The organism is Amycolatopsis sp. MEPSY49, from assembly GCF_051337345.1.
Taxonomy (GTDB): domain Bacteria; phylum Actinomycetota; class Actinomycetes; order Mycobacteriales; family Pseudonocardiaceae; genus Amycolatopsis.
Window position 1 is genome coordinate 114,404 of sequence record NZ_JBDLYJ010000017.1, and the last position, 46,280, is coordinate 160,683.

At 71.1% G+C, this 46,280-nt stretch carries 43 protein-coding genes; 20 read left to right on the forward strand and 23 right to left on the reverse strand.

The window, feature by feature from the left end:
- Positions 1 to 16 precede the first annotated feature (16 nt).
- The 9 genes from ABFJ78_RS44380 to ABFJ78_RS44420 are packed head-to-tail and all read right to left on the reverse strand — an operon-like array spanning position 17 to position 7,115.
- A complete protein-coding gene (locus ABFJ78_RS44380) occupies positions 17 to 739 on the reverse strand; it encodes a hypothetical protein (protein ID WP_372663731.1) in 723 nt (240 codons plus the stop codon).
- Positions 739 to 1,878, reverse strand: a complete 1,140-nt coding sequence (locus tag ABFJ78_RS44385; protein ID WP_436393456.1) for a hypothetical protein — start codon at positions 1,876 to 1,878, stop codon at positions 739 to 741. The genes ABFJ78_RS44380 and ABFJ78_RS44385 overlap by 1 nt, the downstream gene beginning before the upstream one ends.
- A 1-nt stretch (position 1,879) precedes the next feature.
- A complete protein-coding gene (locus tag ABFJ78_RS44390; RefSeq protein WP_436393457.1) occupies positions 1,880 to 3,148 on the reverse strand; it encodes a hypothetical protein in 1,269 nt (422 codons plus the stop codon).
- Positions 3,149 to 3,164: 16 nt separating this feature from the next.
- A complete protein-coding gene (locus tag ABFJ78_RS44395) occupies positions 3,165 to 4,037 on the reverse strand; it encodes a phage distal tail protein (RefSeq protein ID WP_436393458.1) in 873 nt (290 codons plus the stop codon).
- The gene (locus ABFJ78_RS44400) at positions 4,038 to 5,531 is read right to left on the reverse strand and encodes a phage tail protein (RefSeq protein ID WP_436393459.1); all 1,494 of its coding nucleotides are present in this window, start codon (positions 5,529 to 5,531) and stop codon (positions 4,038 to 4,040) included.
- A 15-nt stretch (positions 5,532 to 5,546) separates the two neighbouring features.
- On the reverse strand, positions 5,547 to 5,696 hold the full coding sequence (locus tag ABFJ78_RS44405; RefSeq protein ID WP_372663721.1) for a hypothetical protein: 150 nt from the start codon (positions 5,694 to 5,696) through the stop codon (positions 5,547 to 5,549).
- Positions 5,697 to 5,755: 59 nt separating this feature from the next.
- A complete protein-coding gene (locus ABFJ78_RS44410) occupies positions 5,756 to 6,172 on the reverse strand; it encodes a hypothetical protein (protein ID WP_436393460.1) in 417 nt (138 codons plus the stop codon).
- Positions 6,169 to 6,645: a phage tail tube protein gene (locus tag ABFJ78_RS44415; RefSeq protein WP_436393461.1), complete on the reverse strand. Its 477-nt coding sequence runs from the start codon at positions 6,643 to 6,645 to the stop codon at positions 6,169 to 6,171. Before ABFJ78_RS44415 ends, ABFJ78_RS44410 begins: the two co-directional genes overlap by 4 nt.
- A gap of 47 nt (positions 6,646 to 6,692) precedes the next feature.
- Complete coding sequence (locus ABFJ78_RS44420) at positions 6,693 to 7,115, reverse strand: minor capsid protein (protein ID WP_436393462.1); 423 nt, start codon at positions 7,113 to 7,115, stop codon at positions 6,693 to 6,695.
- A 123-nt stretch (positions 7,116 to 7,238) separates the two neighbouring features.
- Here ABFJ78_RS44420 and ABFJ78_RS44425 point away from each other — a divergent pair, with 123 nt between their 5' ends.
- Positions 7,239 to 8,606 (forward strand): 3' terminal RNA ribose 2'-O-methyltransferase Hen1, encoded by a 1,368-nt coding sequence (locus ABFJ78_RS44425; RefSeq protein WP_436393463.1) that lies wholly within the window; start codon positions 7,239 to 7,241, stop codon positions 8,604 to 8,606.
- The gene (locus tag ABFJ78_RS44430) at positions 8,603 to 11,095 is read left to right on the forward strand and encodes a polynucleotide kinase-phosphatase (RefSeq protein WP_436393464.1); all 2,493 of its coding nucleotides are present in this window, start codon (positions 8,603 to 8,605) and stop codon (positions 11,093 to 11,095) included. The genes ABFJ78_RS44425 and ABFJ78_RS44430 overlap by 4 nt, the downstream gene beginning before the upstream one ends.
- Here ABFJ78_RS44430 and ABFJ78_RS44435 read toward each other — a convergent pair.
- Both ABFJ78_RS44435 and mca read right to left on the reverse strand, forming a co-directional pair.
- Positions 11,092 to 11,424 (reverse strand): hypothetical protein, encoded by a 333-nt coding sequence (locus tag ABFJ78_RS44435; RefSeq protein ID WP_436393465.1) that lies wholly within the window; start codon positions 11,422 to 11,424, stop codon positions 11,092 to 11,094. The genes ABFJ78_RS44430 and ABFJ78_RS44435 overlap by 4 nt on opposite strands.
- On the reverse strand, positions 11,421 to 12,323 hold the full coding sequence (mca, locus tag ABFJ78_RS44440) for a mycothiol conjugate amidase Mca (protein ID WP_436393466.1): 903 nt from the start codon (positions 12,321 to 12,323) through the stop codon (positions 11,421 to 11,423). Before mca ends, ABFJ78_RS44435 begins: the two co-directional genes overlap by 4 nt.
- Before the next feature lie 136 nt (positions 12,324 to 12,459).
- On the opposite strand from mca, the gene ABFJ78_RS44445 reads away from it, so the two are divergent.
- The 3 genes from ABFJ78_RS44445 to ABFJ78_RS44455 all read left to right on the forward strand — a co-directional run bounded on the left by ABFJ78_RS44445 (position 12,460) and on the right by ABFJ78_RS44455 (position 14,464).
- On the forward strand, positions 12,460 to 12,903 hold the full coding sequence (locus ABFJ78_RS44445; protein ID WP_436393467.1) for a DUF4307 domain-containing protein: 444 nt from the start codon (positions 12,460 to 12,462) through the stop codon (positions 12,901 to 12,903).
- Positions 12,904 to 13,098: 195 nt separating this feature from the next.
- Positions 13,099 to 13,602 (forward strand): transcription elongation factor GreA, encoded by a 504-nt coding sequence (greA, locus tag ABFJ78_RS44450; RefSeq protein ID WP_086857442.1) that lies wholly within the window; start codon positions 13,099 to 13,101, stop codon positions 13,600 to 13,602.
- A gap of 49 nt (positions 13,603 to 13,651) precedes the next feature.
- Positions 13,652 to 14,464, forward strand: a complete 813-nt coding sequence (locus ABFJ78_RS44455) for an MBL fold metallo-hydrolase (protein WP_436393468.1) — start codon at positions 13,652 to 13,654, stop codon at positions 14,462 to 14,464.
- A gap of 81 nt (positions 14,465 to 14,545) precedes the next feature.
- Here the strand turns inward: ABFJ78_RS44455 and ABFJ78_RS44460 are convergent, their stop codons facing one another.
- The gene (locus ABFJ78_RS44460; RefSeq protein WP_436393469.1) at positions 14,546 to 15,019 is read right to left on the reverse strand and encodes an Lrp/AsnC family transcriptional regulator; all 474 of its coding nucleotides are present in this window, start codon (positions 15,017 to 15,019) and stop codon (positions 14,546 to 14,548) included.
- A 109-nt stretch (positions 15,020 to 15,128) separates the two neighbouring features.
- Between ABFJ78_RS44460 and hppD the strand changes: the two genes are divergently transcribed.
- The 6 genes from hppD to ABFJ78_RS44490 all read left to right on the forward strand — a co-directional run bounded on the left by hppD (position 15,129) and on the right by ABFJ78_RS44490 (position 23,094).
- On the forward strand, positions 15,129 to 16,328 hold the full coding sequence (gene hppD / locus ABFJ78_RS44465; RefSeq protein WP_436393470.1) for a 4-hydroxyphenylpyruvate dioxygenase: 1,200 nt from the start codon (positions 15,129 to 15,131) through the stop codon (positions 16,326 to 16,328).
- Positions 16,329 to 16,493: 165 nt separating this feature from the next.
- Positions 16,494 to 17,051 carry a YbaB/EbfC family nucleoid-associated protein gene (locus tag ABFJ78_RS44470; protein ID WP_436393471.1) on the forward strand — a complete coding sequence of 186 codons (558 nt, stop codon included), beginning with the start codon at positions 16,494 to 16,496 and terminating at the stop codon, positions 17,049 to 17,051.
- Positions 17,052 to 17,061: 10 nt separating this feature from the next.
- Positions 17,062 to 17,370, forward strand: coding sequence for a type VII secretion target (locus ABFJ78_RS44475; RefSeq protein ID WP_436393472.1), 309 nt, complete (start codon positions 17,062 to 17,064; stop codon positions 17,368 to 17,370).
- Positions 17,370 to 21,380 (forward strand): hypothetical protein, encoded by a 4,011-nt coding sequence (locus tag ABFJ78_RS44480; protein ID WP_436393473.1) that lies wholly within the window; start codon positions 17,370 to 17,372, stop codon positions 21,378 to 21,380. Before ABFJ78_RS44475 ends, ABFJ78_RS44480 begins: the two co-directional genes overlap by 1 nt.
- 7 nt (positions 21,381 to 21,387) lie before the next feature.
- On the forward strand, positions 21,388 to 22,248 hold the full coding sequence (locus ABFJ78_RS44485; protein ID WP_436393474.1) for an immunity 49 family protein: 861 nt from the start codon (positions 21,388 to 21,390) through the stop codon (positions 22,246 to 22,248).
- A 12-nt stretch (positions 22,249 to 22,260) separates the two neighbouring features.
- Positions 22,261 to 23,094: a ferredoxin gene (locus ABFJ78_RS44490; protein ID WP_436393475.1), complete on the forward strand. Its 834-nt coding sequence runs from the start codon at positions 22,261 to 22,263 to the stop codon at positions 23,092 to 23,094.
- Between the two features lie 58 nt (positions 23,095 to 23,152).
- On the opposite strand, the gene ilvA is transcribed toward ABFJ78_RS44490, so the two are convergent.
- On the reverse strand, positions 23,153 to 24,355 hold the full coding sequence (gene ilvA / locus ABFJ78_RS44495) for a threonine ammonia-lyase (protein ID WP_436393476.1): 1,203 nt from the start codon (positions 24,353 to 24,355) through the stop codon (positions 23,153 to 23,155).
- A 95-nt stretch (positions 24,356 to 24,450) separates the two neighbouring features.
- On the opposite strand from ilvA, the gene ABFJ78_RS44500 reads away from it, so the two are divergent.
- Positions 24,451 to 24,714, forward strand: a complete 264-nt coding sequence (locus ABFJ78_RS44500) for a hypothetical protein (RefSeq protein ID WP_364453480.1) — start codon at positions 24,451 to 24,453, stop codon at positions 24,712 to 24,714.
- Positions 24,715 to 24,795: 81 nt separating this feature from the next.
- Positions 24,796 to 25,269 (forward strand): TIGR03618 family F420-dependent PPOX class oxidoreductase, encoded by a 474-nt coding sequence (locus tag ABFJ78_RS44505; protein WP_436393477.1) that lies wholly within the window; start codon positions 24,796 to 24,798, stop codon positions 25,267 to 25,269.
- 102 nt (positions 25,270 to 25,371) lie between these two features.
- On the opposite strand, the gene ABFJ78_RS44510 is transcribed toward ABFJ78_RS44505, so the two are convergent.
- The 6 genes from ABFJ78_RS44510 to ABFJ78_RS44535 all read right to left on the reverse strand — a co-directional run bounded on the left by ABFJ78_RS44510 (position 25,372) and on the right by ABFJ78_RS44535 (position 32,095).
- Positions 25,372 to 26,529, reverse strand: coding sequence for a cystathionine gamma-synthase (locus ABFJ78_RS44510; RefSeq protein WP_400894810.1), 1,158 nt, complete (start codon positions 26,527 to 26,529; stop codon positions 25,372 to 25,374).
- Between the two features lie 50 nt (positions 26,530 to 26,579).
- Complete coding sequence (locus ABFJ78_RS44515; protein ID WP_436393478.1) at positions 26,580 to 27,017, reverse strand: hypothetical protein; 438 nt, start codon at positions 27,015 to 27,017, stop codon at positions 26,580 to 26,582.
- On the reverse strand, positions 27,018 to 27,470 hold the full coding sequence (locus ABFJ78_RS44520) for a hypothetical protein (RefSeq protein ID WP_372663470.1): 453 nt from the start codon (positions 27,468 to 27,470) through the stop codon (positions 27,018 to 27,020).
- Positions 27,471 to 27,819: 349 nt separating this feature from the next.
- Entirely contained in the window at positions 27,820 to 29,334 is a 1,515-nt protein-coding gene (locus ABFJ78_RS44525; RefSeq protein WP_436393479.1) for a hypothetical protein, read from the reverse strand.
- Between the two features lie 128 nt (positions 29,335 to 29,462).
- The gene (locus ABFJ78_RS44530) at positions 29,463 to 30,833 is read right to left on the reverse strand and encodes a cystathionine beta-synthase (RefSeq protein WP_436393480.1); all 1,371 of its coding nucleotides are present in this window, start codon (positions 30,831 to 30,833) and stop codon (positions 29,463 to 29,465) included.
- A 332-nt stretch (positions 30,834 to 31,165) separates the two neighbouring features.
- Positions 31,166 to 32,095, reverse strand: a complete 930-nt coding sequence (locus ABFJ78_RS44535; protein WP_436393481.1) for a pentapeptide repeat-containing protein — start codon at positions 32,093 to 32,095, stop codon at positions 31,166 to 31,168.
- A gap of 116 nt (positions 32,096 to 32,211) precedes the next feature.
- Here ABFJ78_RS44535 and ABFJ78_RS44540 point away from each other — a divergent pair, with 116 nt between their 5' ends.
- The 3 genes from ABFJ78_RS44540 (at position 32,212) to ABFJ78_RS44550 (ending at position 35,363) form a co-directional block, all read left to right on the forward strand.
- A complete protein-coding gene (locus ABFJ78_RS44540) occupies positions 32,212 to 33,432 on the forward strand; it encodes an acetyl-CoA C-acetyltransferase (protein WP_436393482.1) in 1,221 nt (406 codons plus the stop codon).
- 164 nt (positions 33,433 to 33,596) lie between these two features.
- Positions 33,597 to 35,006 carry a hypothetical protein gene (locus tag ABFJ78_RS44545; protein ID WP_436393483.1) on the forward strand — a complete coding sequence of 470 codons (1,410 nt, stop codon included), beginning with the start codon at positions 33,597 to 33,599 and terminating at the stop codon, positions 35,004 to 35,006.
- 87 nt (positions 35,007 to 35,093) lie between these two features.
- Positions 35,094 to 35,363, forward strand: coding sequence for a hypothetical protein (locus ABFJ78_RS44550; protein ID WP_436393484.1), 270 nt, complete (start codon positions 35,094 to 35,096; stop codon positions 35,361 to 35,363).
- A gap of 45 nt (positions 35,364 to 35,408) precedes the next feature.
- On the opposite strand, the gene ABFJ78_RS44555 is transcribed toward ABFJ78_RS44550, so the two are convergent.
- The 4 genes from ABFJ78_RS44555 to ABFJ78_RS44570 form a co-directional block, all read right to left on the reverse strand.
- Positions 35,409 to 36,944 (reverse strand): DHA2 family efflux MFS transporter permease subunit, encoded by a 1,536-nt coding sequence (locus ABFJ78_RS44555; protein ID WP_436393485.1) that lies wholly within the window; start codon positions 36,942 to 36,944, stop codon positions 35,409 to 35,411.
- A gap of 67 nt (positions 36,945 to 37,011) precedes the next feature.
- A complete protein-coding gene (locus ABFJ78_RS44560) occupies positions 37,012 to 38,280 on the reverse strand; it encodes a YeeE/YedE family protein (RefSeq protein ID WP_436393486.1) in 1,269 nt (422 codons plus the stop codon).
- A 170-nt stretch (positions 38,281 to 38,450) separates the two neighbouring features.
- Positions 38,451 to 39,173, reverse strand: a complete 723-nt coding sequence (locus ABFJ78_RS44565; RefSeq protein WP_436393496.1) for an LppU/SCO3897 family protein — start codon at positions 39,171 to 39,173, stop codon at positions 38,451 to 38,453.
- 194 nt (positions 39,174 to 39,367) lie between these two features.
- Positions 39,368 to 40,201 carry a Bax inhibitor-1/YccA family protein gene (locus ABFJ78_RS44570; RefSeq protein WP_436393487.1) on the reverse strand — a complete coding sequence of 278 codons (834 nt, stop codon included), beginning with the start codon at positions 40,199 to 40,201 and terminating at the stop codon, positions 39,368 to 39,370.
- A gap of 320 nt (positions 40,202 to 40,521) precedes the next feature.
- Between ABFJ78_RS44570 and ABFJ78_RS44575 the strand changes: the two genes are divergently transcribed.
- The 4 genes from ABFJ78_RS44575 to ABFJ78_RS44590 all read left to right on the forward strand — a co-directional run bounded on the left by ABFJ78_RS44575 (position 40,522) and on the right by ABFJ78_RS44590 (position 46,195).
- The gene (locus ABFJ78_RS44575; RefSeq protein ID WP_436393488.1) at positions 40,522 to 41,982 is read left to right on the forward strand and encodes an MSCRAMM family protein; all 1,461 of its coding nucleotides are present in this window, start codon (positions 40,522 to 40,524) and stop codon (positions 41,980 to 41,982) included.
- Positions 41,983 to 42,062: 80 nt separating this feature from the next.
- A complete protein-coding gene (locus ABFJ78_RS44580; RefSeq protein WP_436393497.1) occupies positions 42,063 to 42,845 on the forward strand; it encodes a class F sortase in 783 nt (260 codons plus the stop codon).
- 101 nt (positions 42,846 to 42,946) lie between these two features.
- Positions 42,947 to 44,941: an SDR family oxidoreductase gene (locus ABFJ78_RS44585; RefSeq protein ID WP_436393489.1), complete on the forward strand. Its 1,995-nt coding sequence runs from the start codon at positions 42,947 to 42,949 to the stop codon at positions 44,939 to 44,941.
- A gap of 105 nt (positions 44,942 to 45,046) precedes the next feature.
- Positions 45,047 to 46,195, forward strand: a complete 1,149-nt coding sequence (locus ABFJ78_RS44590; protein ID WP_436393490.1) for a cell division protein DivIVA — start codon at positions 45,047 to 45,049, stop codon at positions 46,193 to 46,195.
- Positions 46,196 to 46,280: the final 85 nt, after the last annotated feature.

Here is a 46,280-nt window from a genome sequence, read left to right on the forward strand (position 1 = left end):
CAGCGTAGGTCCGGGCTCAGGTCTGGCGCTGGACGGCGTCCATCGCGACCGCGTAGACGTTGCCGCTCCCGCTGGAGCGGCGCCAGTTCACCGCGACCCGCACCTCGCCGTCGTACGGCTGGCCGGGCAGGGCGTACGGCCCGCGGTAGTTGCGGCCGAGACCGGGCCCGAGCGTCCACGAAGCGGCGACCCGCGAGTTCCCGTGCGAATCGGTGATGACGATCTGGCCCTCGCCGTTCGTGGCGTTGTCGCAGCCTTCGACGGTGAACAGCTGGATGAACGGGTGGGTCTTCGGGAAGTTCGCCTCCCAGACCGTTTCGAACGACGCGTTGGTCACCGACGGCATGTTCGCGAACCGCACCTGCTCGAACGACACCGGGATCCACGGCCGGGCGAGGCCGGACCCGGACGCGGCGTCGTCGGAGGCGACGATGCTGCTGTTGCCGTCGGTCAGCGCCCAGAACTGCCGCCCGCTGTCGGTCGTGTAGGTGTACATCACGTCCGAGCCGCCGTCGCGGCGGATCCGGATGATCTGCTTGCCGTCGCCGCCCGGCCCGAAGTAGAGGATGGTGTGCCCGTCGGCGTCGACCATCCGGATCACGCCGTTGTCCTGCACCGTGAACGTGCCGCCGGAGATGGTCGCGTTGCCGATGCCGACGCGCTTGCGCAGCTCGTCGACCTCCCGGCGCAGCGCGACGACCTGGTCGACGATGCTGGACGGCTGGTTGATCTGTGCCATCAGGCCGCGTCCTCCAACAGGGGGTTCATGGTCAGGACCACGCCTTCGCGGCCGTCGTCGCCGACGGTGACGTCGAGCGCGACGATCCGCATCAGCGTGTCGATCCCGGTCGTGTGGAAGTCGTCCTTGATGATCACCCGGGCGTCGTCGCCCATCCCGATCTCGGCGACGGTCGGCGGGAGTCCACCGTGGACGGTCAACGTCGGCAGCACGACGGGCAGCCGGCTCACCGCCTGGTCCGACAGCGCGTGGGAGGCCAGCTGCCCCGGGTCGGTGACCGAGCTGTAGCCGTACTCGGTCTCCAGCAGCGGCCAGCCGTCCTGGTAGCGGTCGCGGTCCTCCGCGACGGCGACGAGCATGCCGCTCTCGATCCCGTCGCCGGAGGCGAACGTCCGGGTGGCCATCCGGGTGCCGTCCGACGGCCAGCCGTAGCCGAGCAGGTTCCCGCCGTACTCCCAGACGTGCGCCGAACCCTGCTGCCCGAGCCGCGGCGTGCCGAGCCGCAGCAGCCGCGTCGGCCGGCCGTTGCGGTCGGGCGGCCCGACGTCGAACATCATGTCCGGGCCGTCGTAGAGCTGGGAGAGCTTGCGCAGCGCGTCCCCGACGCTCGCGTTCTGGTAGCCGAAGTACGTCCGGTCGAGCCGGATGCCGGAGAGCTCGCGGTCGGGGAACGTGACGCCGATGTCGCCGCCGGGATGGGACTGGGCCAGCGTGACCAGGTTGCGGGCGATCGTGTTCTGGTCGGTGTTCTTCCACTCGACCTTCTGCCGGGCCACGTAGTGCGGGTCGTCGAACGCGGCCGCCGGCAGCACCGGCAGCACCTTGCGGTGTTCGAAGTACGACCAGAAGTCCCCGCACCCCAAAGAGATCTGCTGCGAGCCCGAGTCGAACTTGCGCGTCCACACCAGCCCGCCCCACACCGGGCGGCTGTCGCGCAGCACGTAGACCACGCGGCGGCCCGGCGTGCTCAGGTCGTACGGGTCGATCGCGCTGATCCGCGCGTCGCCCAGGCTCAACGTCGCGGACAGCGTCCCGGCCGCGCCGAGCTTCTTCGAGTACTTGACGCCGGTGAGCGGCACCTCGGCCAGCGTCCGGTTGGTCATCAGGTCGGAGATCAGGTAGGTGTGGACGGGGTCCATCTCAGGCCCGCAGCCAGGTCAGCGACACGTGGTTGACGTTGGCCCAGCCCGCGTCGTGGACCCGGTTCGCGCTGTCGCTCCAGAAGATGACGCTCACCGTGGCCCCGGCGTTGAAGAAGTTCGTCGTGGCGGTGCTCATCGTGCCCGGCGAGGTGGCGAGCCAGCGCGACATCGTGTTCGCGTACCGGATCTCGATGTTGGCGCCGTCGGTGATCGCCATGTAAGTGTGGTACTCGCCCGAGCCCTGCGGGGCGACCGTCCGAAAGCTGGCGGTGATGGTCCAGATCCCGGCCCGGTTGAGCGTGAAGGTGTCGTTGTTCGCCGAGGTCGTGATGTCCGGCGACCCGTAGACCATGGTCGGGAACCGGCTTCGGGTGTTCGCCTGCGCCGGGAAGGTCTGCACGTTGCCGCGGACCTCGTAGCGGGCCTCGTGCCGGGTGGGTGTCGCGGTGGTGCCGACCGCGCCGCCGCCGGTGGCCACCGAACCGATCCAGTCCGCGCCGTTCCACCGGTAGACCAGGTTGTCCTGCGTGCTGAACACGAGCTGGCCGGGCAGCGGGTCGGTGATCATCGCGCGGATGTCGGCCAGCGACGTGCACACGGGGATGCTCGGCACGCGCCACTTGTCGCCGTCGTTGATCTCCAGCCAGCGCCGGTCCTGCCGGTAGGTGGTGATCCCGTTGTAGGCGTGCACGGCGTCGCGCTCGCCGACGCCGCGGCTCGGCATCACCCCGCCGAGCCCGACCACCCAGCCGGGCCGCCGGTCCTGGATCTGCTCCGGGGCGATCGACTTGGCGCCGGCCGGGATCCGCACACTCGCCAGCAGCATGTAGTCGCCCGTGGGGGTCGGCTCCTGCGACGTCGTCGGGTCGCCGACGATCTGCTTGACCACGAACCCGTTCGTGGTGTCGCCGTAGAACTTGTCCGTCTGCTGCGCGACGATCAGGTCGATGCGCGCGTTGGACGAGTGCGCCGGGTTGTCCTTGAGCAGGTCCAGCGTCTTCACCGCGTCCAGCGTCTGCACGTAGCTGCCGACCCCGCGGCTCGCGCGCATGAACATCTGGAACGGCTGCACGGTGACCGTTCCGTCCGGGGTCGGCGACGCCGCCGCGACCTTGCCGGGGTCGCCGTTCGCCGGCCGGATGCCGTTGCGGGACAGCACCGGGCTCGGGCCGGACTGCACGGCCGCGCTCACCGCCAGCCGCGCGTCTTCGGTGGTGATGACGCCGTTCGGCGAGTCGGACACGGCCCATGAATTGCGCTCGGCCATGGTTTTCCCCCTCAAGTCAGATGATGGCGTGCCGCCAGCGCCCGGTGAGCGACGCCTTCGGGTCGTAGGACGCGGCGGTGAAGTCGACCTGGACCGCGCCGTTCGCGGGGATCGGAAACCAGCCGCGGGCGAGGAGCTTGTCGCTCCGGTTGACGCCGTTGAGCAGCACCGTCCGCGCATCGGTGTCGATGGTCAGCACCTGCCCGTCCCCGACGGTGAAGGTGTCGTCGAAGACCAGCCGTTCGCCGGTGTCGCGGTTGGCGATCACCGGGCCGGTGACCGGGCCGCGGATCTCCCACACCGGCCAGCTGGCCGCGCCGCCGGAGTTGACCGCGCGCAGCCGGCCGCCCTGCTTGCCCTGCCCGAACACCAGCGGGAAGGTCAGCGGGAACGGCAGCCCGTCGGCCGGGGGCGACGGCAGCGCGGTGACGTCGCGCTGCTCGGCGACCGAGTACAGCCGCGGATCCGTGGCCTGCCACTGGATCGCGCCGGTCGTGTAGCCGAGCGCGTAGTACTTCTCGACGTTGATCGTCCGCCGGACGCACCGGGCGTTCGAAAGCCAGCTTTCGCCGTCGAGCCGGACGACGAGCGGCTCCTCCAGCGGCCGTTCCGCCGGCGCGGTGATCGTCCGCAGCGTCGTGACGACCGCGCCGAACTCCGCCACCGGCACGCCCTTGACCAGGTACGACAACGTGACCGTGCGCTGCCCGGCCAGCTGGTTGCCCTGGAACCCGCCGTGGCGGCCGGGCCGGTCGGGGTTGTCGGCGCGCATCTCCGGCAGGTCGAGCCAGCCCTCCAGCTTCGTCATCCGGAACGGGCTGCCCGAGCCGAGCAGCGTGCCCCGCCACTCCAGCTGGCCGTCGGCGGTGATCAGGTCCCCCGCGCTCACTCAGCCACCCCCTCGGGACATCCAGTCCAGGTCGCCCGCGATGTCGGCCGGGGTCTGGCTGGGCGTGGCGTGGAAGTTCTCGATGTGCACCACGGCCCGCTCCGGCCGGGCCGCGTCCGCCGCGAAGCCGGCGCCGGCGAGGGCCGGGACCCGCGGCCGCGCGGGCGCGAGGTCGTCGAGCCGGCTCGCCACCAGGCCGGCCAGCTGGGTGGACGCCCTGGCCACCGCGCCGCTGGTCTGCTCGATGCCCTGCGCGAGCCCGAGCGGCACCCAGCGGCCGAGCTCGGCCGCCACCTTCGACGGCGAGTTGATGCCGAGGATCGACTTGATCGGGCCGGGGATGATGTCCTTGATCAGCCCGATGATCTTGTCCTTGATCCAGTTCGCCGCGTTCTTGAGGCCGTTCCACAGCCCTTCGAGGATCGACGCGCCGACGTCGAGCAGCAGGTTGCCGAGGTTGCCCAGCGCGCGCAGGATCATCCCGGGCAGGCCGCCGAGCCAGGACACCAGCTCACCGAGCTTGCCGACGGCTCCGGTGAAGATCGAGCCGAACCAGCCCATGACCATGCCGGGCAGCTGGCCGAGCCAGCCGATCGCGGCCATGACGCCGTTGATCGCGACCTGGATCGCGGCGACGATCGCGTTCCACACCATCTTGAGGAAGTCCCAGATGGCCTGGAAGGCGGCTTTGGTCCAGGCGACGATGGTGTCCCAGTTGGCGATGATCAGCGCCACGAGCCCGACGACGGCGGCGATGATGATCGGGATCGGGCCCATCGCCAGCAGCCACGCGGCGGCCATCTTGGCCGCGTTCACCAGTGACTCGACGCCCATCATCACCCACGCGGCGACGACCTGCGCGGCGCTGGCGAGCGCGCTCCAGCCCATCAGACCCCATTGGACGATCGCCACGGCGCTCTGCGCGAGGAACACCGCGGCCGACGCCACCGCCTGCGCGGCCATCGTCGCGAAGGACGCGATCGTCGCGGCCGCCGCCACCGCCGCGGCGATCCCCAGCTGGACCAGCGCGGGGAGGAAGAACGTCAGGATGGCGCCGCCGACGATCATGATCGGGGTCTGGTTGGCCGCGATCCAGCTGCCCAGTGCCTGGAACGCCGGGACCAGCGTGCCGTTGATGAACGCGCCGACGGCGTCGAACGCGGGTTGGAGCTTCTCGCTCAGGAACGCGATCGCGGTCTGCAGCCCGGCTTGCAGGCCGGTGGACAACAGTCCCATCACCGGGCCGCCGACCAGCGACAGCAGGCCGCCGCCGATCGCCGAGGCCGCCTGGACGCCGAGGCCCGCCGCGGCGCCGACGACCGGTCCCTGCGACTTGCCGATCGCCGCGGCCATCTTCTGGCCCGCCTCCTCGGCTTGGGCGATGATCCTTTCCTTGGCCTGGCCGAACTTGGTCTGCATCTCGGCCAGCTTGTCCTGGAACAGCTGGTCGTTGATCCCGAAGTTCGCGATGAAGTCACCGACGGTCAACGCCATCGCACACCCCCCTCCCTACAGGTTGCCGATCACCGAGCGGGCCGTCTCCCCGTCGACCTCGACCGGCTCGTCCTTGGTCACCTGGCGCCACACGCTTTCCGGCGACAGGCCGGAAACGAGGGCGGCGAACTCCCACCAGGACAGGCCGGCGTCGAGGTCGGCCATCAGGTCGCGGCCGTACTCGCGCCGCCAGTCCGCGTAGAGCAGCCGCCAGTGGCGCAGGATCAGGCGGATGGCGTGTTCGCCGTCGCCCCCGCCACCATCGCCGCGGGGGCCTTTCCGTTTCCCGGGGCCTGCTGGCGGTTCTGGTAGAGCTGCTGGCACGTGCCCAGGACGTCGGGCAGGTCGTCGATCTCCAGGCCGCGGTTGAGGATGTCGACCAGGTTCTGCTCGCCCAGCAGCGCCGACAGCATGTCGAACGCCTCCTCGGCGCTGACCTCGTCGGTGGCGGACCGGCCGTTCTTGCGCGCGGACACCGCGAACAGGATCAGCTTGGCGGGCAACGAATGCGGCAGCGTGTAGACCTTGCCGAGGATGCGGATGCGCGGCGCCACGCGGGCCGCCTTGCGCTCGCGCCAGGCCTCGTCGAAGTCGTAGTCGACGGTGAGCTGGTCGTCGGCGACGCCGGTCGGCTCGGTCATTCGCCGTCCTCCGCCACGCTCGCGCTGACGGCGGCGGTGGTCGACGGTCCGGACCGGGTGATCGTGGCGACCCAGGCGTACTTGTCGTTGTTGCCGCCGCCGTGCTCGCCGAGGCTGAAGGTCGCGTTCCAGACCTTCCACTGCGTGTCCACCGGGTGCCGGAAGCGGATCTTGCCGACGCTGGCGAACCCGACCTGCGTGGCCAGCGCTTCGACGCGCGCCTGCCCCGGGTCCTGGGCGCCGTTCGCGGGGTCCTTCAGCAGAAAGCCTTCCAGGGCGAGCGTCGCGCCGCGCTGGATGACCTCCTGCTCGTAGTTGCCCGCCGAGTCGAACGTCGTGGTGTCGACGACCTCTTCGTTCTCGCCGGCGTTGGGCACGGCGGAGTTGAGGCCCCCGATCGGCGTCCAGGTGGTGCCGTTCGTCTCGGCGACCTGGATGATGATGTCGCGGGCGTTGATCTTGACAGTGGGCATCGGCGCTCCCCTCCTCGATGGTGCTTGTGCGGTGCGGAAAAGCTGTCTCAGGCGCGGTTGCCGACGGGCCGGTGCAGCTCCATCCGCAGCGCGACGGACCATTCGTCGCGGTCGCCCGCGTCCCGGCCGACGTAGACCGGGCCGGCCTGCGTGCCGACGCTGGAGACGAGCCACGTGTTGCCGGGCAGCCGCCGGTTTCCCAGCCCGTGCACGGCGTCGTAAACGGCCTGGGCCTTCGCCTCGGCCGCGACGGCGTTCTCCGGCGTGCCGCGCACGCGGATCTGGACCACGGGTTCGTCGTAGGGGAGCCGCGCGTCGGATTCGACGCCGGGAAGCCGGCTCAGCACGAGGGCCGCGTCCGGCGTGGCCGGCATCGCGAGCAGGAAGATGTCGCCGCCCGTGCCGCCCGGTTCGTAGTTCCCCAGCCCCAATTCCTCAAGCAGCGCAGCGACTTCTTCGAGAATCGTCACATTGGCCCCCCGGCCGCTCCCCCAGTGCTGACGCCAGCTTGCCCGACGTCCGAAGGATCGTCAACTGTCCGTTTTTGCCAAAAACCGGGCGCGCCGGGACCGGCCGTCGGCCACACTGGGCGGGTGCTGCTGACGATCACGACGACGCGGAACCCCGCCACCGACTTGGGTTTTCTTCTCCACAAGCATCCGGAGAAGGCCCAATCGGTCGCGCTCTCGGCCGGGACCGCGCACGTCTTCTACCCCGACGCGGCCGAAAACCGTTGCACCGTAGCGTTGTTCGTCGAGATCGATCCGGTCGGGCTCGTCCGCGGCGGTGGGACTTCGTTGACCCAGTACGTCAACGACCGGCCGTACGCCGGCGGCTCGTACCTCGCGGTCGCGCTGCGGGCCGCGTTCACCACCGCGCTCGCGGGCCGCTGCTCGGCGCGTCCGGAACTCGTCGACGAGCGCTTCGACTTGGAGATCCACGTGCCGTCGCTGTCCGCGCGCGGCGGGGCCGAAGTCGTGCACAAGTTGTTCGAGCCGCTCGGCTGGCGCGTCTCGACCGCGCCGATCCCGCTCGACCCGGAATTCCCGGAGTGGGGCGAGAGCCGCTATGTCGACCTGACGCTCGCCGGCAGCCACCGGGTCGTCGACGCCCTTCGGCACCTCTACGTCCTGCTGCCCGCGCTCGACGGCGGCAAGCACTACTGGGTCGGCCAGGACGAGGCCGACAAGCTGCTGCGCGCCGGTGACGGCTGGCTCGCCGAGCACCCCGAGCGGACGCTCATCACGAACCGCTACCTCGACCGGCGACGGCCGGTCGTGCGCTACGCGCTTTCGCGGCTCGCCGACGCCGACGACGTCCCCGCGGACGCCGAGGCGCTCGTCACCGAGGTCCCGGACCGCCCGGAGCCGCTGGCGACGCAGCGCCACGGCAGCGTGCTCGCCGCGTTGCGGGCGGCGGGCGCGCGGCGCGTGCTCGACCTCGGCTGCGGGACCGGCGCGCTGCTGCGCGTCCTGGAGAAGGACCGGTCGTTCACCGAGATCGTCGGCGTCGACGTCTCCGCGAGCGCCCTCGACGTCGCGGAGAAGCGCCTGAAGGAACACTCCCGCGTCACGCTCCGGCAGTCCGCGCTCACCTACGCCGACCCGGCGCTGGCCGGCTACGACGCCGCGGTGCTGATGGAGGTCGTCGAACACGTCGACCCGGAGCGGCTGCCGGCGCTGGAGCACGCGGTGTTCGGGGTCGCGGCGCCGCGCACGGTGCTCGTCACGACGCCGAACGCGGAGTACAACCGGCTGTTCGAGTTCCTGCCGATGGGGCATTTCCGGCACGCCGACCACCGGTTCGAATGGACCCGAGCCGAGTTCCGCGCCTGGGCGGACGGCGTCGCGACCCGGCGTGGCTACGAGGTCCGGTACGTGCCGATCGGACCGGTGGACCAGGAATCGGGACCGCCGACCCAGCTGGCGGTCTTTTCGACCAGTGAGGAGGTGGCCGCGTGAAGCTGACCGTCCCCGACATGGCGCTCGTCGTGCTCGTCGGCGCTTCCGGCTCCGGCAAGTCGACCTTCGCGCGCACGCACTTCGCGCCGACGCAGGTGCTCTCCAGCGACTTCTTCCGCGGGCTCGTCGCCGACGACGAAAACGACCAGTCCGCGTCGGCCGAGGCCTTCGACGCGCTGCACTACGTCGCGGGGAAGCGGCTCGCGGCCGGCCGGATGACCGTGATCGACGCGACGAACGTCCAGCGCGCTTCGCGGGCGAGCCTGGTGAAGCTCGCGAAGGAGCACGACGTGCTCCCGACGGCGATCGTGCTCGACCTGCCGCTGCCGGTGTGCGTCGCGCGCAACGCCGGGCGGCCCGACCGCGACTTCGGCGACCACGTGGTCCGGCGGCAGCGCGGCGAGCTGCAGCGCTCGCTGAAGTCGTTGGAGCGCGAGGGTTTCCGGCGCGTGCACGTGCTGCGCGGCGAGGCCGAGGTGGCAGAGGCGGAGATCGTCGTCGAGCCGCTGCGCAACGACAAGCGCGACCTGACCGGGCCGTTCGACGTGATCGGCGACGTCCACGGCTGCGCGGCCGAGCTCGAGGAGCTGCTGGCCGAGCTGGGCTACGTCGACGGCGTCCACCCGGCCGGCCGGACGGCGGTGTTCGTCGGCGACCTCGTCGACCGCGGGCCGGACACGCCCGGTGTGCTGCGGCGCGTGATGGGGATGGCCGCGGCCGGGAGCGCGCTGGTCGTCTGCGGGAACCACGAGCAGAAGCTGGTGCGGGCGTTGCACGGGCGGAAGGTCAACGTCGCCCACGGGCTCGCGGAGTCGCTGGAGCAGCTCGGCGCGGAGAGCGAGGAGTTCCGCCGGGCGGCGCACGAGTTCTGCGACGGGCTGATCGCGCACTACGTCCTCGACGGCGGCAACCTCGTCGTCGCGCACGCGGGGCTGCCCGAGCGCTACCACGGGCGCGCGTCCGGACGCGTCCGGAGCATGGCGCTCTACGGCGACACGACCGGCGAGACCGACGAGTACGGCCTGCCGGTGCGGCTGCCGTGGGCGCGCGACTACCGCGGGTCCGCGATGGTCCTCTACGGGCACACGCCGACGCTGGAGCCGGAGTGGGTCAACAACACGATGTGCCTCGACACCGGGTGCGTGTTCGGCGGGAAGCTGACCGCGCTGCGCTACCCCGAGCGCGAGGTCGTCTCGGTGAAGGCGCATCGCGTCTGGTACGAGCCGTCTCGCCCGCTCGACGCTTCGCGGCCGCTGGGCGGGCGTGAGCCCGCGGTGCTGGAGCTGGCCGACGTCACCGGCAAGCGGATCGTGCAGACCGCGCACCACGGCCGGGTCGGCGTTTCGGCGGAGCAGTCGGCGGCGGCGCTGGAGGTGATGAGCCGGTTCGCGGTCGACCCGCGCTGGCTGGCCTACCTGCCGCCGACGATGGCGCCGTGTTCGACCTCGTCGCACGCCGACTACCTGGAGCACCCGGAGGAGGCGTTCGCCGAGTACCGCGCGGCGGGCGTGCAGTCGGTGGTCTGCCAGGAGAAGCACATGGGCTCGCGGGCGGTGGTGCTGGTGTGCCGGGACGACGCCGCCGGCGTCCGGCGGTTCGGCATCGAGGGCGGCGGCGCCGTGTACACGCGCACCGGGCGGCCGTTCTTCTCGGCAGCGCAGAACGCCCTGCTCCTGGCCGACGTGCGGGCGGCGGCCGGCGGGCTGTTCGACGAGCTGAAGTCGGACTGGCTGCTGCTGGACGCCGAGCTGCTGCCGTGGAGCGCGAAGGCGGGCGGGCTGATCGCGGACCAGTACGCGTCGGTCGGCGCGGCGGCCCAGGCGGTGCTGCCGGCGGCGGTCTCGGCCTTGTCGACGGCGTCCGCGCGCGGTATCGACGTCACGGACCTGCTGCGGCGCACGGCGTCCCGTGCGTCCACAGTGGACGCGTACCGGGCGGTGTACCGGCGCTACTGCTGGCCGACGTCGGGGCTGGAGGGCGTCCGGCTGGCCCCGTTCCAGCTGCTGGCGTCGGAGGGGACGGCGTACCACGACCGGCCGCACTCGTGGCACCTCTCGGTGCTGGACCGGCTCACGGGCCCGCGCTTCCAGCGGACCCGGACGCTCACGGTGGACGTGCTGGACTCGACGTCCGTCGCGGCCGGGGTGTCGTGGTGGGAGGAGCTGACGGCGGCGGGCGGCGAGGGCATGGTGGTCAAGCCGTCGGCGAACCTGACCCGCGGCACGCGCGGCCTGGTCCAGCCGGGGGTGAAGGTCCGCGGGCGCGAGTACCTGCGGATCATCTACGGCCCGGACTACACGCTGCCGGACAACCTCGAGCGGCTGCGGAAGCGGGGGCTGAACCGGAAGCGGATGCTGGCGCTGCGCGAGTACGCGCTGGGTTTGGAGGCCCTGGAGCGCGTGGCCCGGCGCGAGCCGCTGTGGCGCGTGCACGAATGCGTGTTCGCGGTGCTCGCGCTGGAGTCGGACCCGGTGGACCCGCGGCTCTAACTGTCGGCCTTCGAGGTGGTCGAGGAGTCCTTCGCGGGCTTCTCGGCCGCCTCGTCCTTCTTCCCGGCTTCGGCCTTCTCCTCCGCGACCGGTTCCTCGGCCGGCGGGTCGTCGAAGCTGGCCGGGACGCGCTTCAGGTGCTTCGTCATCGAGCGGACCAGGAACGCCACCGCGATGAGGAACAGGATCAGCACCAGGAAGCCGACCGGCGAGGACTTGCCGAAGTCCTCGCCCTGCCCGCCGTTGTCGCCGTCGCCCGGCTGCTGCGTCAGCACCAGGGCCGACGCGGTCACCGGAAGCGCCACGCCGGCCGGCAGCGTCAGACTCATGTGTTCACCTTCTCCTCGACTCCGATGCCGGCGAACAGGTCGTCCTCCGGCAACGTGCTGTCGACCTGGGACTTGACCAGCTCGTACTCCTCGGTCGGCCAAGTCTCGCGCTGGATCTCCAACGGGACGAAGAACCAGCGGCTGTTCGGGTCGATCTGCGTGGCGTGCGCCTTGAGCGCCTCGTCCCGCACCTCGAAGTATTCACCGCACTCCACGCGGGTCGTCACCCGCTCCATCACATCGGCGCGGTCGGGGTCCCACTTGGCCAGCCACTCGGTGTACGGCGACTCGAGCCCGGCCTCCTTCAGCGCCGCGTCGAAGGCCACCATCCGGGCCTTCGAGAAGCCGTGCATGTAGTACAGCTTCAGCGGCTGCCACGGCTCGCCCGCGCCGGGGAAGCGGTCCGGGTCCGGTGCCGCGTCCCACGCCGCCATCGTCACCTCGTGCGTGCGGATGTGGTCGGGGTGCGGGTAGCCGCCGTTCTCGTCGTACGTCGTGATGACGTGCGGGCGGAACTCGCGGATGACGCGCACCAGCGCCTCGGTCGGCTCCTCGAGGGGCACGGCGGCGAACGAGCCCTCGGGCACCGGGGGCAGCGGGTCGCCCTCCGGCAGGCCGGAGTCGACGAAACCCAGCCAGCGCTGGCTCACGCCGAGGATCTTGGCCGCGCGGGCCATCTCCTCCCGGCGGATCTCGGACATGTTCGCCAGCACGTCGGGCCGGTCCATGGCCGGGTTCAGGATGCTGCCGGCCTCGCCCCCGGTGCAGGTGACGACGAGCACCTCGTGCCCTTCGGCGGCGTAGCGCGCCATCGTGGCGGCGCCCTTGCTCGACTCGTCGTCCGGATGTGCGTGCACGGCCATCATGCGCAAGCGCGGCTTCGTCAGCTGGTCCACCATGCTGCGAACGACTCCTTCTCTACCCGTATTCCGCGACCCACCTGCGGGCCGCCCACCCAGCGGGCGGATACTCGAAGCCGTACCCGCCCCACCATTGTCCCCGCGGGTACGACAAGAACGAGCAGGAGGCCCCGCGTTGGCAGGCGGACCGGCGGAAACGGCAGCCCCCGCGCTGCCCGAGGGCCGGTACGGCACCAGCCGCGCGAAGGCGCCCCGGCGCTGGCGCCGGTGGCTCTTCCTGGCGATCGCCCTGCTGGTCAGCGGCGTGATCGCGTGGGTCGCGTACGTCAACCTCGGGTCCGCGCCGATCGACGCCGAGCGCGTCGCCTTCAGCGGCAAACCGGGCAACGCGATGGAAATCACCATCAACGTGACGCGGGACGACGACAGCAGGCCGGGCGTGTGCATCGTGCGCGTCCGCGACAAGACCGGCGCGGAGAGCGGCCGCAAAGAGCTCTTGATCCCCGCCGGCGCGAAGTACAGCAGGATGAGCACGACGATCAAGAGCATCGGGGAACCGGTGACCGCCGACGTCTACGGCTGCTCGTACGAGGTACCACAGTATTTGTCAACCCCATAGCGGCCAACGGGGTGAACCGCGCGCCCAACGCCCACGGCGTGCGGATTTAACGGGCGTCGGCCTGTCGCGCCGTGATACTCTGACCCTTCAGCACGGCCCGCGACGGGCCGTGTTTTTCCTTTATCTCAGCCACGCGGGCACCTACGCCCGTGTGGGCCGGCTTGAACACGCAAGCCTGGCAGGCCCGACGAGGAGATGGTGACCGTGAGCGACACCAAGGTGACCTGGCTGACCCAGGATGCCTACGACCGGCTCAAGCACGAGCTCGACGAAATGATCGAGAATCGTCCGGTCATCGCCGCGCGCATCAACGACAGCCGCGAAGAGGGCGACCTCAAGGAGAACGGCGGCTACCACGCCGCCCGTGAGGAACAGGGCCAGGCCGAGGCGCGCATCCGGCACCTGCAGGAGCTGCTGCGCTCGGCCAAGGTCGGCGAGGCGCCCGCGAACGACGGCACCGCCGGCCCGGGCAAGGTGCTCACCGTCCGCTACGAGGGCGACGACGAGGACGAGAAGTTCCTCCTCGCCACCCGCGAAGAGGGCGCCGAAGGCGAACTCGACGTGTACTCCCCGGAGTCGCCGCTGGGCAAGGCCCTGCTCGGCGCCAAGGAGGGCGAGTCCCGCGAGTACGAGCTGCCCAACGGCAAGCTGCAGAAGGTCACCCTCGTCAAGGCGGTTCCGTACACCGACGCCAAATAAGCGCGGCTAGGTTGTCCTCCCAGAAGCAACATTCTGGGAGGACATCGCTGTGAGCACCGAACCGATCTGTAAGGCGTGCGGCATGCAGTACACCGTGGCCCGCGACGACTGCCCGATCTGCGAGGACGAACGCCAGTACGTCCCGCAGTCCGGGCAGCAGTGGACGAACCTTTCCGCGCTCCGCGAAAGCGGCACCTACACCCCGCGGATCGAAGAGCAGGGCCCGGGCATCATCGGCGTCGGCTCGAACCCGGGGTTCGCGATCGGCGAACGCGCGCTGCTGGTCCAGGCGCGCTCCGGGAACTTCCTCTGGGACTGCGCGGCCTACCTCGACGAGGCGCTGGTGAAGCAGGTCCGCGACCTGGGCGGCCTCACCGGCATCGCGATCAGCCACCCGCACTACTACACGACGATGGTCGAGTGGGCGCGCGCGTTCGACGTGCCGGTCTACCTGCACGAGGGCGACCAGCAGTGGATCGGCCGGCCGGACCCGGCGGTCAAGCTGTGGTCGGGCACGACCCTCGACGTCGCCGACGACCTGCGCCTGATCAACCTGGGCGTGCACTTCACCGGCGGCACGGTCCTGCACTGGCCGGACGGCGAGAACGGGCAGGGCGCGCTGCTGTCCGGCGACATCGTGCAGGTCATCCCGGACCGGGCGCACGTCGGCTTCATGTACAGCTACCCGAACCTGATCCCGGAGCGCCCGCACATCGTGCGCCGCGCGGCCGAGCTGCTGGCCGGGTATCGGTTCGAGGCGATCTACGGAGCCTGGTGGGACGCGATCGTCCGCACCGACGGCTTCGAAGTCGTCCAGCGCTCGGCCAAGCGCTACCTGGCCCACGTCACCGACGAACACTGAAAAGCGCACTTTCACGTGAAAGTGCCGCTTATCCACAGGACGGGGCCGCACTTTCACGTGAAAGTGCCGCTTGTCCACAGGTCAGTCCCGTGCGGTGCGTTCGAGCAGGGGGCGGACCCGGGGTGGCACCGGGGTCGACAACGCGATCGACGTCGACGTCCGCAGCACGTCCGGCACCCCGACCACCTCGTCGATCACGCGCTGCAGGTCGTCGTTGCCCCGCGCCACCATCCGGACGAACAGGTCACCCTGGCCGGTCGTCGCGTGGACTTCGCACACCTCGTCGATCGCCGAAAGCGCTTCCGTCACCTCCGCGCGGCGGCCCTGGGCGATCTCCAGCCACGCGAACGCCGTCAGGCCGTAGCCCATCGCCGCGAGGTCCAGCTCCGGCGGGAAGCCGCCGAGGATGCCGCGCTCGGTCAGGCGGTCGAGGCGCGCCTGGACCGTCCCGCGGGCGACGCCCAGCCGGCGCGCGCACTCCAGCACGCCCAGCCGCGGCGAGTCGGTGAGCAACAGCAGCAGTCGCGCATCCAGCGCATCCAGGTTCTCCGGCATGCACAGATTGTCCATGATGACGGCCGATGTCCGACAGGCACTGGTCACATTGTCCAGCCAGAACAGAGACCATTGCGCATCTTGCCTCGAAGGGATGATCCTTCGGGGTATGACCCAGACTGCCGAACCCCAGGGTGCGCTCGACGACGTCAGCTACGACCAGCTGCGTCAGCTCGTCGGGCTCGTGGACCACGACGCCTCGACCGACCCGTTCCCGGTCAAGGCCATGGACGCGGTGGTGTTCATCGCCGGCAACGCCACCCAGACCGCCTGGTACTACCAGATCGCGTTCGGGATGCAGCTCGTCGCGTACTCGGGCCCGGAGACCGGCGTCTTCGAGCGCAAGTCCTACGTGCTGAAGTCCGGCTCGGCCCGGTTCGTCATCACCGGCGGCGTCAAGCCGGACTCGCCGCTGCTGGACCACCACCGCAAGCACGGCGACGGCGTCATCGACCTGGCGCTGGAGACGACCGACGTCGACAAGTGCATCGAGCACGCCCGTGCCCAGGGCGCGACCATCCTCGAGGAGCCGCACGACGTCTCCGACGAGCACGGCACCGTGCGCGTCGCCGCGATCGCGACCTACGGCGAAACCCGCCACTCGCTGGTCGACCGGTCGCGCTACAACGGTGTCTACCTGCCCGGCTACGAGCCGCGCGAGAGCACGATCAAGCGGCCCGAGGGCGCGCCGAAGCGGCTGTTCCAGGCCGTCGACCACTGCGTCGGCAACGTCGAGCTCGGCAAGATGGACTACTGGGTCGACTGGTACCACCGCGTCATGGGCTTCGTGAACATGGCGGAGTTCGTCGGCGACGACATCGCGACCGAATACTCGGCGCTGATGAGCAAGGTCGTCTCGAACGGCAACCACCGGGTCAAGTTCCCGCTGAACGAGCCCGCCGTGGCGAAGAAGAAGTCGCAGATCGACGAGTACCTCGAGTTCTACGACGGCGCGGGCTGCCAGCACATCGCGCTGGCCACCAACGACATCATCGCGACGGTCACCGCGATGCGCGCCGCCGGCGTCGAGTTCCTCGACACCCCGGACTCCTACTACGACGACCCGGAGCTGCGCGCCCGGATCGGCAACGTCCGCGTGCCGATCGAGACGCTCAAGGAGCACAGCATCCTGGTCGACCGCGACGAGGACGGCTACCTGCTGCAGATCTTCACGAAGCCGATCGGCGACCGCCCGACCGTCTTCTACGAGCTGATCGAGCGCCACGGCTCGCTCGGCTTCGGCAAGGGCAACTTCAAGGCCCTGTTCGAGGCGATCGAGCGTGAGCAGGAGCGCCGAGGCAATCTTTAACGCCCGAGGCGCCATCAGACACTGTCGCGGCAACCTCTGACAGGTAACACAGCGAAGGCCACCGTGGGAGACCTCCGGGTCCCCTATGGTGGCCTTTGGCGTGTTCCGGGAACCGATGGTTGCCCGGAACCGTCAGTGTGGAGAAGCTCAAGAGGAGGGGCCGGGATGCCGGACAGCATCGACGCCAGCGACGCGATGATCGACAACTGGACCAAGCGGCTCGAGGAGAACGCCGCCCGGTACCAGGCGCTGGCCGATCGCGTGCAGGGCCAGTCGGTCACCGAGCGGTCGAAGGACGGCACGGTCCAGGTGACCGTGGATTCGCGCGGGTTGCTGAAGAACCTCGTCATCGCCGAGACCGCCACGAGCAAGCGGATGGCCGAGGTGTCGGCGCAGGTGATGCAGCTCGTCCAGCGCGCGCAGGCCCGGATCCCCGAACTGCTGCAGCAGGCGATGAGCGAGACCACCGGCACCGGCGACCAGGCCGCGGCGGAGATCGTCCGCGAGGCGCAGAGCACGTTCCCGCAGCCGCCGCCCGAGCCCGAACCCGCGTTCCCGGAGCCCGACCGCGTCCGCCGGTTCCTGCCGGAGGACAACGACGAACAGCCGCCGCGCACCCCGCCGCAGCCGCCCGCGCCGCCTGCCCCGCCGCAGCCGCCGCGGCGCCGGCGTCCGGCCGACAACGACGATGACGACGACTTCGGCGGACCGATCCTTTCCTGAGGGGGAACCGATGACGGATGTGGAACTCAGCACCGACCTGACGGCGCACGCCCACCAGCTCGACGCCATCGGGGACGGGCTGCAGCAGGCCGTCGACGCGGCGAACCAGGTCAGCATGCCGACCGACGCGTACGGCATCCTCTGCCAGCCGTTCCGGATGATGCTCGACCCGGTGGAGCAGTACGGGATCGACGCGCTCAAGGACGCCGTGCAGGCGATGACCGCGGTGTCGGGCAAGGTCCGCGAAGCCGCGGCGGCGTACCACAAGTACGAGTCCGGCGTGGCCGACGACCTCAACAAGTCCGCGGGCGGTGCGTGATGCCGGAGGGGAACCCGCTCGTCGTCGACGCCAAGCAGGACCCGGACGGGCCGGGCGCGTTCACCGCGGGCAACGGCGACTACGGCTGGGCCGGCGGCATCGGCATCGCCGAGTCGTCGATGGACGCGTTCAACGGGATCAAGGACGGCGACTGGGTTTCCGGCGGCCTCGGGATGCTGTCGCTGGCCGGCGAGATCGCCGGGGCGGCGATCGACCCGTTCGGCTACCTGATGTCGTCGGTGGCGTCGTTCCTGATGGAGCACGTGCAGCCGCTGAAGGACATGCTCGACTCCGTCGCGGGCAACCCGCCGGTGATCCAGTCCTACGCCGACACGTGGGGCAACGTCTCCAAGGCGCTCGGCGAGCGCAAGACCGACTTCGACAACGCGGTCAAGAACGGCACGACGGGCTGGACCGGCGCCGGTGCGGACGCCTACCGCAAGTTCGCCGCCGAGCACAGCGAGGCGTTGTCGGGCGCGGCAACGGTGGCCGGCGCGATCAGCACGGTCACGATGATCATGGGCCAGGTCGTGTCGTTCGTGCGCGAGACCGTGCGGCAGCTGATCGCGGACCTGGTCGGCAAGCTGATCGCGTGGGTGATGGAGGAGGTCTTCTCCCTCGGCTTCGGCACGCCGGTGGTGGTGGCGCAGGCGTCGGCCGCGATCGCCAAGTGGGGCAAGAAGATCGGCGAGCTGCTCAAGAAGCTGACCGACACGATCCGCAAGGTGTCGCCGCTGCTGTCGAAGCTGGTCGACGTCTTCGAGAAGATCGCGAAGGTCTTCGGCAAGGTGCTGGGCAAGGTCAGCGGGCTGGACGGGCTGAAGGTCAAGGAAGGCGGCTTCGTCCACAAGATCCCCAAGGAGGGCGGCGGGGTCCACACCCGCGCCCACGGCGGGGACGGCTCGCACTCCGGCGATGGTGAGGGTTCTTCCGGGGACGGTTCCCACAGCGGCGACGGGGATTCCTCGCCCAGCGGGGAAAACCCGGGCGATCCCGGCCACGCCGACGGGGATTCGCCGAGTTCCGATCCGATGAACACCGATCCGGGTTCCCGCCGGAGTCCGAGCCGGGAGGGATCCGGCTCGCCGGACGGGGACAGTTCGCCGTCGCACACCGGCGACGGAGACGGATCGCCGTCGGCGGCGCGGTCGGACGACGGCTCGCCATCCCACACCGGGGACGGTTCTCCGTCGCACACCGGCGACAGTTCTCCTTCGCGCGCGGGCGATTCGAGCCCTTCGCCGACTCGATCGCCTTCGGGCGACAGCAGTCCTTCGCCTACGCGGGGCAGTGACAGCACGCCGTCGCACGCGGGTGACAGCAGCCCGTCGCCGACCCGGGGCAGCGACAGCACGCCGTCGCACACCGGCGACAGCAGCCCGTCGCCCACGCGGGGCAGCGACAGCACCCCGTCGCACACCGGCGACACCAGCGCCTCGCCGACTCGCGGGGCGGACAGCACGCCTTCGCACGCCGGGGACAACACACCCTCGCGGGCCGGCGACAGCAGTCCGTCGCCCACCCGGGGCAGCGACAGCACGCCATCGCACACCGGCGACAGCAGCCCCTCACCCACCCGCGGCACGGACAGCACGCCCTCGCACACCGGCGACACCAGCCCCTCACCCACCCGCGGCACGGACAGCACGCCGTCGCGGGCGGGCGACAGCAGGCCGTCGCCCACCCGGGGCTGCGACAGCACGCCATCGCTAACCGGCGCCACCAGCCCCTCCCCCGCCCGCGCCACGGACAGCACCCCGTCGCACACCGGCGACAGCAGCCCCTCACCCACCCGCGGCACGGACAGCACGCCCTCGCACACCGGCGACACCAGCCCCTCACCCACCCGCGGCACGGACAGCACGCCGTCGCACACGGGCGACAGCTCGCCGTCCCGTGGCGGGGACAGCGGCTCGCACCCCGGCACCGAAACACCCAGCAGCGCCGCGCCGCCGCGGGCCGATGGCACCACCTCCGCCAGCGGGACCGCGCCCGCCGCTCCGCGCACCGGTGAACCCGGCACCGTCCCGTCGCCGCGCGGGGGCGATGGCGCCGCCGCCGGCGTCCCGCCGCAGGGTGGCGCGCCGATGATGGGCGGCGGCGGTGGCATGCCGCCCGGCGGCGGACCCGGTGGCGGCCTCGGCGGTGGCTCCCCGCGCACCGGCGGTGGCGGCTGGACCGGCACCCCGGGCAGCCCGGGCGCGCACAGCCCGCACGTCGACGCGCCCGGCCGCCCCCGCACCGGCGGCGACCTGCCCGGCGGCCGTCCGCGCACGCCGGACGCGCCCGCACCCGCGGCCCGCGGCTTCGGTCCAGGCACACACGGCCCCGGCACGCACGCCCCCGACACCCACGCGCCGAGCACCCGGCCCCACGAGCACGGGACCGCTCCGCACGAGAACGGCCCCGGCCACCACGACCCGGACGGCGCGACCCCGCACCACGACGAGCCGCTGACCCCCGACGAGGTCAACGCGCGGCACGCCGAAAGCACGCCGTCGGGCAGCTCGTACCACGCCGGCGACCCCGAAATGGGCGACCTGCCGCACCGCGTGCAGCCCGACCCGGACGGCCGCTACACCGTCGACGTGCACGTCACCCCGGACGGCCACGCCCGGATCGGCGACCGGCTCTACACGCCGGAGGAGTTCGCGGACATCCTGCGCCGCAACGGTGACTACGACGGCCGCCCGGTCCGCCTGATCGGCTGCGACGCCGGCTCGAACGACTTCGCGCACCGGCTTTCGCGCGAGCTCGACACCGAGGTCATGGCCCCGACGAAGCCGGCCTGGACCGACTCGCACGGCCGCGTTTTCTCCTCCGACTACGAAATCGGCCCGGACGGCCGCATGCGCCCCCGCATCCCACCGGACGGCGAGTGGAACACCCACCACCCGGACGGTTCGACGCACCGGGCGGGCGACGACGGCTTCGCGCCCGACACCCACCACGGCAGCCAGCACGACGTCGACGCCGACAGCGCGCAGCACCGCGGCGAGCGCTACATCGACGACGACCCGGTCGACATCGAGCGCCCGGACCGCGAGCCGAAGGCGTCGATGAAGGAGAAGATCAACGACGACGCCTACCGCGAGAAGTACTACGACGGCCCGAACAAGAACGGCGAGTACTCGCGGAAGAACGCCGACCAGACCGACGCCGTCGACGAGCGCATCCCGAAGATCAAGGAAGACAAGACCAAGCCCGCCGGGGAGCGGTTCGAACCGAAGTCCGACGACTTCGAGGAAGCGACTTACCACAAGCAGCACGAACGGGAACACGCCGCGACGCAGGCGCAGAAGGACGAAGCCCAGGACCTGATCGACCGGCGGCACAAAGCGAACGAACGCGCACGGGACGCCGAAGCGGACTACAAAAAGGCCGAGGAAAGCGGCACCATCGACAAGGAAATCGAGCGCGAGCGCACCGAGGCGCACCGGGACCGGACCAACCTCGGCGAAGACCTCGGGGAGCACGCCGCGCGGGACGCCGTCGCGGACCAGTTCCCGTCGCCGCCGCACACGATCAAGGAACTGCCCGACCCCGAACTCCACGGCGACAACACGCGGGTCGGCGACAAGCCGGGATCGGGGCGGTTCGACCAGATCTACGAGGTCACCGGCCCGGACGGCAAGCCGAAGATCGTCGTCGTCGAGGCGAAGGGGCCGAACGCCGGGCTCGGCACCCGGCAGGGTCCGGCCGGCGACCAGCTGCGCTACGAACAGGGTCACCCGAAGTACGTGGAAAGCATCATCCAGAACATGGAACGGAACGGCACGGAAGCGGAACAAAACCTCGCCGAAGACATGCGCCGCGCCATGAAGAAGGGGAATCTCGACTATTACGTCGCCAAGGCCCGGGTGCGCGACGAGTTCGAACTCGACCCGGCCGGCGCCAAGGTTCCGGACCCCGAGAACCCGGGCGAGTTCAAGAAACGTCCCGTGTACGGTGGCTACAACCTGAAGCACTTCGACCTGGCGGACCGGCCACCGAAGAATCGTGGGGAGTGACGAAAAGGTGCCCACAGTCGAACGGCACGACTTCGACGCGCCGAATGCCGAACGTGCGGTCAAACGGCTCTTCGCGCGCCGGCACGAGGCGCGCGAGGACATCGAAACCGACACCCTCGGCCCCAGTTTCGCGCTGGAACGGTCGTACAACGAGTTCGCCGACCGCTGCGGCGCCGACCCGCGCGCCGCGGAGAACGAAACGTGGCTGGCGTTCGCCCGGGCCCTGCAGGCGGGCAGCGCGCTGTTCGCGACCGCCAACCGGCCCGAGGGCGAAGAGGTCGAGTTCCGGTTCGGCGAGGACGTGATCCGCCGTCCGGCGACCGGGCCGACGCGCGACAGCGACGCGTTGAACTGGCTCAAGGCGGTCTACCTGGCGATCATCGCGCGCGACCAGGCGCGGCTCGACCTGCTGGCGGCCGTCCCGGTCGACCTGCTGCGCCAGGCGGGCCCGCAGTACGACGAGTTCACCTTCGACTGGGTGCGGGCGCTGCAGATCCACATCCGCGGCGACGGCGACCTGATCGAGGCCGTGCTGGCGGCCATGCGCGGCACCGAGCCGGAGGCGCTGCGGGCGTCGGTTCCCGAAGCGGTGCTGCAGCTGTCCTTCCCGCCGATCGAGCTGTTCTACCTCTACACCCAGCGCGAGGACGGCAAGTTCGCCGAGTCGCTCGTCACCGCGCTGGAGCTGCACAAGCGGTACTGGACGGCCGATCCCGAACGGCCGCGGGACGCCACGAGCATCGTCGCGCTGGCGCCGCTCGCCATGGCCTGCCTCGCGCGCGACGCCGGGATGGCGTTCGACGTCGAGTCGGACTACCTGCCCCACCACCTGCTCGCGGGAACCCGCGTCGGCGAGATCACCATCTGAGCCGGAGACGCCATGAGCCAGCCACCGGGGCCGCTGCGCCCGGACCAGCAGCAGGAGATCGTCCGCCAGATCGGGGCGGTGCTGACGTCGCAGGTGCCGCCGGGGTGGCGGCAGCTGCGCGTGGAGTACCGCGCCGCCGGGCGGCACGTCGAAACCGACCTGCTGGTGACCGGGCCGGACGGCCTGCCCCGGCCCGGCCAGCCGCACCCGGAAGCGGTGCGGCTGCTCGGGGTGCTGCGCTCGGGCATGTACCAGCCCGGCTTCGGCACGTGGCTGGGCGCGATCCTGGTGTTCGAGCCGGCGCAGCCGCCCGACGTCGACTTCGTGCGGCCCGACCTCGAACCGCCGTTCCGGCAGCAGCCGCCGCCGATCGGGTTCCAGGACGAGCTGCGGTTCTTCCCCCGCGCCGACGAGCACATCCCGGCCTGGCTGCGCGAGCGCGCCGGCCTGACCCCGCCGGTCGCCGACGGCGAGGTCCGCACGCCGCGCATCTACGACGGCGTCGACGCGTCGGGCCGCCCGCTCATCCGCCGTCCGCAGCTGGTCCCGGCGGAGGCCGAGCGGGTGCTCGCGTACCTCGACGCGGCGCCGGTCATCCTGGCTTCGCGCAGCAACGGCCCGGACGCGTTCGCGCCGGACCGCGCGGACGCGGTGCCGATGAACTTCCGCACCGACGGGGCCTGGGCGTGGCCCGGCGCGGTCGCGTACTACCTGCGTGAGCACGGCGTGCCACCGGACCCGGACCTGGTCGCCCACATCCGGGCCCGCCGCTTCACCGCGCCGTCGGAGGTCCCCGAGCCCGCCAAGGACCTCGCCCTGGCGGCGATCACCGGCGAACAGCTGTGACATCCGGGGCTTCGCCCCGGGCCGGGGGCTCCGCCACCCGGAACCCCCGAAGGGCCGGTCAGACGACCGTGTAGCCCGCGTCCGTCAGCGCGATCTCGAGGTCCTTGCAGTGCTCGGGACCGCGGGTTTCCAGCGCCAGCACGATGTCGGCCTCGCCGAGGTCGAGGCTGCCGGAGATCCGCGAGTGCTCGACGTCGAGGACGTTCGCACCCAGCTCGCTCACCCGGGACAGCACGCCCACGAGCGACCCCGGCCGGTCCGGGACGCGCAGGTGGAGACGCAGGTAGCGGCCGCCCGCCGTCATGCCGTGCTGGATGATCTGCAGGAGCAGCACCGGGTCGACGTTGCCGCCCGAGAGGACCGCCACCACCGGGGGCTCGAAGATCCCGGGGTGCTGCAGCAGGGCCGCGACCGTCGCCGCGCCGGCCGGCTCGACCACCAGCTTCCGGCGTTCCAGGCAGAGCAGCACCGCCCGGGAGAGGGACTGCTCGGAGACCGTCACGACGTCGTCCACGAGCGACGCGACGTGCGCGAAGCTGACCGGGCCCGGTTCGCCGACCGCGATGCCGTCGGCCATCGTCGACGTCGAGCCCAGCCGGACCGGCGCGCCCTCGGCCAGCGACGGCGGGTACGCGGCGGCCTCCTCGGCCTGGACGCCGACGACGCGGACATCCGGCCGCACCGCCTTCACCGCCGACGCGACCCCGCCGACCAGCCCGCCGCCGCCGGTGGCGACCAGGATCGTCTTCACGCCCGGCACCTGCTCGAGGATCTCGAGCCCGACGGTGCCCTGGCCGGCGATGACGTCCGCGTGGTCGAAGGGGTGGATGAACACCGCGCCGGTCCGCTCGCCGAACTCGATCGCCGCGGCGAGGGTCTCCTCCAGCAGGGCGCCGTGCAGGTGGACGTCGGCGCCGTAGCCGCGGGTCGCGGCGAGCTTCGGCAGCGGAGCCCGCAGCGGCATGAAGACGGTGGACTTGGCCCCGAGCAGCGACGACGCGAGGGCGACGCCCTGCGCGTGGTTGCCGGCGCTGGCCGCGACGACGCCGCGTTCGCGCTCGGCGGCGCTGAGGCCGTGGATGCGGGTGTAGGCGCCGCGGATCTTGAACGACCCCGTGCGCTGCAGGTTTTCGCACTTCAGGTGCACCGGACCGCCGTGGAGCTTGCGCAGGTCGCGCGCGTGCTCCATCGGCGTCACCCTGGTCACTCCTTTTAGGAGTTCCCGGGCGGCCTGGATCCGCTCGATGGTGACGAGTTCCATGGCCCGGACTATGCCACTCAGGAACTCCACAGGTTGACAGGGCGGGGAGCCGGGTACCCTGGGCGGTGTCAACGCACGGTAAACAGGGAGCAACCATGGCACGGGGGAACGACGCTCGACGGGCTCGCGCCACCCGGTCCGCCGGGCTGGTCCCGCTCGTGATCGGCCTGGCGTCGGCCGCCGCGCTCACCGGAGCCGCGTACATCACGGTGGACAGCGCCTCGTGCGCGTCCCCGGCCCAGTACATCCGCCACGACAGCCACGTCGAGCTGGTCGGCGGCTGCGTGGACGGCGCGAACCTCCCGGCCGCGGGCACGCCGAAGTCCGGCGGCGTCGTGCACGGGAACTACAACCCCTGACCTGGTGGGTTACCCCCGTGTGCCCCGGGAACAGGAAAGTGCCTTCTTCCGCGGGATCCGGCCGTCCCCGATGATCATCGGGTGACCACCGTTTACGAGCCCGGCCGCGGTCCGGGACCCGCCAAGCCCACCGAAGACGCGCTGAGCGAGCTGCTCGGTTCGCGGAACCTGGGCGCGCTGGCCACGGTCAACCGCGCCGGCTTCCCGCACCTGTCGACCGTCGCCTACGCCTGGGACCCCGGAGAGCGGGTCGTGCGGATCGGCTCGACACTGGGGCGTGCGAAAGTCCGCCAGCTGGCTCGCGACCCGCATGCCTCGTTGTACGTCAGCAGTGACGATCACCTGGCCTTCGCCGTCGCGGAAGGGGTAGCCGAGGTGTCGCCCGTGAGCGCGGTGCCGGGGGACGAGACCGGGCAGGCGCTGCTCGCGATGCAAGCGCCGTTCACCGATCCCGCGGACGAGGCCGTGTTCCTGCGGAACATGGTCGAAGACCGCCGCGTGGTGATCACGCTCCGGGTGGAGCGCCTCTACGGCGGCGGTCTCGACCTCGGCTGATCAGCCCAGCACGCCCCAATGTGGCCTTCGGTGCGTCAGACGCAACCAAGGCGGCCTTCGGTGCGTCAGACGCAACCAAGGCCGCCTTGGGGCGCTTGAGGGTCAGCCCAGTGCGGCCAGCAGGTCGGCCACCAGGTCGCGGCCGTCCTCGATGCCGACCGACAGGCGCAGCAGGTCCGCCGGGACCTGGAGCGTCGAGCCCGCCGTGCTCGCGTGGGTCATCTTGCCCGGGTGCTCGATCAGCGACTCGATGCCGCCCAGGGACTCGGCCAGGATGAACAGCTTCGTGCGGGACGCCACCTCGAGGGCGGCCGCCTCGCCATCGGCGTGGCTGAACGACACCATCCCGCCGAAGCGGCGCATCTGCTTCGCCGCCGTCTCGTGGCCCGGGTGCTCCGGCAGGCCCGGGTAGTAGACCTTCGCCACCTTCGGGTGCTTCACCAGCGCCTGGACGATCAGCTCGGCGTTGTCGCTGTGCCGCTCCATGCGCAGGGCCAGCGTCTTGATGCCGCGCAGCGTGAGCCACGCGTCGAACGGCCCCGGCACCGCGCCCGCGGCGTTGCGCAGGTAGAAGAACTGCTCGCGCAGCTCGTCCTCGTTCGTGATGATCGCGCCGCCGACCACGTCGGAGTGGCCGCCGAGGTACTTCGTCGTCGAGTGCAGGACGATGTCCGCGCCCAGCGACAGCGGGTTCTGCAGGTACGGCGTCGCGAAGGTGTTGTCGACCACCAGGCGCGCGCCCGCGTCGTGCGCGACCCCGGCCAGCGCCGCGATGTCGGCGATGCCGAGCATCGGGTTGGTCGGCGACTCGCACCAGATCAGCTTGGTCTCGGGCCGGATCGCCGCGCGCACCTCGTCGAGGTTCGCCAGGTCGGCGACGGTGTGCTCGACGCCCCACAGGCTGAGCACCTTGTCGATCAGGCGGAACGTGCCGCCGTACGCGTCGTTGCCGAGCACGAGGTGGTCACCGGGGCGCAGGGTACTGCGCAGCACCACGTCGGAGGCCGCCATGCCGGACGCGAAGGCCAGCGCGTGCCGGCCGCCTTCCAGCGAGGCCAGCGCCTCTTCCAGCGCCGACCGGGTCGGGTTCGCGGTGCGCGAGTACTCGTAGTCGCCCTCGCGGGTCCCGCCCACGCCGTCCTGCGCGTAGGTCGAGGTCTGGTAGATCGGCACGATCACGGCGCCGGTGCGGGGGTCGGGCTTCTGACCGGCGTGGATCGCGCGAGTCTCGAATCCCAGTACGGAGTAGTCGTCCACCATTGGGTAAGCGTACGGCGGGGGCCGGACATTCCCGTCAGGTGGGATGGATCTCAGCGCCGTGTCCAGCGGCGGGTGGCCGGCAGCGCGGCGAGTACCAGCAGCGCGACGAACGGCAGCGCCACGACGATCCCGCGCGGCACAGCGGGGTCGATGCCCGTGGGGCCGCCCACGATGAAGAGGATGCGCTGGTAGCGGAGCGCGAGGCCGACGATCGGCGCGACCAGCGCGAGGACGGCGGCGGCCAGGCACAGTACCCGGCCCGCCTCCAGGCGCGCGAGCAACGAGACTCCGCCGAGCAGGAGCAGGAGGCCGACGACGGCGTCGGTGATCTGGCCCGGGGCCAGTACATCCTGCTGACCGAACCCCACGACGAGGCTCACCCAGAAGATGCCCGCCAGGAACCACAGCCCGCCGATGACGGCGATCACCCCGGCGGCGATCGCGGTCCCCGCGCGCGGAGCCGGGAGCCGCTGGGCCGCTACGTCCATTCACCAGCTCCGGGTCGAGTAGGCCTCCTGGCCGGTCCACATCCCCAGCGTCGGGGTGCGGTAGCGCAGGTAGCGCAACGTCGGCGGCAGGAACGCCAGGACCAGCACCAGCACGGCCAGCGCGGCCAGGCCCACCCGGTCGACCATCGCGAAGCCGCCGTGGGTGAACATCGCGTCGGCGAAGCGGGCCAGCGGGACGCCCACCGAGAACGGCTCGGTCAGCAGCGCCCCGATGGCCAGCAGGGCGCCGGCGCCGAGCAGGACGGCACCCGCCGTCGCGCGGAAGAACGTCACCAGCGCGCCCAGCAGCAGCACCAGCCCGGCGCCGAGGTAGCCCGCCAGGTCGATCAGCACCCAGACCGGCAGGGCGCCGAGGCTGAATTCGGCGGGCATGTCGAGGTAGATCTTGACCGGCACGTACCCGGCGGCGACGGCGGCGGCCAATCCGAGCAAGCCGGCGAGAACCGCCGTTACGCCGGACGGCCTAGTCGAAGAATACGAACGTGAATGTGCCACCGGGTATCCGTGCGGACCGGTCACAACTCCCCCATCGGGCTTCAGCGCGAGACTACGGCGTTCACCCTAGTGGGGAAATGGGGAAATGACTCCGAAAGAGAACGGAATTCGGCCGGACGGCGGAACCCAAGATCATTTTCCTGCGGTAGTAGCAGAATTGCTGTCACGTGATCACCGACAGTTGGCGTACCGCTTATTCGTCCTCTTCGGACAATTGCGAATTCGGCCGTGAACGCAGCGTGCCCCGGAGCCGAATGGGCTCCGGGGCACGGAAAGGGGTACTAGTTCACCACTGCTGCTGCGGCGGCTGACCAGGCTGACCGGGCTGGCCGAACCCGCCGCTCGGCGGGCCCTGCTGACCCGGCGGCTGGCCCCAGCCCTGCGGCGGCTGACCCGGCTGCTGCGGGTAGCCCTGCGGTGGCTGACCCGGCTGGCCGTACCCGCCCTGCTGCGGCGGCTGGCCCGGCTGCGGGAAGCCCCCGCTCGACGGCTGCGGGAACCCGCCGCTGGACGGGTTGGGCCCGCCCGGCTGGCCGTAGCCCGGGGGCTGGCCGTAGCCCTGCGGCGGCTGGCCGTAGCCGCCCTGCTGCTGCCCGAACCCGCCCTGCTGACCCGGCTGGCCGAACCCGCCCTGCTGCTGCGGTCCGCCGAAGCCCTGGGGTCCGCCGAAGCCCTGCTGGCCACCCGGCGCGGCGCCGCCGCCACCGAGGCCGACGAACTGCTGCGTCGCCGGGATGAGCCCGAGGACACCCACGATGAGGATCAGGATGCCGATGATCAGCGGCGGCAGCCCGAGGCCGAACGTGTCCCGCTCGGAAGCCGACGCCCCGGCCATCGCCTCGGCGTTCGGCGTCATGCCGATCTTGAGCAGCAGCGCGAAGATCGTGAGGAGCGCACCGCCCGCGACGATCGCGATCGGGACGAACTTCTTGATCCCGCCGAGCTTGCCGACGAGCGCGAGCCCGACGCCGCCGGCGAGGGAGATCAGCGACGCCAGCAGGATCATGACCACGTAGAACCAGACCAGGCCCGGGCCGATGAGCCCGGCGGCGTCGAGCGCCTTCTGGATGAACTCCTGGCTCGGCCCGGCACCGTCGACGAGCGAGGAGTAGTCGCTCGCGTCACCCATGTAGCTGAACGAGATGATGAGCGCGATCAGGCCCAGCAGGGCGACGACGCCACCGGCGATGTAGCCGAAGAGGCCGTTGCCGCCGGCCGACGGGCCGCCGAACTGCGGTGGCTGACCGCCGAAGCCGGGCTGCTGGGGGCCACCGAACCCGGGACCGCCGAAGCCCTGCGGCGGCTGGCCGGGCTGGCCCGGCTGGCCGAAGCCCGGCTGCTGCCCGAACCCGCCCGGCTGACCGGGCTGACCCGGCTGGCCGGGCTGGCCGAAGCCACCCGGCTGCTGGCCGAACGCCGCGGCCGGGTTGTCGGCCGCGCTCGGCGGCGGGGTGTACGGGATCGCCGGCGGCTGGGAGCCCGGGGGCACCAGCTGCGTGGAGTCCCCGCCCGGGCCGTCGCCGCCGCCGACCGGGTTCACCATCTGGGTCGCGTTCGCGTCGACCGGCGGCATCGCCTGGGTCGCGCCCGCCCCGCCGTCACCCGGCTGGGCAGGCTGGACGACCTGGGTCGGCTCCGGCGTCTCCCCGAACGGGGAACCGCTCTGGGGCTGGGCGGGCTGGACGACCTGGGTGGGTTCCGGGCTGCCGAACGGGTCCTGCTGCGGCTGGGGGCCACTCGGCGGGCCTTGAGGTGGCTGGCCGCCACCCCACGGCTGGTTCGGTGGCTGCGGTGCACTCATGTGGGTCTTGAACCCCCTTGACGAGGACGCGAAAGTTTTGTACTCGCGCTCACGCTATCGGATCACCCGGCGGGGCGCTCGTAACGCCCCTGCCGGGTCCACCGATCAAGCACCTTCTCAGCTGCTGTTCAGCGCCCGGCCAGGAAGCCCAGGAGGTCGTGCCGGGTGACGACGCCGGCGGGCTTGCCGTCGATCAGCACGAGGGCCCCGTCGGCGCCCTCGAGCGCCGTCATCGCGGCCCCGACCTGCTCGCCGCCGCCGATCGTCGGCAGCGGCGGCGACATGTGCCGCTCGAGCCGGTCGGCCAGCTGCGCCTTGCCGGTGAACAGCGCGTCGAGCAGGTCGCGCTCGTTGACCGCGCCGACGACCTCGGCGGCCATCACCGGCGGCTCCGCGCTGACCACGGGCATCTGGCTGACGTCGAACTCCGCCAGGATCGCGATGGCCTCGGCGACGGTCTCGTTCGGGTGCGAGTGCACCAGGGCGGGCAGGTGCCCGCTCTTCCTGGTGAGCACGTCGGCGACCGTCGCGCCGGAGGAGTCGGGCGGCAGGAAGCCGTAGGAGGACATCCAGGTGTCGTTGAAGACCTTCGTCATGTAGCCGCGGCCGCCGTCGGGCAGCAGCACGACCACGACGTCGTCCTCGGTCAGCCGCTCGGCGAGCTTCAGCGCGGCGGCGACGGCCATCCCGCAGGAGCCGCCGACCAGCAGGCCCTCCTCGAGCGCGAGCCGGCGGGTGACCTGGAACGAGTCGGCGTCGGAGATCGGGATGATCTCGTCGGCGATGTTCCGGTCGTAGGTGTCCGGCCAGAAGTCCTCGCCGACGCCTTCGACCAGGTACGGCCGCCCGCTGCCGCCGGAGTAGACCGAGCCCTCCGGGTCGGCGCCGACCACCTGCACCCGGCCGTCGCTGACCTCCTTGAGGTACTTGCCGGTGCCGGAGATCGTGCCGCCGGTGCCGACGCCCGCGACGAAGTGCGTGATCTTGCCGTCCGTCTGCGTCCACAGCTCCGGGCCGGTGGAGAGGTAGTGGCTCTCCGGGTTCTGCGGGTTGGCGTACTGGTTGGGCTTCCAGGCGCCGTCGATCTCGCGGACCAGGCGGTCGGAGACGTTGTAGTAGGAGTCCGGGTGCTCGGGCGCGACCGCCGTCGGGCACACCACGACGCGGGCGCCGTACGCCTTGAGCACGTTGCGCTTGTCCTCGCTGACCTTGTCCGGGCAGACGAACACGCACTGGTAGCCCTTGCGCTGGGCGACCATGGCCAGGCCGACGCCGGTGTTGCCGGACGTCGGTTCCACGATCGTGCCGCCGGGGCGCAGCTCGCCGGAGCGCTCCGCCGCTTCGATCATGCGCAGCGCGATGCGGTCCTTGACCGAGCCACCCGGGTTCAGGTACTCGACCTTGGCCAGCACGAGCGGCTTGAGCCCCTTGGTCAACGAGTTCAGCTTGACCAGCGGGGTGTTGCCCACGAGGTCTGCGATGTGCTCTGCGTACTCCACGACCGCCAGCCTAAACGGCGCACCGGTGGCGTTGTCCACTCGTGCGCCGGCGGTCTCCGGGTGCGCGTCGGGCACGCCGGGTCCGCGTCAGCGAGGTCGGACCACCCGGCGAAGACCGCGGGCGGCCACCAAGCCGCTCGTCTACGCCGGTCCCGGCCCGAGGGCCGCTGCACGCTGAGCCGTCATCCCGTCCCGGAGGTCCCGCCCGGCGCAGGCCGTGGTGCGGCACCCCTTCCGCAGAGCCAGGGACGCCCAGTAGGCGGCCCGTCCGGTCATCATCGCCAGTTCACCTCCCGTGCCGAAATGGCGACCTTGCTGTTGGTTCGACGATTCTAGCGGCGCGCCGGTTGCCCCGGATCGTCCTTTCGCGTCAATTGTGACCGGCCCGGGCCGCCGCGTTCTTCCCAGCCGGCCGGCCAGGTGCGGGGGAACCCCGGTTCGGCTTCGGCCCCGGCGAGCCGGGCGGTGGACTTCGTCCCGAAATCGACCGGACCTGCGAAAACGGTGCCGTTGAACGTTTCGCACCCGCCGACGAATTCCACCCCGCGGAAATCGGCGCGGTGCTGGAAGCGCGCCTTGTTGAAGTCCGCTTTGCTGCGGAATCGGGTGCCGCGGAAGGACGTCAGTTCGGAGAACGTGGTGTCGTAGCAGGTGATCGACCGGATCGAGCAGTGCGTGAGGTTCAGCCCGGCCAGCCGCGCCCCGGAGAAGTCGAGGTCGATGTCCGGCCAGAAGCCTTCGCTCGGCTGTTCGGGCGTGCCGGGGCGCAGGTGCAGCAGGAGGATGCGCTGCGCGGCCTTGCGGACCTGCGCCTCCTCTTTGTCGTCGTCTTCGCACGGCATCCGGAGGTAGGCGCAGAGGACGTTGACGATCGTCTGCCGGTGCTCGGGGTAGCCGCCGGCGAGCCGTTCGAGCGAGTACAGCCCGGCGAGGCGGACCGGCGCCTTGTCGCTGCCGAGCTGGTCTGCGGCCTTGCCGTAGATCTCGGTGATCCGCCGTTCGGTGGCGTCGTGGTCCTTCTGCGCGAGGTCGAGCTCGGCCGACCGCTGCTTCCGCGCGGCGAGCAGCAGCGCGGCGGCACCCCCGGTCCCGACGACGATGTTGGCGGCGGTCCGCAGGGCGTCGAGGCGGGCGGAGTCTTCGGGGCGGCCACCACCGAGGAGAGTGAGCAGCAGGGTGGCGGCGAGCGCGGCGACCACCAGCAGCCCGGCGCCCCACAGCAGGATCGTCCTCGTCCGCAGCACCCGCGTCTCGGTCCCCACCCGGGTGATCCTGCCAGCCCGCTGTTGCGTTGGTCGCGTTCGGCTTTGCCCGGAGCGTGGTTCACGGCACACTGGTGAGCAACCGCTTAGCTCGCGATACGAGGATGTGTCACGTCATGCCTGAAGCCGTCATCGTCTCCACCGCTCGTTCGCCGATCGGCCGTGCCGGGAAGGGCTCGCTGGTCGGCATGCGGCCCGACGACCTGACCGTGCAGATGGTCCAGGCCGCGCTGGCCAAGGTGCCGGAGCTCGACCCCGCCGACATCGACGACCTGATGCTGGGCTGCGGCCTGCCGGGCGGCGAGTCCGGGTTCAACATGGGCCGCGCGGTCGCCGTCGAGCTCGGCTACGACCACCTGCCCGGGTGCACCATCACGCGCTACTGCTCGTCCAGCCTGCAGACCACCCGGATGGCGTTCCACGCGATCAAGGCCGGTGAGGGCGACGTCTTCATCTCGGCCGGCGTCGAGACCGTCTCGCGGTTCGCCAAGGGCAGCTCGGACTCGTGGCCGGACACGCACAACCCGCTGTTCGCCGACGCGGAGAAGCGCACCGCGGCGACGGCCGAGTCGGGCACCGACAGCTGGACGGATCCCCGCTCGTCCGGTGACGTCCCCGACGTCTACATCGCGATGGGCCAGACCGCGGAGAACCTGGCGCGGCTGAAGGGCGTCACGCGCGAGGAAATGGACGAGTTCGGCGTCCGCTCGCAGAACCTGGCCGAGAAGGCCATCGCGGACGGCTTCTGGGCCAAGGACATCACCCCGGTGACGCTCCCGGACGGCACGGTCGTCTCCAAGGACGACGGCCCGCGCGCGGGCGTGACCATCGAGGGCGTCTCGGGCCTGAAGCCGGTGTTCCGCCCGGACGGCCGCGTGACGGCGGGCAACTGCTGCGCGCTCAACGACGGCGCGGCGGCGCTGGTCATCATGTCCGACACGAAGGCGCGCGAGCTGGGCCTGACGCCGCTGGCCCGCATCGTGTCGACGGGCGTGACGGGGCTGTCGCCGGAGATCATGGGCTACGGGCCGGTGGAGGCGTCGAAGCAGGCGCTGTCGCGGGCGGGCCTGTCGATCGGCGACATCGACCTGGTGGAGATCAACGAGGCGTTCGCCGCGCAGGTGATCCCGTCCTACCGCGACCTGGGCATCGACCTGGACCGCCTGAACGTCAACGGCGGCGCGATCGCGGTGGGCCACCCGTTCGGCATGACGGGCGCGCGCATCACGTCGACGCTGATCAACTCGCTGCAGCACCACGACAAGCAGTTCGGCCTGGAGACGATGTGCGTGGGCGGCGGCCAGGGCATGGCGCTGATCATCGAGCGCCTCTCCTGACGGTTTTGACGCGGTGAAGGCCGCCACCGGAGGTACTCGGTGGCGGCCTTTACGCGTTCCGACGGGGTAAACTCGAAATGGCTCCGCGACCCGCCTGACGTTCGGACACGCCGAACATCTCTGTCCGAGTTGACGTACGTGGTGTTCGGGCGGACCATACAAGTATGGGTGTTGCTTCGATCCTGCCTGCGCTGCTCTCCTCGGGAGCGGCGTCCGGTCTCGCCGAACTCGTAGCCGTCGCGAACAAGCGGCTGCGCCGGGACCAGGCGCCGCCTTCGTCGACGGTTCCGTCGGTGGCCGAGGCCAAGCAGCTCGTCACCCTCGCCGAGGAGATCCTCCAGCTGACCGTGACCGTCGAGCGGGCCCAGGGCGCATCCTGGGAGGCGATCGGCCGGACGCTCGGCATCACCCGCTCGACCGCGCACGGCCGGTTCTCCACGGACAGCACGGAGGACGCCGATCCGGCCGAACACGAACGAGAACTCGCCGGCAAGGTCGACGCACTCTTCGACATCGCCGAGAAGGCGAAGCGCCCGGTCACCAACAGCGCGGCCCACCTCGACCCCGCCGCCCGGCGCTCGTTGCTGAACAGCCTCGAACAGCTGGCGCACGATCCCAGGGCGACGCCGGACACCAAGGTACGCGCGGCGCAGCTGATCATCGGGCTCACGCCGGAGGTCGGCGAGAAGTCGTTGCGCGAACTGACGGAGTCGTACCGGCGCACCCGCCCTTCGGACGAGCCTGAAGTCCGCGTCACCAAGGGCTCGCCCTACACGCGCTTCATGGAGCAGCTGGCCACCGACAGCCGCATGGAAAGCTCGATGAGCGAGCAAGATGTCGACTTCCTGATCAGCAGCTACCGGACCGTTTTGGACCGACTTCCCCAGCACGCACCGATGTCACGCCGGGTACAGGGAAAACTGGCGTCGGCACTCATGGCTCGCTTCGCCCTGCGAGGCGACCGCAACAGCCTCGATGAGGCCATCAACCTGCTCCGCGCGATCCGCCACGAGGCCGACAGGGAGCACGATCGCCGCGACGCGCTGATTGCGCTGGCATCGGCTCTCTTAGACCGCTTCCGGATCACATCCGACCGCGCCGACCTGAGCCGGGCGCGGGAAATTCTCCTGTTCGAATTGGGGCCGAACTTCGACTCGCCGCTCTCAGAGGCCTTCCTCTGCTTCGTCACGTCACTGCAGAAGCTGGTCGCGATTACCGCCTCGGACAGCGACTGGTTCGAAACCGAACGAGCCTGCCACGAAGTGCTTTCGCGCCTGGAAGGGTCCTCGGACTCGCTCGAAACCGCTGCCCTGGTGGTTCGTCTCCGCCTCCAGTTGGCGTGCTTCCACCTCGAGCGGGGTGATGTCGAAACGGGCTGGGCCGACGCCCAGCGAGCCTTCTACAAGGCCGAGGATCGCCTGGTCGGGACCCACCCGCTCAAGAACCTCGCCCGTCAGCTCCAGGTCATGACCCTCCTCGAGCTGAACCGCGGCGGCGACGAGATCCCGGAAGTCCTGGGCGTACTCGACGCCCTGAGCCGCGACATCCGAGCACCCCGCGAGCCGAGGAGGTAACCACACGAGTCCCTCAGTGCGCCGCCGCCGGCCGGCCAAAGCAGAACGGCGGCGCACCAGTGTCCAACCTCGAAAGGATCGAACACCGTGAAGGATAAACCCCCTGGCCAGAGATGGCAGGCGTTCTTCGCCGCCGTGGTCGCCCACGGCCCGACCGGGGTCATCGTGCTGGCCCTGATCGTGGTGCTCGCGTGCGTCGTCACCGGTGTCCCCGCGCCGGTCATCTACGCGATCACCGTCCTCGTCGCGACAATGATCATCCTGATCGTCGTCGCGGACCTCGTCCTGCGGCGCCCCCGCGGAGGCGGGGACTCCGGCGAGGACGCGCCGAAACCGACGAAGCGGCAGAATCGCTAGTCCGCCTCACCCCGGGACGCCCGGGCGTCCCGGGGTGAGCTCGGTTCAGTGGACCATCACCGGCGGGGTCACCTCGTCGCCGTCTTCCGAGGGGGCCGGGGCGACCGGGCGGTTCTTCGGCAGGAACAGCGCCGGGATCACGCACAGCACCACCAGCACCAGCGACCACACGAACGTCGTCGAGAACGCCTCTGCCGCCAGCCCCGTCGCCGCCGAATGCGTCGACGGGTTCAGGATCGCCGCCGTCGCCGCCAGCTGGCCCTGGGCCGTCGGGACGCCGAACTTGCCCGCCAGCAGCGCCGCCAGGATCGTCGCCATCACCGCCGAACCGATCGCGCCCGCCGTCTGCTGGACGATGTTCGTCGCCGTCGAGGCGCGGGCCATGTCCTTCGGCTGCAGCGTCTGCAGGGCCGACGTCGTGATCGGCATCATCGTGCAGCCCATGCCCAGGCCCATCACGAACAGCGCCGACAGCAGCGTCCAGTACGGCGTCGTCGCCGTGACCTGGGTCAGCACCGCCATCGCGCCGACGATCAGCACCATGCCCGGCAGCACGATCTTGCGCGCCCCGACCTTGTCCGCCAGCCTGCCGGTGATCGGCATCATGATCATCGCCCCGAAGCCCTGCGGGGCCAGCAGCAGCCCGGCGTGCAGCGTCGTCTCACCGCGCACCAGCAGGAAGTACGTCGGCAGCAGCATCATCCCGCCGAGGAACGCGACGAAGAACAGCGACATCGTCACCATCGCCACCGTGAACGACCGGTTCTTGAACAGCCGCAGGTCCACCAGCGGGTTCGGCACGCGCAGCGCGCGCAGCACGAACGCCACCAGCAGCGCCAGCCCGGCCAGCGCCGGCAGCCACACCTCGACCGCGCCGACCCCGCCCGCCGACGGGATCTTCGAGACGCCGAAGATCAGCGCCGCCAGCCCCGGCGACACCATCAGCATGCCCAGGAAGTCGAACCGCGAAGCCGCCTCGGGCTCGTCCTTCGGCAGCAGCCGCCACGCGAGCAGCAGCGTGATGACGCCGATCGGGACGTTGATGAAGAAGATCCAGCGCCAGCTCACCGCGTCGACCAGCCAGCCGCCGAGGATCGGGCCGCCGATCGGGCCGAGCAGCATCGGCACGCCCAGCACCGCCATCACCCGGCCGAGCCGCTGCGGGCCGGCCGTGCGGGTCAGGATCGTCATGCCGCACGGCATCAGCATGCCGCCGCCGAAGCCCTGCAGGACGCGGAAGATGATCAGCGTTTCGATGTTCCAGGCCGCGCCCGCGAGCATCGAGCCCGCCAGGAACAGCACGATCGCGACCATGTAGAGCCGCTTGGTGCCGAAGCGGTCGGACGCCCAGCCGGTGACCGGGATGACGGTCGCGAGCGCCAGCAGGTAGCCGGTGGCGACCCATTGGATGACGTCGAACGACGTCGAGAACTCGATCGTCAGCTTCTGCAGCGCGACGTTGACGACCGTGGTGTCCAGGATCGCCATGATGGCGCCGAGGACGACCACGGACGCCACCTTGAGCACCCCGGCGTCGAGCGCGTCACCGTTCGGCGCCGAGCCGGTTCTTTGCGTAACCATAAGGAGATTTCCCCCAGTTTCGTCGATTCGTCCGCGACGATACCGGGGGCCTCCGACAAAAAACGCCTCAGCAGATGCTGTCGGTCGGCACGGGGTTCGCCAGCCCGAACAGCGGCCGCAGCTTCAGCCCCACCCACGTGCCGCCGAGCGCGAACACGCCCCACAGCCAGCCGTGCAGGCTGCCGGTCGAGATGCCGCCGAGGTAGGCGCCGATGTTGCAGCCGCCCGCCATCCGCGCGCCGATGCCCATCAGGACGCCGCCGAGGATCGCGGCCACCGCGGTGCGCCACGGGATCGAGCTGTGGATCTTCCACGCGCCCGCGGCCGCCGCGGCCACCGCCGCGCCGATCATGATCCCGATGTCGGTCAGGCTGTTCTTGTCCTTCCAGATCGGGCCGGCCAGCGACGTCGCGTTGGCCTTCTGCCGCCAGAACTCCCACGACTCCGGGTGCAGCCCGAACACCTGCAGGATCTTGGCGCCCCACAAGGAGAACGCGCTCGTGACGCCCCAGATCCCGCCGGACACCAGGAACACCGCGCCGGCCAGCACGCCCAGCACGACCGCGCCGACGAGGACCGGCCACGAGCCGCGGAAGACCCGCGCGAAGCCGTGCGCGGTCGGCACGACGTCCACCGGCGGCGGCGTGCGGCGGCGCTGCACCGCGCGGGTGACCAGCACGATCCCGGCGAGCACGGCGATCGTGATCGCCCACGAGCCGAACCAGCCGACGTGGTCGGCCAGCAGCACGCCGGGGAAGGCGGGCCAGCCGTTGAGCAGCGGGTACGCCCAGGTGTAGAGCACGGATCCGGTGATGAACCCGCCGAGCGTCAGCACGATCGTCGACTGGCCGGACCCGACCGCGAAGAGCGTGCCGGACGCGCACGCGCCGCCGAGCTGCATGCCGATCGCGAAGAGCGTCGCGCCGACGAAGAGGGCGAGCCCGAGCGGGCTGGCCGTCGGCGCCGGCTTGCTGCCGAACAGCCCGGCGCCGGTGCCCGCGATCAGCGCGATCAGCGTCGCGGCGGTGCCGAGCAGGAGCGTGTGGGCGCGCAGGCCCTGGCCGTTGCCGACGGCGATCAGCTGCCGCCACGCCGACGTGAAGCCGAACCGCGAGTGGAACAACGCGAGCCCGAGGCCCAGGCCGAGCAGGAGCAGGACGCCGAACTTGGCGCCCTGGCTCGCCCAGACGTACCAGGTCAGGCCGGCCGCGAGGACGCCCGCGACGGCGAGCGGGACCACGCGGACGGGTTCCTCCGGCTGGGGAACGGGCGCGGCGCAGGACGTGGGGAATTCGAGGAACTTCTTTTCACCGGCAGGGGATTCGGTCGTCGCCACCAGTACTCCAGGCTTGGGTGGGCGGAGCAGGACGATCAACGTTAGGTCCGGTGATCGCTTCGTCGCAGCCCGTCGCACACTGTGGGACGAACGGAGCAATCCGGGTACCCCTGAACGCGAAGAAGGCCTCCTCGCGAAGCACGCGAGGAGGCCTTTCGACGAGCCGGCAGCTAGTTCGTCTTGACGCACATCGTCGTCGCCGGCTGCGGGTAGATCGCGACGCGGGTGGCTTCGGTGCCCTCGCAGACGCTCTCGCTCGCCTGGCCTTCGACGACCTTCACGAGCTCGGCGTCCTTGGTCGGGTCGGTGCACGAGACCTTCTGGTAGCCCTTGGTCTGCGACGAGAAGTTCGCCAGGCAGTCGCCCTGCTTCGCGTTGATCATCAGGCACAGCTTGTACGAGCTGCGGCCGCTGACCGAGTAGGTGTCGTAGCCGGCGTCGGAGCCGCCGGGGCAGTCGTCGCTCGCCTTGTCGAGCTTCGCGGCGATCTTGACGTTGGCCTTCGGGTCGCCGCAGTCGGCCTTCGCCGGGTCGTCGCCGCCCCGGGTGAACTCGGTGATCGACAGGCAGTCACCGACGTTGGAGCTGGCCGGCGAGCTGTTGAACGACACGATCCCGACGATCACGGCGACGATCACGACGACGCCGATGACGCCGAACTTGATGATCGTGCCGGTCTTCGACTTCTTCGGCACCGGCGGCGCGGGCGGGAACTGGCCACCCTGGAACTGGCCGGGCTGGCCGGGCGGCGGCGGGTACTGGCCCGGCGGCGGGCCGTACTGGCCGGGCTGGCCCTGCGGCGGAGTGCCCGGCGCGGCGCCGAACTGGCCCTGCTGGCCGTACTGCTGCGGCTGACCGCCCGGAGGCGGCCCATAGGGATCGGGCTGACCCACCGGCTGCTGGCCCCCGGGGGCCGGAGGGGGAACGCTCACTGTGCACCTCACACATGTGAAATGAAGAACCGACCGGCACATCCAACACGCAGGGTGAGCGCGGGCCGCAACGGGGTCTCCGAATGCACGAATTACCCACAAAGAAGGCGCCCCGTTGATTACGGAGCGCCTCCATTGCGGAACAGTGAGCCAGGTTACTCGCGGAGGTACGACAGCAGCCGCAGGATCTCCAGGTACAGCCACACGAGCGTCGTCATCAGGCCGAACGCGGTGTACCAGGCCCACTTCGACGGCATGCCCTCGCGGATCATCCGGTCGGCCTGGTCGAAGTCGAGCAGGAAGCTGAACGCCGCGATGCCGATGCAGACGATGCTGAACACGATGGCGAGCGGGCCGCCGTCGCGCAGCGGGTTGAAGCCGAAGATCAGCGAGCTGATCAGGTTGAACAGCATCAGGATCGCGACGCCGACGACGGCCCCGACGATCCACTTGGTCAGCTTCGGCGTCACCTTGACCGCGCCGGTCTTGTAGACGACCAGCATGCCGATGAAGACACCCGCGGTGCCGATGATCGCCTGCAGCGCGATGCCCGGGTAGACGACCTCGAACACGCCGCTGAGCGCGCCGAGGAAGAGCCCTTCGGCCGCCGAGTAGACCAGCGTCAGCGGGCCGCTCGGCTTCTGCCGGAAGATGATCACGAGGGAGATGACGAGCCCGACGACGAGGCCGCCGAGCATGGCGCCGATCAGGGCGCCCGACAGCCTGCCGGTCTCGGCGAGCTGGCTCTGGGCCCAGATGCCGGTGACGATGCCGGCGAGCAGCGCGACGCCCAGGCTCATGCCGGTCTTGACGACGACGTCGTCGACCGTCATCGGGCGGTCGCCCTCACCGGACCGGGTTTGCCCGGGGCCGTACCCGGGCACGCCGCCCTGGGGCTGGTTGAAGCCCACCGGGGGCCCGTACTGGCCGTAAGTCTGCGTTCCGCCGTGCGGCAGGTTGCGGAACGCCGGGTTGCTACTGGAACGCACCTGATCCTCCTGGATCTGCTGCTTCGTGGATCGACGCTGCATCGGGTTCAACGACCGCCGGGAGCGAGCGGTTCCCGTCGAGTAAAGACGACTTTACTCGACGGCGGGCCCCTGGCCTCGGTGGACACCGTATGCGACGGAGATCACGACCGTTCGGCGACAGCCACCCGAAGAGCGGTAGACACCTCAACCCCTGACGAGTGACCCTCACCTGGCGTGCCCGGTTGCTCACCGTGCGCGCGTCGGGGACTTGATCAATCACGTGACCTGCGGAGACGCGGCGGCACCGCCACCGCGTCCGACGAAGGAGCCTGCACACCATGAGGTGGTCGACACGTCCCCGCGCGGGCGTCCGCGCACTCACCGGCCTGGTCGCCGCGGCCCTGCTGGGCGCGCTCTCCGTGACGGTCGCGGCCCCGGTAGCCCACGCCGCGAAGCAGGAGGGCATCGGCTACCGCACCGCGGAACCGCAGCCGATGAAACCGCTTCCGGCGACCGGCAACTGGCTGGGCTCCTACGTCGTCGGCGGGCAGCAGGTCTTCTGCGTCAGCTTCCAGCTCAAGGCGCCGGACTCCGACGAGAAGTACCGGCCGGGCGACGAGCTGCTGACGAAGTGGGGCACGAAGCTCCCGGCGGACCAGGCGGCGAACATCTCGTACCTGCTCCTGCGCTACGGCGACACGAAGAAGCCGGACGAGGCCGCCGCGCTCGCGCACCTGCTGCACTCCTGGACGGCGGCCCCGCGCACGCCCGCCGACCTCGACCCGGCGCTGACCTACGACAAGATCGGCTACGACGCGCCGTTCCACCTGCGGCAGCTGGCGGAGCACCCGGACGCCGTGGCGGCCGTCGAGCGGCTGCGGACCGAGGCCGAGGCCAACCGCGGCCCGTGGACGGCGTCGGTGACCACGCCGAAGGACCCGCAGTACCCCGGCGAGCCCGCCGAGTGGACGGTCACGGTGAAGAACGCCAAGGGCAAGGGCGTTCCCGGCGTCCCGGTGAAGCTGGTGGCGTCCGCCGCGACCCTCGGCGGGGAGCCCGCCGCGGGGAACGCGAGCCCGCAGGCCGCCGCGAAGGACGTCACCCTCGACACGGGCGCGGACGGGACCGTGAAGGTGAAGCTGACCCCGGCCGGCGAGCAGCCGAAGCTGGTGGCGTCGCTGTCCGCGCCGGCCGACCGGCCGTACGTGCGGGTGCCGGTCGACACGGACAAGCAGCGCGTCGTCTCGACCGGCGGCGAGCAGGAGCTGACCGCGCAGGGCGTGGTCAGCGTCGCGAAGCCGGGCAAGGTCCAGGTGGCCAAGACGGACGCGAACACGGGCAAGGGCGTCGGCGGCGCGGTCCTGCGGATCACGGGCAAGGACAAGGCGACGGCGGCGCTCGGCCAGGACGGCAAGCCGCTCACCGGCGCCGACGGCAAGCCGGCGGTGGTCACGACGGACGGGGCGACGGGCGGCGTGACGGTCGACGGCTTGCGCGCGCCGCAGGAGATCTGCGTCGTCGAGGCGAGCCCGCCGCCGGGTTACACGAACGCGTACGACCCGAAGAACCCGCCGTCGGCGTGCGGGACGGTCAAGCCGGGCGAGACGTTGGTGTTGACCGTGGTGAACAAGCCGAACGAGGTGCCACGCGCGATCCCGGCGGGTGACGCGCCGGTCGCGCAAGCGCGAGGCGCGGTCGAGACGAGCTACTCGGTGCCGGGCCTGGCCGGGCTCGGCGTGCTGGTGCTGCTGGGCGCCGGACTGGCCGCCTTCGCCGCGCGGCGGGCCTCGCGCAGGTAGGCGAGATGGCACGCACCAAGGGAGAAGGCTGGTCGGCGGACGACGACGGGACGCTGTACCGGCCCAGCGCGGCCCCGCCGATGACCAACCGGGACGCCCCCGGCTGGTCCGCGGACGACACCTGGGCCGGCTGGGGCGAACCAGATCCCGGCGGCGAGTGGACACCGCGGAAACCCCAGCGCGGCCGGCTGCTCGTCGGCTTCGCGTTCGGCGCGGCCACCGTCCTCGCCGTCCAGTTCGGTGGCACCGTGATCGCCTCGCCGCCGGTGGCCGTCGTCGCCGGGACCGCGCTGCCCGCCGCCGGTGCCGCCGCGCCGGCGGCCCGTCCGGCCACGCCCGCGCCACCGCCGCCCGCGCCGGCGACCACCAGCACCGCTCCCGCGGCCCCTGCCGCACAGGCGTCCGCCCCACCGCCGCCACCCCCGCAGCAACCCGGCACCGTCCGGCTCCCCTCCGGCGGCACCGCCTCCCTGGTCCGCAAGGACCTCGGCCCCGGCGGCGAACTCCCCGTCCCCACCGACCTCCGCCAAGCGACCTGGTGGGGCGCCGAACTGAACGCCGCCGGCGGGGCGAGCGTCTTCGCCGGGCACGTCAACTGGCGGGGCGCCACCGGCCCGTTCGCCGAGCTGTGGTCCGCGCGGATCGGCGGCGAAGTGACCATTGTGGACAGTGCGGGCCAGACCTGGCGCTACCGGATCTCCCAGCTGGTCACGGTGCACAAGGACGACCTGCCCGCGCGCGCCGACGACCTGTTCGGCCAGTCCGGCCCGCACCGCGTCGTGCTCGTGACGTGCGGCGGCCGCTGGGTCGGCGGCTCGGACGGCTACGAGGAGAACCGCGTCGTCGTCGCGGACCCGGCATAAGTTACCCGTGAGTAACTTCACGTCGCCGCAAGGTGGTCACTGACGGCCGTATGCAGCAGAATGCCCAGGGTCAGGCGACGGCGGTGAGAGGTGTGAAGACGATGGCGACGTTCTTGGTGACCGGGGCGACCGGACTGATCGGGCGCCAGTTCACCCGGCTGCTGCTCTCCCGCCCCGACGACGACCGCGTCGCGCTGCTGGTCCGCGCGTCGAGCAAGGCCAAGCTGGCCGCGCTGGTCGACCAGTGGCCGCACTCCGACCGCGTCACGCTCGTCACCGGCGACCTCGGCGAGCCGCTGCTCGGCGTGTCCGAAGCGGATCGCGAGCAGCTGCGCGGCAGCGTCGACCACGTCGTCCACCTGGCCGCGCTCTACGACCTCACCGCCGACGACGAAGCCAGCGTCAAGGCCAATGTGGACGGCACGCGCGCCGTCGTCGACCTCGCCGCCGACCTGCGCGCCGGCTGCCTGCACCACGTCTCCTCGGTGGCCGTCGCGGGCGACCACGAAGGCGTTTTCACCGAGGAGATGTTCGACGCCGGGCAGCGGCTCGTCACGCCGTACCACCGGACCAAGTTCGAGGCCGAGAAGATCGTCCGCGAGCAGGACAAGGTGGCGTGGCGCGTGTACCGGCCCGCCGTCGTCGTCGGCCACTCCGAGACCGGCGAAATGGACAAGATCGACGGCCCGTACTACCTCTTCCCCGCGATCAACCGGCTCGCCGGGCTGCCGGACGTGCTGCCGCTCGTCGGGCCGGACCTCGGCGACACCAACATCGTGCCGGTCGACTACGTCGCCAAGGCGCTGCTGGAGCTGGTCGTCAAGCCCGGGCTCGACGGCCACGCGTTCCACCTGGTCAACCCCGAGCCACAGCCGGTCGTCTCGGTCTACAACGCCTTCGCGAAGGCCGCGGGCGCGCCGACGATCACCGCGCAACTCGGTGAAGGCCTGTCGAAGCGGATCGTCGGGCTGGTCAAGCTGACCGAGCACATCCCCGGCGTCACCATCGCCCGCGACGCCGTCATGGAGCGCTTCGGCATCCCGCCGGTGCTGCTGGAGACGATGGCGTTCCCGTCGGTGTTCTCCTCGGCCGAGACGCGCAAGGCCCTGGCCGGCACCGTCGAGGTGCCGCGGCTGGAGGAGTACGCGCCGACGCTGTGGCGCTACTGGCGCGAGCACCTCGACCCGTTCCGCGCGCGCAAGCACGGCCCGCGCGGCGAACTGGACGGCCGCCGCGTGATCATCACCGGCGCGTCGTCGGGCATCGGGCGCGCGACGGCGCTGAAGGTCGCGGCCGCGGGCGGGGTCCCGCTGCTCGTCGCGCGCCGCCAGCACGAGCTGGAAGAGGTCCGCGACGAGATCGTCGCCGCCGGCGGCACCGCGTCGGTCTACCCGGCCGACCTCACCGACGAGGACTCGGTGCACAAGGCCGTCGACGCGATGCTGGCCGAGCACGGCCGGATCGACATGCTGGTCAACAACGCCGGCCGGTCGATCCGCCGGTCGATCAAGCTGTCGTACGACCGGATGCACGACTACGAGCGCGCGATGGCGATCAACTACTTCGGCGCGGTGCGGCTGATCCTCGCGGTGCTGCCGCACATGTCGGAGCGGAAGTTCGGGCACATCGTGAACGTGTCGTCGATCGGCGTCCAGGGCATCGCACCGCGCTTCTCGGCGTACGCGGCGTCGAAGGCGGCGCTGGACTACTTCTCGCGGATCGCGGCGACCGAGACGCACGGCGACGGGATCACGTTCACGACCATCCACATGCCGCTGGTGCGCACGCCGATGATCCGCCCGACGAAGATCTACGACGCGTTCCCGACGAAGTCGCCGGAGCAGGCCGCGGACATGGTGATGAAGGCGCTGGTCGAGCGGCCGAAGCACATCGGCACCCCGGCCGGGCAGGCGATCGGGCTGGCCTACACGCTCACGCCGGGACTCACCGACGCCATCGCGTACCAGGGTTTCCGGATCTTCCCGGATTCGACCGCGGCGGGCGGTTCGGGCGAACTCAAGATCGGGCGTGGCGAGAAACACCTCTCGCGCGCGGCGATGGCGCTGGCCCGGCTTTCGCGCGGGTTCCACTGGTAACCGAGGGTTTCCGGGGTGAGGCCGTTCCGGCGACACGGCGACACGTGTTGGTGATTCGTTAAGCCGGACGGCGGAAGCGGACGGTCCCCGGGTACGGTCGGGCGCATGGTTCCTGAGCGCGACCCCGCCGCAACCGCCCTCAACGGCCTCCTCCCCCTTCGCCGCGAGTACACCCAGGCTTGGCACGGCTTCGACCGCAACGAGGTCCGGCAGTACCTGGACCACGTCGAGGCGCAGCTGCGCCGCGTGCTCAGCGAGCGCGACGCCGCCGTGGCGCAGGCCGCCGCCGCGACCCGCGAGGCCGAGACGGTCCGGTCGCAGGTGGCGGCGCTCGAAGCGCGCATCGAGGAGCTGAAGAAGCCGCCGGAGCGGCTCGAGGACCTCGACGAGCGGATGCAGCGGACGGTCACGCTCGCGCAGGCCCGCGCGGACGAGATCATCAAGCGCGCCGAGGCCGCCGCGGAGAAGACGTGGGCGGGCTCGACCGAGGCGTCGACGAAGCTGCGTGAGCGGTACACGAAGCTGGTCGCGGAGCTGGACAAGCAGGCCGACCTGCTGCACTCGGAGCACGAGAACGCGCTCGCCGAGACGCGCGCCGAGGTGCAGCGGCTGACCGTCGAGGCGGCCCAGCGGCGCGAGCTGCTGGACAACGAGGCGGAGCGGAAGCGGCGGAAGATCGAGCGCGAGTTCGAGGCGTCGCTGGCGGCCCAGAAAGCGGCGCTCGAGAAGCACGTCGCCGACCAGCGCACGGCGAGCAAGAACCAGGCCGAGCGCCGGCTCGCGGAGGCGACGGCGGAGGCCAAGCGGCGGCTCGACGAGGCCACGGCGGAGGCCCGGCGCCGCCTCGACGAGGCGACCACCCAGGCGGCCCAGCGCACGACGGCGGCGAACCGCAAGGTCGAGCGCCTGGCCGAGATCCGCGAGCAGGCGCGCAAGAGCCTGGCGATGGCGGAGGACATCCTCAACCGCAGCGAGACGCAGCTGGCGACGCTGCCGGAGGAGGCGGTGATCCCGCAGGCGTCGAAGCTGGTGGGCGGCGACTCGGACTCCGCGACGACACCGTCGGCCCCGGTGGTGCCGGTGGTCCAGCCGTCGATCCCGGCCTCGGCTCCCAAGCCGGCGGCCTCGAAGCCGGCCGCTCAGGCGCCCAAGCCGGCGCCGAAGCCGGCCAACTCGAACGGCCCGGCGACCAAGCCGGCGAACGGGAACGGCGCCAAGCCGCTCTCCCCGGCGGCGAGCAAGCCGGGTTCCTGACCCAAGCGCCCCAATGGGGTTGTTTCATCGTGGTTTGTGCTGGTCAGGATGGGTTGACCTGGTCTGATAGTGCTCATCCCGGGCC

What these genes read in the sequence shown, in the direction of transcription:
- ABFJ78_RS44470 (WP_436393471.1), top strand. Translation starts at nt 16,494, where the DNA reads ATGCCGGACAGCATCGACGCCAGCGACGCGATGATCGACAACTGGACC.
- greA (WP_086857442.1), top strand. Translation starts at nt 13,099, where the DNA reads ATGGTGACCGTGAGCGACACCAAGGTGACCTGGCTGACCCAGGATGCC.
- ABFJ78_RS44545 (WP_436393483.1), top strand. Translation starts at nt 33,597, where the DNA reads ATGGGTGTTGCTTCGATCCTGCCTGCGCTGCTCTCCTCGGGAGCGGCG.
- ABFJ78_RS44575 (WP_436393488.1), top strand. Translation starts at nt 40,522, where the DNA reads ATGAGGTGGTCGACACGTCCCCGCGCGGGCGTCCGCGCACTCACCGGC.
- hppD (WP_436393470.1), top strand. Translation starts at nt 15,129, where the DNA reads ATGACCCAGACTGCCGAACCCCAGGGTGCGCTCGACGACGTCAGCTAC.
- ABFJ78_RS44460 (WP_436393469.1), bottom strand. Translation starts at nt 15,019, where the DNA reads ATGCCGGAGAACCTGGATGCGCTGGATGCGCGACTGCTGCTGTTGCTC.
- ilvA (WP_436393476.1), bottom strand. Translation starts at nt 24,355, where the DNA reads ATGGAACTCGTCACCATCGAGCGGATCCAGGCCGCCCGGGAACTCCTA.
- ABFJ78_RS44540 (WP_436393482.1), top strand. Translation starts at nt 32,212, where the DNA reads ATGCCTGAAGCCGTCATCGTCTCCACCGCTCGTTCGCCGATCGGCCGT.
- ABFJ78_RS44380 (WP_372663731.1), bottom strand. Translation starts at nt 739, where the DNA reads ATGGCACAGATCAACCAGCCGTCCAGCATCGTCGACCAGGTCGTCGCG.
- ABFJ78_RS44515 (WP_436393478.1), bottom strand. Translation starts at nt 27,017, where the DNA reads ATGGACGTAGCGGCCCAGCGGCTCCCGGCTCCGCGCGCGGGGACCGCG.
- ABFJ78_RS44580 (WP_436393497.1), top strand. Translation starts at nt 42,063, where the DNA reads ATGACCAACCGGGACGCCCCCGGCTGGTCCGCGGACGACACCTGGGCC.
- ABFJ78_RS44475 (WP_436393472.1), top strand. Translation starts at nt 17,062, where the DNA reads ATGACGGATGTGGAACTCAGCACCGACCTGACGGCGCACGCCCACCAG.
- ABFJ78_RS44415 (WP_436393461.1), bottom strand. Translation starts at nt 6,645, where the DNA reads ATGCCCACTGTCAAGATCAACGCCCGCGACATCATCATCCAGGTCGCC.
- ABFJ78_RS44480 (WP_436393473.1), top strand. Translation starts at nt 17,370, where the DNA reads ATGCCGGAGGGGAACCCGCTCGTCGTCGACGCCAAGCAGGACCCGGAC.
- mca (WP_436393466.1), bottom strand. Translation starts at nt 12,323, where the DNA reads ATGGTGGACCAGCTGACGAAGCCGCGCTTGCGCATGATGGCCGTGCAC.
- ABFJ78_RS44385 (WP_436393456.1), bottom strand. Translation starts at nt 1,878, where the DNA reads ATGGACCCCGTCCACACCTACCTGATCTCCGACCTGATGACCAACCGG.
- ABFJ78_RS44590 (WP_436393490.1), top strand. Translation starts at nt 45,047, where the DNA reads ATGGTTCCTGAGCGCGACCCCGCCGCAACCGCCCTCAACGGCCTCCTC.
- ABFJ78_RS44585 (WP_436393489.1), top strand. Translation starts at nt 42,947, where the DNA reads ATGGCGACGTTCTTGGTGACCGGGGCGACCGGACTGATCGGGCGCCAG.
- ABFJ78_RS44500 (WP_364453480.1), top strand. Translation starts at nt 24,451, where the DNA reads ATGGCACGGGGGAACGACGCTCGACGGGCTCGCGCCACCCGGTCCGCC.
- ABFJ78_RS44490 (WP_436393475.1), top strand. Translation starts at nt 22,261, where the DNA reads ATGAGCCAGCCACCGGGGCCGCTGCGCCCGGACCAGCAGCAGGAGATC.
- ABFJ78_RS44390 (WP_436393457.1), bottom strand. Translation starts at nt 3,148, where the DNA reads ATGGCCGAGCGCAATTCATGGGCCGTGTCCGACTCGCCGAACGGCGTC.
- ABFJ78_RS44525 (WP_436393479.1), bottom strand. Translation starts at nt 29,334, where the DNA reads ATGAGTGCACCGCAGCCACCGAACCAGCCGTGGGGTGGCGGCCAGCCA.
- ABFJ78_RS44405 (WP_372663721.1), bottom strand. Translation starts at nt 5,696, where the DNA reads ATGGCCGACCTCGACGCCGGCCTGTCCTGGTGGGAGTTCGCCGCCCTC.
- ABFJ78_RS44435 (WP_436393465.1), bottom strand. Translation starts at nt 11,424, where the DNA reads ATGAGTCTGACGCTGCCGGCCGGCGTGGCGCTTCCGGTGACCGCGTCG.
- ABFJ78_RS44555 (WP_436393485.1), bottom strand. Translation starts at nt 36,944, where the DNA reads ATGGTTACGCAAAGAACCGGCTCGGCGCCGAACGGTGACGCGCTCGAC.
- ABFJ78_RS44400 (WP_436393459.1), bottom strand. Translation starts at nt 5,531, where the DNA reads ATGGCGTTGACCGTCGGTGACTTCATCGCGAACTTCGGGATCAACGAC.
- ABFJ78_RS44510 (WP_400894810.1), bottom strand. Translation starts at nt 26,529, where the DNA reads ATGGTGGACGACTACTCCGTACTGGGATTCGAGACTCGCGCGATCCAC.
- ABFJ78_RS44410 (WP_436393460.1), bottom strand. Translation starts at nt 6,172, where the DNA reads ATGACCGAGCCGACCGGCGTCGCCGACGACCAGCTCACCGTCGACTAC.